The sequence below is a fragment of the Amycolatopsis vancoresmycina genome, from assembly GCF_000716785.1.
Taxonomy (GTDB): Bacteria; Actinomycetota; Actinomycetes; order Mycobacteriales; family Pseudonocardiaceae; genus Amycolatopsis; species Amycolatopsis vancoresmycina.
The window spans coordinates 278011-335681 of sequence record NZ_JNYY01000004.1 but is presented as its reverse complement, the minus strand read 5'-3'; the positions used below and the strand labels follow the sequence as shown (position 1 = coordinate 335681).

At 70.7% G+C, this 57671-nt stretch carries 48 protein-coding genes (2 of these 48 only partly in view); 23 read left to right on the top strand and 25 right to left on the bottom strand.

Translation table 11 applies throughout. The features are described 5' to 3' along the window. Both OO60_RS11355 and rdmE read right to left on the bottom strand, forming a co-directional pair. Positions 1-150, bottom strand: the 5' portion of a protein-coding gene (locus OO60_RS11355) for a PucR family transcriptional regulator (RefSeq protein WP_033261297.1). Its footprint begins 1410 nt before the window's first position; the window shows 150 of its 1560 coding nt (coding positions 1-150); it begins with the start codon at positions 148-150; its stop codon lies beyond the left edge, outside the window. Positions 151-967: 817 nt separating this feature from the next. Continuing rightward, positions 968-2518 carry an aklavinone 12-hydroxylase RdmE gene (rdmE, locus tag OO60_RS11350; RefSeq protein ID WP_003065928.1) on the bottom strand — a complete coding sequence of 517 codons (1551 nt, stop codon included), beginning with the start codon at positions 2516-2518 and terminating at the stop codon, positions 968-970. 172 nt (positions 2519-2690) lie between these two features. Here rdmE and OO60_RS11345 point away from each other — a divergent pair, with 172 nt between their 5' ends. Together OO60_RS11345 and metX are read left to right on the top strand one after the other, a co-directional pair. Continuing rightward, positions 2691-4001 carry a bifunctional o-acetylhomoserine/o-acetylserine sulfhydrylase gene (locus OO60_RS11345; RefSeq protein WP_003065930.1) on the top strand — a complete coding sequence of 437 codons (1311 nt, stop codon included), beginning with the start codon at positions 2691-2693 and terminating at the stop codon, positions 3999-4001. Next, positions 3998-5116: a homoserine O-acetyltransferase MetX gene (gene metX, locus OO60_RS11340; protein WP_003065932.1), complete on the top strand. Its 1119-nt coding sequence runs from the start codon at positions 3998-4000 to the stop codon at positions 5114-5116. Before OO60_RS11345 ends, metX begins: the two co-directional genes overlap by 4 nt. A 19-nt stretch (positions 5117-5135) precedes the next feature. Here the strand turns inward: metX and OO60_RS11335 are convergent, their stop codons facing one another. Together OO60_RS11335 and OO60_RS11330 are read right to left on the bottom strand one after the other, a co-directional pair. Beyond that, a complete protein-coding gene (locus OO60_RS11335; RefSeq protein WP_003065935.1) occupies positions 5136-5642 on the bottom strand; it encodes a hypothetical protein in 507 nt (168 codons plus the stop codon). Between the two features lie 47 nt (positions 5643-5689). Further along, a complete protein-coding gene (locus OO60_RS11330; RefSeq protein WP_003065937.1) occupies positions 5690-6280 on the bottom strand; it encodes an SACE_7040 family transcriptional regulator in 591 nt (196 codons plus the stop codon). Between the two features lie 309 nt (positions 6281-6589). On the opposite strand from OO60_RS11330, the gene OO60_RS11325 reads away from it, so the two are divergent. From OO60_RS11325 to OO60_RS11310, 4 genes are all read left to right on the top strand, one after another. Further along, on the top strand, positions 6590-7360 hold the full coding sequence (locus tag OO60_RS11325) for an SGNH/GDSL hydrolase family protein (protein ID WP_003065939.1): 771 nt from the start codon (positions 6590-6592) through the stop codon (positions 7358-7360). Between the two features lie 140 nt (positions 7361-7500). Beyond that, a complete protein-coding gene (locus OO60_RS11320) occupies positions 7501-9114 on the top strand; it encodes a carboxyl transferase domain-containing protein (protein WP_003065941.1) in 1614 nt (537 codons plus the stop codon). Between the two features lie 2 nt (positions 9115-9116). Continuing rightward, the gene (locus OO60_RS11315) at positions 9117-11102 is read left to right on the top strand and encodes an ATP-binding protein (protein WP_033261296.1); all 1986 of its coding nucleotides are present in this window, start codon (positions 9117-9119) and stop codon (positions 11100-11102) included. Further along, positions 11099-12253 carry an acyl-CoA dehydrogenase family protein gene (locus OO60_RS11310; protein ID WP_003065946.1) on the top strand — a complete coding sequence of 385 codons (1155 nt, stop codon included), beginning with the start codon at positions 11099-11101 and terminating at the stop codon, positions 12251-12253. The genes OO60_RS11315 and OO60_RS11310 overlap by 4 nt, the downstream gene beginning before the upstream one ends. Before the next feature lie 41 nt (positions 12254-12294). Here OO60_RS11310 and OO60_RS11305 read toward each other — a convergent pair whose 3' ends face one another. The 3 genes from OO60_RS11305 to OO60_RS11295 are packed head-to-tail and all read right to left on the bottom strand — an operon-like array spanning position 12295 to position 14534. Further along, complete coding sequence (locus tag OO60_RS11305; protein ID WP_003065949.1) at positions 12295-13635, bottom strand: hypothetical protein; 1341 nt, start codon at positions 13633-13635, stop codon at positions 12295-12297. Beyond that, positions 13632-13967 (bottom strand): hypothetical protein, encoded by a 336-nt coding sequence (locus tag OO60_RS11300; protein WP_003065951.1) that lies wholly within the window; start codon positions 13965-13967, stop codon positions 13632-13634. The genes OO60_RS11305 and OO60_RS11300 overlap by 4 nt, the downstream gene beginning before the upstream one ends. Positions 13968-13982: 15 nt before the next feature. Beyond that, positions 13983-14534, bottom strand: a complete 552-nt coding sequence (locus OO60_RS11295) for a YbaB/EbfC family nucleoid-associated protein (RefSeq protein WP_033261295.1) — start codon at positions 14532-14534, stop codon at positions 13983-13985. A 146-nt stretch (positions 14535-14680) separates the two neighbouring features. On the opposite strand from OO60_RS11295, the gene map reads away from it, so the two are divergent. From map to OO60_RS11275, 4 genes are all read left to right on the top strand, one after another. Continuing rightward, positions 14681-15445 (top strand): type I methionyl aminopeptidase, encoded by a 765-nt coding sequence (gene map, locus OO60_RS11290; RefSeq protein WP_003103415.1) that lies wholly within the window; start codon positions 14681-14683, stop codon positions 15443-15445. Positions 15446-15454: 9 nt separating this feature from the next. Next, positions 15455-15967, top strand: a complete 513-nt coding sequence (locus tag OO60_RS11285; protein ID WP_003103418.1) for a GNAT family N-acetyltransferase — start codon at positions 15455-15457, stop codon at positions 15965-15967. A 59-nt stretch (positions 15968-16026) separates the two neighbouring features. Further along, positions 16027-16872, top strand: coding sequence for an SDR family oxidoreductase (locus tag OO60_RS11280; protein ID WP_003103423.1), 846 nt, complete (start codon positions 16027-16029; stop codon positions 16870-16872). A 128-nt stretch (positions 16873-17000) separates the two neighbouring features. Further along, positions 17001-18065 carry an alpha/beta fold hydrolase gene (locus OO60_RS11275; RefSeq protein WP_003103425.1) on the top strand — a complete coding sequence of 355 codons (1065 nt, stop codon included), beginning with the start codon at positions 17001-17003 and terminating at the stop codon, positions 18063-18065. 12 nt (positions 18066-18077) lie between these two features. Here the strand turns inward: OO60_RS11275 and OO60_RS11270 are convergent, their stop codons facing one another. The 4 genes from OO60_RS11270 to OO60_RS11255 form a co-directional block, all read right to left on the bottom strand. Beyond that, entirely contained in the window at positions 18078-18578 is a 501-nt protein-coding gene (locus OO60_RS11270; RefSeq protein ID WP_003103427.1) for a RipA family octameric membrane protein, read from the bottom strand. Positions 18579-18698: 120 nt separating this feature from the next. Then, positions 18699-19904: an acyl-CoA dehydrogenase family protein gene (locus tag OO60_RS11265; protein WP_003103429.1), complete on the bottom strand. Its 1206-nt coding sequence runs from the start codon at positions 19902-19904 to the stop codon at positions 18699-18701. A gap of 15 nt (positions 19905-19919) precedes the next feature. After that, the gene (locus OO60_RS11260; protein ID WP_003103431.1) at positions 19920-21215 is read right to left on the bottom strand and encodes an acyl-CoA dehydrogenase family protein; all 1296 of its coding nucleotides are present in this window, start codon (positions 21213-21215) and stop codon (positions 19920-19922) included. 100 nt (positions 21216-21315) lie between these two features. After that, complete coding sequence (locus OO60_RS11255; protein ID WP_033261294.1) at positions 21316-22521, bottom strand: low temperature requirement protein A; 1206 nt, start codon at positions 22519-22521, stop codon at positions 21316-21318. 118 nt (positions 22522-22639) lie between these two features. Between OO60_RS11255 and OO60_RS11250 the strand changes: the two genes are divergently transcribed. The 4 genes from OO60_RS11250 to fxsT all read left to right on the top strand — a co-directional run bounded on the left by OO60_RS11250 (position 22640) and on the right by fxsT (position 30588). After that, positions 22640-23539, top strand: a complete 900-nt coding sequence (locus OO60_RS11250) for an effector-associated domain 2-containing protein (RefSeq protein WP_003103434.1) — start codon at positions 22640-22642, stop codon at positions 23537-23539. A 135-nt stretch (positions 23540-23674) separates the two neighbouring features. Beyond that, a complete protein-coding gene (locus tag OO60_RS11245; protein ID WP_003103436.1) occupies positions 23675-25111 on the top strand; it encodes a VMAP-C domain-containing protein in 1437 nt (478 codons plus the stop codon). Next, positions 25101-26159 (top strand): AAA family ATPase, encoded by a 1059-nt coding sequence (locus OO60_RS11240; RefSeq protein ID WP_003103438.1) that lies wholly within the window; start codon positions 25101-25103, stop codon positions 26157-26159. Before OO60_RS11245 ends, OO60_RS11240 begins: the two co-directional genes overlap by 11 nt. A 1-nt stretch (position 26160) precedes the next feature. Further along, a complete protein-coding gene (gene fxsT, locus OO60_RS47745; RefSeq protein WP_003103440.1) occupies positions 26161-30588 on the top strand; it encodes an FxSxx-COOH system tetratricopeptide repeat protein in 4428 nt (1475 codons plus the stop codon). Here fxsT and OO60_RS11230 read toward each other — a convergent pair whose 3' ends face one another. The 3 genes from OO60_RS11230 to OO60_RS11225 form a co-directional block, all read right to left on the bottom strand. Next, positions 30589-32412 carry an HEXXH motif domain-containing protein gene (locus tag OO60_RS11230; RefSeq protein ID WP_033261292.1) on the bottom strand — a complete coding sequence of 608 codons (1824 nt, stop codon included), beginning with the start codon at positions 32410-32412 and terminating at the stop codon, positions 30589-30591. Positions 32413-32427: 15 nt separating this feature from the next. Continuing rightward, entirely contained in the window at positions 32428-32622 is a 195-nt protein-coding gene (locus OO60_RS46395; RefSeq protein WP_155848881.1) for a hypothetical protein, read from the bottom strand. Between the two features lie 95 nt (positions 32623-32717). After that, the gene (locus tag OO60_RS11225; protein ID WP_003079569.1) at positions 32718-33896 is read right to left on the bottom strand and encodes a TetR/AcrR family transcriptional regulator; all 1179 of its coding nucleotides are present in this window, start codon (positions 33894-33896) and stop codon (positions 32718-32720) included. 160 nt (positions 33897-34056) lie between these two features. Between OO60_RS11225 and OO60_RS11220 the strand changes: the two genes are divergently transcribed. Together OO60_RS11220 and OO60_RS11215 are read left to right on the top strand one after the other, a co-directional pair. Next, complete coding sequence (locus tag OO60_RS11220) at positions 34057-35268, top strand: acetyl-CoA C-acetyltransferase (protein ID WP_003079571.1); 1212 nt, start codon at positions 34057-34059, stop codon at positions 35266-35268. Between the two features lie 8 nt (positions 35269-35276). Continuing rightward, a complete protein-coding gene (locus tag OO60_RS11215) occupies positions 35277-37448 on the top strand; it encodes a 3-hydroxyacyl-CoA dehydrogenase NAD-binding domain-containing protein (protein ID WP_003079574.1) in 2172 nt (723 codons plus the stop codon). Positions 37449-37501: 53 nt separating this feature from the next. Here the strand turns inward: OO60_RS11215 and OO60_RS11210 are convergent, their stop codons facing one another. Then, positions 37502-37807 carry an antibiotic biosynthesis monooxygenase family protein gene (locus OO60_RS11210; protein ID WP_003079575.1) on the bottom strand — a complete coding sequence of 102 codons (306 nt, stop codon included), beginning with the start codon at positions 37805-37807 and terminating at the stop codon, positions 37502-37504. Between the two features lie 175 nt (positions 37808-37982). Between OO60_RS11210 and OO60_RS11205 the strand changes: the two genes are divergently transcribed. Then, entirely contained in the window at positions 37983-40319 is a 2337-nt protein-coding gene (locus OO60_RS11205) for a GH92 family glycosyl hydrolase (RefSeq protein WP_033261291.1), read from the top strand. Between the two features lie 183 nt (positions 40320-40502). Here the strand turns inward: OO60_RS11205 and OO60_RS11200 are convergent, their stop codons facing one another. The 3 genes from OO60_RS11200 to OO60_RS11190 form a co-directional block, all read right to left on the bottom strand. Beyond that, complete coding sequence (locus OO60_RS11200; RefSeq protein WP_033261290.1) at positions 40503-42560, bottom strand: MMPL family transporter; 2058 nt, start codon at positions 42558-42560, stop codon at positions 40503-40505. 114 nt (positions 42561-42674) lie between these two features. Beyond that, positions 42675-43340, bottom strand: a complete 666-nt coding sequence (locus OO60_RS11195) for a response regulator (protein ID WP_003079580.1) — start codon at positions 43338-43340, stop codon at positions 42675-42677. Positions 43341-43347: 7 nt separating this feature from the next. Then, positions 43348-44415, bottom strand: coding sequence for a sensor histidine kinase (locus OO60_RS11190; protein WP_003079582.1), 1068 nt, complete (start codon positions 44413-44415; stop codon positions 43348-43350). 91 nt (positions 44416-44506) lie between these two features. Here OO60_RS11190 and OO60_RS11185 point away from each other — a divergent pair, with 91 nt between their 5' ends. Together OO60_RS11185 and OO60_RS11180 are read left to right on the top strand one after the other, a co-directional pair. Continuing rightward, positions 44507-44953: a DUF3761 domain-containing protein gene (locus OO60_RS11185; protein WP_003079584.1), complete on the top strand. Its 447-nt coding sequence runs from the start codon at positions 44507-44509 to the stop codon at positions 44951-44953. Positions 44954-45039: 86 nt separating this feature from the next. Then, entirely contained in the window at positions 45040-46452 is a 1413-nt protein-coding gene (locus tag OO60_RS11180) for an MFS transporter (RefSeq protein WP_003079586.1), read from the top strand. On the opposite strand, the gene OO60_RS11175 is transcribed toward OO60_RS11180, so the two are convergent. The 4 genes from OO60_RS11175 to OO60_RS11160 all read right to left on the bottom strand — a co-directional run bounded on the left by OO60_RS11175 (position 46449) and on the right by OO60_RS11160 (position 51117). Next, positions 46449-47255, bottom strand: a complete 807-nt coding sequence (locus OO60_RS11175) for an SAM-dependent methyltransferase (protein ID WP_003079588.1) — start codon at positions 47253-47255, stop codon at positions 46449-46451. The two genes, OO60_RS11180 and OO60_RS11175, sit on opposite strands and share 4 nt — an antisense overlap. A 73-nt stretch (positions 47256-47328) precedes the next feature. Then, complete coding sequence (locus tag OO60_RS11170; protein ID WP_003079590.1) at positions 47329-48129, bottom strand: SAM-dependent methyltransferase; 801 nt, start codon at positions 48127-48129, stop codon at positions 47329-47331. Positions 48130-48172: 43 nt separating this feature from the next. After that, the gene (locus OO60_RS11165) at positions 48173-49726 is read right to left on the bottom strand and encodes an acetolactate synthase large subunit (RefSeq protein WP_003079591.1); all 1554 of its coding nucleotides are present in this window, start codon (positions 49724-49726) and stop codon (positions 48173-48175) included. Positions 49727-49731: 5 nt separating this feature from the next. Then, the gene (locus tag OO60_RS11160) at positions 49732-51117 is read right to left on the bottom strand and encodes an FAD-binding oxidoreductase (protein WP_003079593.1); all 1386 of its coding nucleotides are present in this window, start codon (positions 51115-51117) and stop codon (positions 49732-49734) included. A gap of 181 nt (positions 51118-51298) precedes the next feature. Between OO60_RS11160 and OO60_RS11155 the strand changes: the two genes are divergently transcribed. Beyond that, positions 51299-52120, top strand: a complete 822-nt coding sequence (locus tag OO60_RS11155) for an aldo/keto reductase (RefSeq protein ID WP_003079595.1) — start codon at positions 51299-51301, stop codon at positions 52118-52120. 41 nt (positions 52121-52161) lie between these two features. Here OO60_RS11155 and OO60_RS11150 read toward each other — a convergent pair whose 3' ends face one another. Together OO60_RS11150 and OO60_RS11145 are read right to left on the bottom strand one after the other, a co-directional pair. Beyond that, complete coding sequence (locus OO60_RS11150; RefSeq protein WP_003079597.1) at positions 52162-52659, bottom strand: DUF3830 family protein; 498 nt, start codon at positions 52657-52659, stop codon at positions 52162-52164. Positions 52660-52661: 2 nt separating this feature from the next. After that, entirely contained in the window at positions 52662-53918 is a 1257-nt protein-coding gene (locus OO60_RS11145) for an aspartate aminotransferase family protein (protein ID WP_003079599.1), read from the bottom strand. A gap of 93 nt (positions 53919-54011) precedes the next feature. Between OO60_RS11145 and OO60_RS11140 the strand changes: the two genes are divergently transcribed. Genes OO60_RS11140 through OO60_RS11130 form a run of 3 tightly spaced genes read left to right on the top strand, consistent with a single transcriptional unit; the run spans position 54012 to position 57055 of the window. Next, the gene (locus tag OO60_RS11140) at positions 54012-55475 is read left to right on the top strand and encodes an NAD-dependent succinate-semialdehyde dehydrogenase (protein ID WP_003079601.1); all 1464 of its coding nucleotides are present in this window, start codon (positions 54012-54014) and stop codon (positions 55473-55475) included. Beyond that, positions 55472-56530: a tartrate dehydrogenase gene (locus OO60_RS11135; protein ID WP_003079602.1), complete on the top strand. Its 1059-nt coding sequence runs from the start codon at positions 55472-55474 to the stop codon at positions 56528-56530. Before OO60_RS11140 ends, OO60_RS11135 begins: the two co-directional genes overlap by 4 nt. Positions 56531-56590: 60 nt before the next feature. Then, positions 56591-57055 (top strand): DUF4262 domain-containing protein, encoded by a 465-nt coding sequence (locus tag OO60_RS11130; RefSeq protein ID WP_003079606.1) that lies wholly within the window; start codon positions 56591-56593, stop codon positions 57053-57055. Between the two features lie 139 nt (positions 57056-57194). Here OO60_RS11130 and OO60_RS11125 read toward each other — a convergent pair whose 3' ends face one another. Then, a protein-coding gene (locus OO60_RS11125) for a GntR family transcriptional regulator (protein ID WP_003079608.1) crosses the window boundary here: on the bottom strand, positions 57195-57671 show its 3' portion. It continues 243 nt past the right edge of the window; 477 of the gene's 720 nt are visible here — the last part of the coding sequence; its start codon lies beyond the right edge, outside the window; its stop codon occupies positions 57195-57197.

Sequence of the window (57671 nt, the reverse complement as noted above, 5' to 3'; positions counted from 1 at the left end):
CAGCACGAGGTCACCGGCGGCGAGGGTGACCGACCCGCCGCCGGGTTCGGCGATGACGACGTCGGCGACGGCGGGCGAGTCGTCGGGCAGCTGGAGCGCGTGGAGCAGCGTCGGCCCCACCCGATCGACCACGCTGCGCACCGAAACCACTCGCTCATTGTCGCCGAGGAAGCGGTGGGCGGCTCGGCAGGGTTGCGGGCGGCAGCGACGCCCGGTGGATCGGGGAAAGCGGTTGCGGAGCCGAGCTGACCCGGCGCGCTGCCCGCACTGTCCTTTCCGGACGGCGGGCTCGACGCGGTGCCTTCGCGTGGATCGCCGCCTGGCTGCGCCGAAGGGGGGCCTGCCGGGGCGGCAGCGGGCGGACGGGCCGCCCCGGCAGGCGTTCACGGGGTCAGAGCTCCAGGCGCTCGACCGATCGGCGCGCGTCGAACGAAGGCCGGGCTCGGATATCGCTCACTGCGCTCCTGGGTATCGGGAATTGCCGGGCCCGCTGATCGGTTCCGGGTCCGGCGAGGGGCCGACTCTATGACATCCCCGCGAGCTTTCCCAGCCCGTTCCCCCATTATTCGCAATAGTGGAAAACTCTCGCCGTTGACGCCGGGGAACCGAAAATAAACCGTCCGGCCGGCTGCCGGGGAACGGGGCGGATGTCCGAACTTCCCTTGTGGTGCCCCGACGCCGGCCTCGCCGGGGAAAGCGCGAGGTGGCCGCCTTGTACGGACGTGACGTGGCCGAATGGCAAAAGATGATCGAGCCGGGCAAGGCGATTCTGATCGCCCGCGCGGTCGCGGACAGGGCGACTTCGTACGGCGAATTCGCCGCCGCGTCGTCCCGGCGCACCGGGGCGGCCGGATTCGCCCGCGCGCCCGCGGCGGGCGCCGGCTGTTCTGGGCTCGGCACGTGCGTGAGCTGCACGCGCGCTTCGCCGGGAGCAGCCTGCGCTCCGCCGAGGGCTGAGGCAGAGCGGCTAGCGGGACAGCACCGCCGTCATGGCTCGCTCCAGCTCGCCGGCCGGGTCCGCCACCGGTTCCCGCGCGCGCCACGCGACGATTCCGTCGGGACGGACCAGTACCGTCCCGCCCGCGGTGAGCCCGTACCGCGCGGCGAACACGGCGTCGTCGAGCACGTGGCAGTCGAGCCGGACGTCCAGTTGCGCCGCGACGTCCTCGGCGGCCGGCCGCCACCGCGTCCCGTCGGCGGCGCACAGCAGCACCCACGAACGGCCCAGCAGGTCCACAGTGGACTCCAGGACGGGTGCGCGGAAGCCCGGCCGTCCGGTCGGTGCGTGCACGTCCTCGACGCGCTCGCCGTCGTCCGGGCCGTCCGCGATAACCGCGGTCGAGCGGTAGCGGAACCCGAGCAGGATGCCCAGCGGGTCCTCGGGCTTCGTGAGCCCCGAGACGTCGAGCTCGGGGTGCATCCGCGCCTTCATGTTGTGCAGCGAGGTGTCGATGACCATCCGCGCGATCGGCCGGCGCTCGGCTTCGTAGGTGTCGAGCAGTCCGTCGCCCGCTTCGCCGCGCAGCACCGCGGCGAGCTTCCACGCGATGTCCGCGGCGTCGCCGATGGCCGTGTTGCCGCCCATCCCGCCGGTCGGCGGGGTCACCTTCGCGGCGTCGCCGATCAGGAAGACGCGCCCGGACCGGAACCGGTCGGCGAGCCGCGCGGCGATCTCCCACGAGCCGGTCCAGACGATCTCCGGTGCCAGCTCCGGCAGGTCGGTGGCGGCGCGGATCATCGCGACCAGCCGCTCCGGCGGGAAGCCGGCCGGGCTCTCGCCGCGCTCCGGGTGGTAGTCCGGCGCGAAGACGTACCGGTGCGGTACGTCGGTGTTGACCAGTGCGGCGGTGAAGTCCGGGTGCTGCAGGTAGAACAGGTCGGTGACGCCGGCGAGGACGCGGTCGCCGAGGTCGGCGTCGAACACGACGCCGAGGCAGTGGCTCAGCGCGTCCGGGCCGGTGGTCCCGATGCCGAGCCGCTGCCGGATCCCGCTGCGGCCGCCGTCGGCGGCGACGACGTAGTCCGCGCGCACCACCGTCTCCTCGCCGGAGTCGCGGTGGCGCAGTGTCGCCGTGACGCCGTCGCCGTCCTGGACCAGGCCGGTCAGTTCGGTCCGGAACCGCACCCGCGCGCCCGCCTTCTCCGCGTGCGCCAGCAGGATCGGCTCCACGACGTCCTGCCCGGCCATGCCGGCGGGCAGCGTCGTCGTGGCCGAGACGTCGAACTCGCTCCCGTCGTCGACGATCCGGTGCAGCACCCGGCCGGCCAGGCTGGTCGCGACGGTGATCCGCAAGCCTTGCGACGCGCGCGGGCTCGCCGCCCGCACCTCGCGGTCGATTCCCGCCCAGTGGAACAACTCCATCGTGCGCCAGTTCTGCCCGGCGGCGCGCGAGTGGACCGACGTCCCGGCGTGCCGCTCGACGGTCAGGACGTCCACCCCGGCCTGCGCCAGGAACAGCGACGCGGACAACCCGCCCAGCCCGGCCCCGACGACCAGCACCTGTACCCGCTCGGTCATGACTACCTCCTTGCCTGTGAATCTCCCTGTACAAGTATCTTAGATACAGAGAGATTGACTCGGCAAGGTGCCGGGTATCCCAGGACGTGGGAGCTGTTGGGTGGGCCGTTCGGCGCAAGTAGCTTCGGCCACGTAGCCCTCCATGAAACCCCTTGAGCCGCAAGGAGAACCGATGAGCGCGGACGACACTTCGGCGTGGTCCTTCGAGACCAGGCAGATCCACGCGGGCGCCGCGCCGGACCCCGCCACGGGGGCGCGGGCGACGCCGATCTACCAGACGACGTCGTACGTCTTCCGCGACAGCCAGCACGGCGCCGACCTGTTCAGCCTCGCCGAACCCGGCAACATCTACACGCGGATCATGAACCCCACCCAGGACGTGCTGGAGCAGCGGGTCGCCGCGCTCGAAGGCGGTGTCGCGGCGCTGGCGTTCGCGTCCGGCTCGGCCGCGACCACGGCGGCGATCCTGAACCTCGCCGGCGCGGGCGACCACTTCGTCTCGAGCCCGTCGCTCTACGGCGGCACCTACAACCTGTTCCACTACACGCTGCCGAAGCTCGGCATCGAGGTCACGTTCATCGACGACCAGGACGACCTCGACCAGTGGCGCGCCGCCGTCCGGCCGAACACGAAGTTCTTCTTCGGCGAGACGCTCGCCAACCCGGGCAGCAACGTCCTCGACATCCGCGCGGTCGCCGACGTCGCGCACGAAGCCGGCGTCCCGCTGCTCGTCGACAACACCATCCCGACGCCGTACCTGGTGCGCCCGATCGAGCACGGCGCCGACGTCGTCATCCACTCGGCGACGAAGTACCTCGGCGGCCACGGCACGACGATCGCCGGCGTGCTGGTCGACGGCGGCACGTTCGACTTCGGCCAGGACCCGGCGAAGTTCCCCGGCTTCACCGAGCCGGACCCGAGCTACCACGGCCTCAAGTACTGGGAGGCGCTCGGGCCGGGCGCGTTCGCGGCGAAGGCGCGCGTCCAGCTGCTGCGCGACACCGGCGCGGCGATCGCGCCGCTGAACAGCTTCCTGATCCTGCAGGGCATCGAGACGCTGTCGCTGCGCATCGAACGGCACGTGCAGAACGCGCAGGCGCTCGCCGAGTGGCTCGAGCAGCGCGACGAGGTCGAGAAGGTGTACTACGCCGGCCTGCCGTCGAGCCCGTTCCACGCCGCGGCGCAGAAGTACCTGCCGCGCGGTGCGGGGGCGGTGCTGTCGTTCGACCTGCGCGGCGGTGTCGAGGCGGGCCGGAAGTTCGTCGACGGCACCGAGCTGCACAGCCAGCTGGTGAACCTCGGCGACGTCCGCAGCCTGATCGTGCACCCGGCGTCGACCACGCACAGCCAGCTCACGCCCGAGGAGCAGCTGGCCAGCGGCGTCACGCCGGGGCTGGTCCGGCTTGCCGTCGGGCTGGAAGGCATCGAGGACCTCAAAGCCGACCTGGAAGCCGGATTCCGGGCGGCCAAGGCGGAACTGTGACGGCTGGGCCCGTCACCGGCGCCTGGCGGATCGGGGATCCGCCGGGCCGCCGGCAGTTCGTCACCGGCTCCGGCGCGTTCGCGCTGGAAGCCGGTGGCGTCCTGCCCGGGTTAACGATCGCTTACGAAACTTGGGGGTCACTGAACTCCGACGCGTCCAACGCGGTCCTCGTCGAGCACGCGCTGACCGGCGACAGCCACGCGGCCGGCCCCGCGGAGCCCGGACACCCCGGCGCGGGCTGGTGGGACGGGCTGATCGGGCCGGGCAAGGCCCTGGACACGAACGAGTTCTTCGTCGTGGTCCCGAACGTGCTGGGCGGCTGCCAGGGCTCGACCGGGCCGTCGTCGCCGGACCCGGACGGGACGCCGTGGGGCAGCCGGTTCCCGGTGGTGACGGTCCGGGACCAGGTCGCGGCGGAGGCTTTGCTGGCCGACACGCTGGGCGTCTCGCAATGGGCCGCCGTCGTCGGTGGCTCCATGGGCGGGATGCGCGCGCTGGAGTGGGCGGTGTCGCTGCCCTCGCGCGTGGCTGCGGTGCTGGTGCTGGCGTCGGCCGCGCAGGCGTCGGCCGAGCAGATCGCGTGGGCGTCGCCGCAGCTGCACGCGATCCGCAGCGACCCGTTCTTCCACGGCGGCGACTACTACGCGGCGCCGGAGGGCCCCTTCCGCGGGCTCGGCGTCGCCCGGCGGATCGCGCACGTCACCTACCGCAGCGAGCCCGAGCTGGCCCAGCGGTTCGGCCGGGCCCACCAAGGCGCGGAGGACCCGCTGCGCGGCGGCCGGTTCGCCGTCGAGTCCTATTTGGACCACCACGCCGACAAGCTGGCGTGCCGCTTCGACGCGAACAGCTACCTGGTCCTGACGGAGTCGATGAACACCCACGACGTCGGCCGCGGCCGCGGCGGCGTGGCGGCCGCACTGGGCCGGGTGACCGCCAGATCGGTGATCGGGGGCGTCGACAGTGACCGGCTGTACCCGCTGTACCAGTCTGCGGAGATCGCGGCCGGGATCGCGGGGACGCCGGAGCCGTCGGTGGTGACGTCGCCGTACGGCCACGATTCGTTCCTGATCGAGACCGGGCAGATCGCCGCCCTGGTGAAGCACCTGCTGGGCTGATTGCCCGGTTCAGGGGCCCCTAGTCGGAGACGGCTTCGGAGATCCAGGGCGCGACCGGCAGGTCACGGTCGAGGCACTCCACCGAAAGCCGGATCGTCCAGCGCAGCGCCTGCAGGACGAGGCTGTCCACCTCGTCCGGCGCCGCGTTCGCGAGGGCGATCTCGACCTGCTCCTGGGCGGCTTCGGTGTTGCCGTGCACCTCCGCGAGCAGCGTCCGGACCGCGGTCCGCACCGGCGGGTCGGCCTGGTCGATCGAGACCTCTTCGCCGTCTTCGTCGAACACCTGGACCTTCACCGGGGCGCTGCCGCCGTCGCCGAGGGTGGACACCATCGCGCTGCACTCGCCGAAGAGCAGCAGCATCAGGGCCTTCGTCTCGTCCGCGCGGGCCTGCGGGTCGGCGGCCGACGGGGCGACCTCGCCCAGCGCTTCGGCGTCGTCGCCGAGGCTCAGCGCGGTCAACGCGCGCTGGGCCTTCTCGACGAGCCGGCGCTCCTGCTCGCTCCAATCCGGGTCCACGTGCCCCATCAAACACCAGCGACGGCCCTCGTGGGGATACCTTGATCCGCGGGTGGTCATCCCGCCGCGCGGAGGGCACCCAGCGCGAGCCGGCAGAGCAGTTCGGCGAGTTCGTCGTCACCGAGATGGCGGTTGTACGGTGTCGAGTTGATCAATCCGAACACGGCGTGTGCCGCCGACCGCGCCTGCAGTTCTCCCAGGTCCGGAAGGGCTTCGCGGATCACGCGCACCCACACCTCGACGTACTGCCGCTGCAGCGCGCGCACCTGCTTGCGGTCGGCGTCGGTGAGGTTCGCGAGGTTGCGCTCCTGAACGGTGATCAGGGCCGGGTGCCCGAGCGCGAAGCCGACGTGGAAGCCGACGAGCCCGATCAGCGTCTCCTCCGGCGGACCCGGCCGGCTCGCCCACGCCGTGCCGCCGTCGAGCAGGTACCGGCTGATCGAGTTCAGCATCTCGCCGAGGATCGCGTCCTTGCTGCGGAAGTGCCGGTAGAGCCCGGGCCCGGAGATGCCGACGGCGGCCCCGATGTCGTCGATGCCGACGCCGTGGAAGCCGTGGTGGGCGAACAGCTCGGCGGCCGCGGACAGGATCTGTTCGCGTCTGTTCGCCTTCTCGCCGTTCACGAGAGGGGTGGAGTTGGCCGGCATCCAGCCATATTAGAGCGGCAGGTTAGCGAGCGCTAACAGCCCGTGGTGCCGGGCACCCGTCGCACGTCGCTCCGAGCCCGCGCAGGCCGTCGTGCTCCGGAGCTGCAGGCGCCCGCAGCTCCGGAAACCCGGCCCGTTAACCCGTGCTTACCGCCGTTTCATCCTTCCGGTGTGGGCCGAGTGGGTACCTACCGGTAACTAGGGGTTCCTCGTGGGGCTTCCACCTGCTGTGCTATTTGCGTCGGCCCTGTCACAAAGGAGTGACCCATGGCTGTTCCCACCCGTAAGTTCCGGCGATCCCTCCTACGGTTGAGTACGGCCCTGGGGGCCGTTGTCCTTGCTTCTCTCGGCGTCACGGGCCTCGCCCAGGCCGCCGGGACCGTCTACGCCGCGGTCGGCGACTCCTACTCCTCGGGGGTCGGAGCCGGCAGCTACGGCAGTTCCGGGAGCTGCTACCGCAGCTCGAACGCCTACCCGCAGCTGTGGGCCAACGCCCACAGCGGAACCTCGTTCACGTTCCTGGCCTGCTCCGGTGCCCGCACCGGGGACGTCATCAACCAGGCGAACTCGATCCCGTCCTCGGCCACGCTCGTCACGGTGACCGTCGGCGGGAACGACGCCGGGTTCAGCGACGTGATCCAGACCTGCACGCTGGGCAGTGACTCCGACTGCGTGAACCGCGTCAACACGGCGAAGACCTACGTCGCCAACACGCTGCCGGCGTTGCTGACCAACACCTACAACGCGATCAAGGCCAAGGCGCCGGGCGCCAAGCTCGTCGTCCTCTCCTACCCGCGCTTCTACACCGTGCCCGGCTCCTGCTGGGTCGGGCTGAGCGACACCAAGCGCACCGCGATCAACTCGGGTGCCGACGCGCTCGCGTCGGTCATCCAGCAGCGCGCGGGGTCGGCCGGGGCGACGTTCGTCGACGTCCGGCCGTCGTTCGTCGGCCACAACATCTGCTCGTCGGCCGACGACTACCTGCACAGCCTCACCTGGCCGGTGATCGAGTCCTATCACCCGACCGTGGCCGGCCAGTCCGGCGGCTACTACGCCCCGTTGCGGGCGGCGATCGGCTGAGCGGTCCCCGGCAGAAGTCACGCTGAAGGCCACCCCGGTCCGCCGGGGTGGCCTTTTCCGCATTCCAGCGACTGGACACCCACGTTAGCGGTCGCTAACATCGAGCCGGAGGTTAACGACCGCTAACGTCGAGGGAGCCCATGGACACGCCGGCACTGGGGACTGCGGCGTCCCCGGACAGCGAGGCTTACGCCCGCAATGCGACATCGCACGCGGAGCTGGTCGAGGACCTCCGCAAACGTTTGGCGAGCGCCCGGCTCGGCGGGCCGGAGAAGGCGCGCACGCGGCACGTCGAGCGCGGCAAGCTGCTCCCACGCGACCGCGTCGACACGCTGCTCGACCCGGGCTCGCCGTTCCTGGAGCTCTCGCCGCTGGCCGCGAACGGACTGTACGACGACGAGGCGCCGTCCGCCGGGATCATCACCGGAGTGGGGCGGGTCTCGGGGCGCGAGTGCGTGGTCGTCGCCAACGACGCCACCGTCAAGGGCGGCACCTACTACCCCATGACGGTGAAGAAGCACCTGCGCGCCCAGGAGGTCGCGCTGCACAACAACCTGCCGTGCGTCTACTTGGTGGACTCCGGCGGCGCGTTCCTGCCCAGGCAGGACGAGGTCTTCCCGGATCGTGAACACTTCGGCCGGATCTTCTACAACCAGGCGACGATGTCCGCGCGCGGCATCCCGCAGATCGCCGCCGTGCTCGGCTCGTGCACCGCGGGCGGCGCGTACGTCCCGGCGATGAGCGACGAGGCCGTCATCGTCCGGAACCAGGGCACGATCTTCCTCGGCGGCCCGCCCCTGGTGAAAGCAGCGACCGGCGAGGTCGTCACGGCCGAGGAACTGGGCGGCGGGGACGTCCACGCGCGCCAGTCCGGCGTCACCGACCACCTGGCCGACGACGACGCGCACGCGCTGCGGATCGTCCGCTCCATCGTCTCGACGCTCGGGCCGCGCGCGCCGAGGCCGTGGGACGTCCTCCCGACCGAGGCGCCCGCCGTCGACCCCGCCGAGCTGTACGGCGTCGTGCCGACCGACCCGCGCGTGCCCTACGACGTCCGCGAAGTGATCGCCCGGATCGTCGACGGCAGCCGGTTCGGCGAGTTCAAGAAGGAGTACGGCGCCACGCTGGTCACCGGGTTCGCCCGGATTCACGGCCACCCGGTCGGCATCGTCGCGAACAACGGCGTCCTGTTCGCCGAGTCGGCGATGAAGGGCGCCCACTTCATCGAGCTGTGCGACAAGCGCTCGATCCCGCTGCTGTTCCTGCAGAACATCACCGGCTTCATGGTCGGGCGCGCGTACGAGGCCGGCGGCATTGCCAAGCACGGCGCGAAGATGGTCACCGCCGTGGCCTGCGCGCGGGTGCCGAAGTTAACGGTCGTTATCGGCGGTTCGTTCGGTGCCGGTAACTATTCGATGTGCGGCCGGGCGTACTCGCCGCGGTTCCTGTGGATGTGGCCGAACGCGCGCATCTCGGTGATGGGCGGCGAGCAGGCGGCGTCGGTGCTGTCGACCGTCCGCCGCGACGCCATCGAGGCCCGCGGCGGCGACTGGTCCGCCGCGGACGAAGAGGCGTTCAAGGACCCGATCCGCGAGCAGTACGAGGCGCAGGGCAGCCCGTACTACTCCACCGCGCGGCTGTGGGACGACGGCGTCATCGACCCGGCGGACACCCGCACGGTGCTCGGCCTCGCCCTCTCGGCCGCGGCGAACGCCCCCCTGGCTGAAGTCAACTACGGCGTCTTCCGGATGTGATGATGTTCGATTCTGTACTGGTCGCCAATCGGGGCGAGATCGCGGTCCGGGTCATCCGCACGCTGCGGGCCCTCGGCATCCGCGCGGTCGCGGTGTACAGCGATGCGGACGCCGACGCCCGGCACGTCCGCGAGGCGCACACGGCGGTGCGCATCGGCCCGGCGGAGGCGGCGAAGAGCTATCTCGACATCGAGGCCATCGTCGGCGCCGCGGTGTCGTCCGGGGCGCAGGCCGTACACCCGGGCTACGGCTTCCTCGCGGAGAACGCCGAGTTCGCGCGCGCCTGCGAGGCCGCCGGGCTCGTGTTCATCGGCCCGCCGGTGGCCGCGATCGACGCCATGGGCGACAAGATCCGCGCCAAGGCGACGGTGTCGAAGGCGGGCGTCCCGGTCGTGCCCGGCGCGTCCGATGTGGACATTCCCGAAGGCGGGTTCGCCGAAGCCGCCGCGAAGGTGGGCTACCCGCTGCTGCTCAAGCCGTCGGCCGGTGGTGGTGGCAAGGGCATGCGGCTGGTACACGCGCCCGAGGAGCTGGACGCGGCGATCGAGTCCGCGCGCCGCGAGGCCAAGGGATCCTTCGGCGACGACACGCTGCTGATGGAACGGTTCGTCACCACCCCGCGGCACATCGAGATCCAGGTGCTCGCCGACACGCACGGCCACGTCCTGCACCTCGGCGAGCGCGAGTGCAGCCTGCAGCGGCGCCACCAGAAGATCATCGAGGAAGCCCCTTCGGTGCTGCTCGACGAGGCCACCCGCGAGAAGATGGGCTCGGCGGCGGCCGAGGCCGCGCGCTCGGTCGGGTACGTCGGCGCGGGCACCGTCGAGTTCATCATGTCGGCGAAGAACCCGGACGAGTTCTTCTTCATGGAGATGAACACCCGGCTGCAGGTCGAGCACCCGGTCACCGAGCTGGTCACCGGGCTCGACCTGGTCGAGTGGCAGGTCCGGGTCGCCGCCGGGGAACGGCTCACGCTGACCCAGGACGACGTCGTCCTCAATGGACACGCCGTCGAAGCGCGCGTGTACGCCGAAGACCCGGCGCGCGGGTTCATCCCGACCGGCGGAACGGTCCTGGCGGTGCACGAGCCGGCCGGCGACGGCGTCCGCGTCGACTCGTGGATGACGCCGGGCGCGGTCATCGGCTCGAACTACGACCCGATGCTGGCCAAGGTGATCGCCTGGGGCCCGGACCGCGCGTCGGCGCTGCACCGGCTCGACCTGGCGCTGGCCGACACGGCGCTGCTGGGTGTCGGCACGAACACCGCGTTCCTGCGCGCGCTGCTGGCCGACGCCGACGTCCGCGCCGGCCGGCTCGACACCGAGCTGGTCGACCGGCGGCTGGCCGACCTCGTTTCCCCGGACGTGCCGGCGGAGTTCTTCGTCGCGGCCGCGCTGGACCGGTTCCTGGAGCTGCAGCCGGCGGGGCCGGTCGTGGACCCGTGGGACGTGCCGGACGGCTGGCGCATGGGCGGCTCCGGCGGGGTGACGTTCCGCCTGAAGTCCGGTCCCGCCCGCGCGGTGGTCCGGGTGCAGGGCACGCCGTCCGACGCGACGGTGTTCGTCGGTGACGAAGCGCCGGTGCGGGTTTCGGCCCGGCGCGACGGCGACGTGCTCGAGATCCGGCACGCCGGCGGGTTCCACCGCTACCGCCAGGCCTGCGGTCCGGACCGGACGGTCTGGCTGTCCCGCGACGGGCTGAGCTTCCCCTTCGGGGAGCAGGAGTTCGTGCTGGCCTCCCGCGGCGAGGCCGCCGGCGCGGGGCCGGTCACCAGCCCGATGCCGGGCACGGTGCTCGTGGTGAAGGTCGCGGCAGGAGACGTCGTGAAGGCCGGGGCGCCGTTGCTGGTCGTCGAGGCGATGAAGATGGAGCACACGGTCACCGCCCCGATCGACGGCGTCGTCAGCGAACTCCCCGTCCGGACCGGCCAGCAGGTCGCGCTGGACGAAACCCTTGCCGTAGTCACCCCCCAAGAGGAGCAGCAGTGATCGACTTCCGCCTGGACGAGGAGTACGACTCGCTCCGCAAGACCGTCGAGGACTTCGCGCACGCCGAGGTCGCCCCGGTGATCGGCGAGCTGTACGAGAAGGAAGAGTTCCCGTACGCGATCGTCGCGAAGATGGGCGAAATGGGCCTGTTCGGCCTGCCGTTCCCCGAGGAGTTCGGCGGCATGGGAGGTGACTACTTCGCGCTCTGTCTGGCGCTGGAGGAGCTGGCCCGGGTCGACTCGTCGGTCGCGATCACGCTGGAAGCCGGCGTTTCCCTCGGCGCGATGCCGATCTTCCGCTTCGGAACGCAGGAGCAGAAGGAAAAGTGGCTGCCTTCCCTGTGCGAGGGGACCGCGCTGGGCGGTTTCGGCCTGACCGAGCCGGGCGGCGGCTCGGACGCGGGGGCCACGCGCACGCGGGCCGCTTTGGACGGTGACGAGTGGATCGTCAACGGCAGCAAGGCGTTCATCACGAACTCGGGCACCGACATCACCCGGTTCGTCACGGCCACCGCCGTCACCGACGTGATGGAGAACGGCCGCAAGGAGATCTCGGCGATCCTCATCCCGTCCGGCACCCCGGGCTTCGCGGTGGCGCCCAAGTACTCCAAGGTCGGCTGGAACTGCTCGGACACCCACGAGCTGTCCTTTTCGGACGTTCGCGTCCCGGCGGAGAACCTGGTCGGCGTGCGCGGCCGCGGGTACGCGCAGTTCCTGTCCATTCTGGACGAAGGCCGCGTCGCGATCGCTGCGGTGTCAGTGGGTCTGGCGCAGGGCTGCGTGGACGAGTGCCTCAAGTACGTGAAGGACCGCGTCGCGTTCGGCAAGCGGATCGGGGAGTACCAGGCGATCCAGTTCAAGATCGCCGACATGGAGGTCCGCACGCACACCGCACGGCTGGCGTACTACCAGGCGGCGTCGAAGATGCTGCGCGGCGAGCCGTTCAAGAAGGAAGCGTCGATCGCGAAGCTGGTGGCCTCGAACGCGGCCATGGACAACGCGCGTGACGCCACGCAGATCTTCGGCGGCTACGGGTTCATGAACGAGTTCCCGGTGGGCCGCTTCTACCGCGACGCGAAGATCCTGGAGATCGGCGAGGGGACCAGCGAGGTCCAGAAGATGCTGATTTCCCGCCACCTCGGCGTCGCCTGACAGCGGTGAGGGGCACCTCCGGCGGAGGTGCCCCTCGACGGCTACTGCGGTTGCTGTTGCTGCTGCTTCTTGTCTTCCTCGGCCCACGCGGCTTCCGCCTGCATCTGGATGTCGGTGAGACCGCGGTCGACCTGCACGATGTCCTTGCCCGCCCAGCCGACGAAGTTCTTCGAACTCTTGGCGTCGGAAAGCGCCTTCAGCATCGGGTAGTAGTCCGGGTGGTTCTTCTTGATCCAGTCGTCGGCGAACTTCATCTTCTTGTAGCTGTCGCCGAACTTGGTCTTCAGCCAGTCCTCGTGCTTCTTGATCGTCGAGATGTCGTGGTCGCTCAGGTGCGACTTCGGCGGTGTCGGCTTCGGCGGCTCCGGTGGCTTCGGCAGCGGCCGCGAGAAGTTGGGCGTGGTGCCGTCGCCGGGCGGCCGGGTGCTCGGGGTGGCGCCGCCGCCGGGACCGTCGTGCGTGATCGCCGTGCCCGGCGGCGGCAGCGGCCGCGAGAAGTTCGGGGTGGTGCCGTCGCCCGGCGGTCGCGTGCTGGGCGTTGCGCCGCCGCCGGGACGGTCGTGGGTGATCGCGGTGCCCGGCGGCGGCACCGGCGTCAGCTCGTGGCCCGCGCTCGAGGAGGAGCCCGGCTTGCCCTTGACCAGCTTCGACAGCCCGGTGAGCCGGCCCAGCGTGCGGCCGGCGTAGGAGACGACCTTGGCGAGCTTCGCCATCATCGCCGCGACCTGCACCGAGACCGTCGCGACGCACTTGGTCACCCCGACCGCGATCGACGCGCCGAAGGTGGGGATGGCCAGCGCGAGCGCGATCAGCATCGTCGAGATGATGTCGCCGAGGATGGTCGTGATGATGTCGCGCAGCAGCGAGCGGACCGCGCCGATCAGCGCCCCGGTGGTCTCGACCATGTAGCCGGCGACGTCGGCCGCCTTGGCGTTGGCGTCGATCCAGCCCTTCCGGTCGTTGATCGACTTGAGGAAGCTGTCGTAGCCCTTGCCCTGCCACTGGGTGATCGTTGCCTGGAGCGTCTTGTCGAGCTCTTCGCCGGTGTTGCGCAGGCTTTCGCCGATCTTGTGCAGCTCGTTGGCGACCTTCGTGACCTCGGACGGGTTGCCCGCGACCTGGTCCAGCGGCCACTTCAGGAACGAGACGTGCTCGATCAGCCAGCCCAGCCCCGCGGCGATGAGCTTCGCCAGCGGGTCCATGGCGAACGCGACGGTGTCGAGGACGGCGCTGATGACGTTGATGCCCAGCTCGACGCTGACGGCCGCGAGGTCGCCGCCGTGCTCGGTCTGGACCTTGCCGATCGAGTCGCCGACCTGCTTCCAGCTGTCGAAGACGCCGGCGCCGGTCGTCGAGTTCGACGCCGTGATGGGAACGGTCACTTGCCCAGCTCCGTCTCGAAGGTGCTCAAACCCTGTGCCGTGTTCGAGTCGTGGGTCGTGTAGGTCTCGGCCGCCTTCTTCACGTCGGCGGCGGACTTGCCGATGTCACCGACGAGGTTCTTGATCTCCCCGGCGATCACCCCCATCGTGATCCGCGAGGGCACGGCGAGCACCTGCGCGAGCAGGATGCCGAACGCGGCGTTGTCGAACCCGTTGGCGGCCTGCATCCGGTTCGCGGCGTCCTGCACCGCCGGCTGCGTCTTGCCCGACAGGAATTCGCTGAACTTCTGCAGCTCGGCCGGGTCGACCGAGAAACCTGCTCCGGAAACCACTGGTCCTCCTCCGTCCTACCAGGGGTTGCTTTCGCCGTCGTCCTCGTCCGGCGCGGGCCGGGGGCGACGACGCGGCTGGCCGTGCTGCGGGGACGGCGGCGGGCCGGGTGGCGGCCGGTGCGGGGGCGCCGGCGGCCGCGGCGGCCGGTCGTCGGCTTCCTGCTCCGGCATGAAGACCTCGCTCTTGCCCGGCTGCGGCGGCGTTCCCTCGTCCGGCTCGGGGGCCGGCAGGAACTCGTCGAGCAGCTCGCGGGCGGCCGAGTTCTCGCCCACCATGCCGCTGAAGGCGTCGGCGACCTCGGCCGAGACCTTCTGCTGCGCCCGGCCGATCAGCTGCAGGACCTGGGCGGAAAGGGCTTGCGGGGGCCGTTCGTACGCGCGGGGGCCGAACCGGAGGTCCTGCAGCACGCCGCTCGGGCCGACGGTCACCGTGACCGCGCCGTCCGGTGACTGCACGGTGGCGACGGCCGAGCGCAGCTTTTCCTGCGCCGCTGCGGCTTTTGCCTGGATTTCCTCGAGCTCGACGGTGAACGCGGCCAGCGGGTCACCGGCTCCTGACTGTGTCAATTTGTCCTCGTCGCAAAGGAGGTCGTGAACGGGGGAAGTCAATCAGCGCTCGTTGAACTCCGGATGACACGGACGGAGCCGACGGCTGAACGCCGCCAGGTCGTGCCCTTTTGTACACCGATAACTATACCGGTATAGTTATCGGCATGGTTGAGATCAAAACGGAGTCCGAGCTGGCGATGATGCGCGAAGCCGGGCGGGTGGTGGCCAACGCGCTGGCCGCGGTCGAGGAGGCCGCCGCGATCGGCGTCACCCTGCTCGAGCTGGACGAAGTCGCGGCGCACGTCATCAGCGCGGCCGGGGCGAAACCGTCCTTCCTGCACTACCAGCCGCGATCGGCGCCCACGCCCTACCCGAACGTCCTCTGCGCGAGCGTCAACGACGTCGTCGTGCACGGGATCCCGACGGCGTACCGGCTCCGGGACGGCGACCTGCTCAGCATCGACTGCGGCGCGATCCTCGACGGCTGGAACGGCGACGCCGCGATCAGCTTCGTCATCGGCGACGCCGACCCCGCCGACCTCGCGCTCATCGAGGCGACCGAGCGCGCGCTCGCCGCCGGTATCGCCGCCGCGCAGCCGGGCGCGAAGCTGGGTGACATCTCCTACGCGATCGGCGCCGCGGGCCGCGCGTCGGGCTACGGCATGCTGGAGGACCACGGCGGCCACGGCATCGGCCGCGCGATGCACGAGGACCCGCACCTGCCGAACGAGGGCCGCGCCGGCCGCGGGATGCGGCTCAAGCCGGGGCTCGCGCTGGCGATCGAGCCGATGCTCACCCGCGGCGGCGACGCCTACCGGCACGCCGAGGACGGCTGGTCGCTGCTCACCGTCGACGGCAGCCGCGCCGCGCACGTCGAGCACACCATCGCCATCACCGAAGACGGCCCGCGGGTGCTCACCGTGCGGTAGACAGAGGGGATGGACAACATCGTCATCCGGGCGGGTGACTCTGGGGACGCCGACACGCTGCTGCGCTTCTTCGACGAAGCTGTGGAATGGCTCGTGGCGCGCGGCAGCGCGAAGCAGTGGGGGACCGAACCGTGGAGCGGCGTCCCGAAGCGGGTGGAGCGGGTGAAGGGGATGGCCGCGGACCCGGGGCTGCGCATCGCGGTCGTCGACGGCGAGCCCGCCGGTGCGCTGATCGTCTCGGAAGAGCACGACCCGCACGTGCCTGCGGTTGACGAGCGTGAACTGTATGTCCGATTGCTGATCACGTCGCGGCGGTTCACCGGGCGGCACGTCGGCGGGCGCCTCGTCGAGTACGCGCTCGACGAGGCGCGGCGGCGCGGCATCGGCCTCGTGCGCGTCGACTGCTGGGCCGGCGGCGACGGTGAGCTGCAGCGGTACTACGAGAGCCAGGGGTTCACGCCGACCGTGCAGTTCGCCGTCGACGACTGGGTCGGCCAGGTGCTGGAGCAACGCGTGGGGTAGCGCGAAGCGGCGGGACGGGCGACACTGTTGACGCAGTGCCAACAGACGAAGGAGTCGCCATGGCCGAGGAACTCGCGGGCAAGGTCGTCGTCATCACCGGCGGCGGGCAGGGGATCGGCGCGGCGACCGCGTCGGCGCTGTCCCGGCTGGGCGCGAAGGTGGTGATCGGCGACCTCGACGTCGTCCGGGCCGAAAAGACCGCCGGCGAGCTGGGCGCCGACGCGCTGCCGCTGGACGTCACCGACATCCACGGCTTCACGGAGTTCCTCGACGAGGTCGAACGCCGCCACGGCCGGATCGACGTGCTGGTCAACAACGCCGGCATCATGCCGCTGGGCGAGCTCGAGTCGGAGACCGACGCGATGACCCGGCGCCAGCTGGAGATCAACCTGCACGCCGTCATCCACGGCACCCGCGAAGCGGTGAAGCGGATGCGGCCGCGGCGCAGCGGGCACATCGTCAACATCGCGTCGTTCGCGGGCAAGGCCGGTTTCCCCGGCGCGGCGACCTACTGCGCCACCAAGCACGCCGTCGTCGGGCTGTCCGAGGCAGTGCACCTGGAGTTGCACGGCAGCGGCGTGCACGTCTCGTGCGTGATGCCGGCGATCGTGCGCACGGAGCTGGCGAGCGGCCTCGGCGAGGCGAAGCTGTTCAAGTCCTCGCGGCCGGAAGATGTGGCCGACGCCATCGTATCCACGCTGCGCAAGCCTCGTTTCGACGTCTACGTGCCCCGCTCGGTGGGCACTATGGGCAAGCTCACCCGGCTGCTCCCGCGGCGGTTCGGCGAAGCGCTCTCGCGGGCGCTCAAGGCGGACCGGCTTTTGGCTTCGGCAGCCCATTCCCCGGCCCGCGCGGCGTACGAAGCGCGGGCCGCGGACAGTGCCCCGGGAACGGGTGTGGAGTAACTCGGACGGCCTAGCGACTGTCCGATTTGGACGTGCTTGCCGGGCGCTTGCGGAGGTGGCGTAGTTGAGTCCGTCCGCTTCGCCCGGCAAGATTGCCTCCGAGTCCGGTTCCAGGAGGCGTGAGAAAAATGGCTTCACCACCCGCACGGCTGGCCGCCGCGGCGTCGAACGTGGTCGGCAAGGTGCTGCACGGCGGCGTCGCCGACCTGCGCCCGATGCCGCGGGTGCTGATCGACCAGGGCCCCAACCGCTCGCTGTACCGGATGACGCACAGCAGCCGCCCGGTGTCCGGGCCGCCGATCCTGCTGGTGCCACCCCTGGCCGCACCGGCGATCTGCTTCGACCTCCGCCGCGGCTGCAGCCTCCTCGAGCACCTGGTCGAGGGCGGCCGCAACGCCTACCTCGTCGACTACGGAATGGTGGCGTTCTCCGACCGCCGCCTGGGCATCGAGCACTGGATAGACGAGGTGCTGCCCCGCGCGATCCGGCGGGTGAGCGCGGACGCCGGCGGCCAGGCCGTGCACCTGGTGTCGTGGTCGCTGGGCGGGATCTTTTCGTTGCTGGTGAACGCCGACCAGTCGGACCTGCCGATCGCGTCGATCACCGCGATCGGCTCACCGGTGGACTTCACGGCGATCCCGATCGTGGCCCCGTTCCGCCCCCTGGTCGACCTGACGAACGGCCACCTGCTGACCCCGATCTACCGCGCGTTCGGCGGCGCACCGTCCTATTTGGTCAGCCGCGTGTTCCGCGCAACGGGCATCAGCAAGGAGATCACCAAGCCACTGGCGATCCTTTCACACCTGGACGACCGCGACTACCTGGCCCAGATCGAGGCGGTCGACCACTTCATGAGCAACATGTACGCGTACCCGGGCCGCACGTTCGGCCAGCTGTACCACCGGTTGTTCCGCACGAACGACCTGGCGGAGGGCAAGGTGGACCTGAACGGGCGGATCATTTCCCTGTCATCGGTCCGAGTCCCGACCCTGGTGGTGGCGGGCGAGAACGACACGATCGCACCTCGGCCGTCGGTGGAGCGGGTGGTGGAGTTGCTGGACAAGGCCCCGGAGGTCCGCTTCAAGACGGCGCCGGGTGGGCATCTGGGCGTGCTGACCGGTCGTAAGGCGCGCGGTACTACGTGGCGGTATCTGGACGAGTTCCTGGACGACCAGATCGCCGCCGGTTCCTGAGGGTTCCGTTGCTCAGTCGAACAGCATGACGACGTACAAAGCGGCGAAGACGACGATGACCGCGTAGGCGCCGACGCTTGCTTTGATCGCCCTGCTGACCCGTGACATCCGGAGAGAACGAGCCTTGCCGTCGATGGTGAGCGACACGCTCTCCCCCGAACCGAACGAACCACCGCGCGCGACAGTCTTCACCTGCGCACTGAGAGCTGCTTCCTCAAGCTCTCTGGCGGCCAGGATCCAGTAGGTGAAGTAGTCGAAGCCGCGTTTGGTCTGCATCCACCAGACGAGGCACAGCAGGAGCCCGGCGATGGGCAGGCCGACGGCGAAGGCGCCGGACACCTTGGCGCTGCCGAGCGTGAGGCCGTAGATGGCCAGCACGATGCTGTTCGCAACCAGGAAGGCGTTGAACTTGGCCCAGACCAGGTTTCCCTCACTGACCCACAACGAGACCGCGACTTGGTAGCCGACTTGCGCGTCCGTGGGGTTGGCAGGCGGTGTGACCGATTCGCTCATGACGTCCTCGGATGGGCGCGGGGGTGCCGGACACCCAAGTGATCGCGATTGCCCACCGGATTGCTACATGCGAAAGGCCCGGCACTCGATCACACGAGCGCCGGGCCGTTCCCCTGCCCGCTACTTGAGCTCGGCCGAGGACTTCCCGAGAATCCGTCGAGCCACGATGAGCTGCTGGATCTGCTGTGTCCCCTCGAAGATGTCCAGGATCTTCGCGTCCCGAGCCCACTTCTCCAGCAACGACTCCTCGCTGTACGCCCCGGTCAGCTCGACGCACTTCAGCGCGATCTCCACCACCGACCGCCCCGCCTTGGCCTTCGCCATCGACGCCTGCAGCGAGTTCGGCTTGCGGTTGTCCGCCATCCACGCCGATTCCAGCGTCAGCAAGTACGCCGACTCGTAGTCCGCCTCCAGGCGCAGGAACTCCGCCGCCGCCGCGTGCTGGGCGTTTGCCGGGCGGTCGTAGTCGATCGTGACGCCCGCTGCCTCGAGGATCGTGCGCGTCTCGTCGAGGGCCGCGCGGGCCACGCCGATCGCCATTGCCGCCACGAGGGGGCGGGTGTTGTCGAACGTCTGCATGACGCCCGCGAACCCCTTCTTCGTGTCGATCTCCGGCGTGCCCAGCAGGTTCTCGCGAGGGACGCGGCAGTTCTCGAAACGCAGCACCGCCGTGTCGGACGCGCGGATGCCGAGCTTGTGCTCCGTGCGCACCACCTCGAAGCCCGGCGTGCCCTTCTCCACCACGAACGACTTGATCGCGGCACGGCCCTTCGACTTGTCCAGCGTCGCCCACACGACCACCGCGTCCGCGCGCTCGCCCGACGTCACGAAGATCTTCTCGCCGTTCAGCACGTAGTGGTCGCCGTCGAGACGAGCTGTCGTGCTGACCGCCGCCGAGTCCGAGCCGAACGACGGCTCGGTGATCGCCATTGCCGCCCACATGCCCTTGAAACGTTCGAGCTGCTCGTCCGTCGCGACCGAGCCGATCGCCGCGTTGCCCAGGCCCTGGCGGGGCATCGACAGCAGCAGGCCGACGTCGCCCCAGCACATCTCGATCGTGCCGAGGACCACGTTCAGGTTCGCGCCGTTGCGGTTTCCCTTGGCCGAATCGTCGGAACCGGAGCGGCGGACGCCCGCCGCGCCCGCGCCGCCCTCGCCGGAGGAGTTCAGGCCGTCCAGCAGCGCCGCGAACATGTCCAGCTCGCTCGGGTACGTGTGCTCCGCGCGGTCGTACTTGCGCGAGATCGGCCGGAACACCTCGGCCGCGGCCTGGTACGCCTGGTTGATCAGGGCGCCGGCCTTCTTGGGGACTTCCAGGTTGATCATGAGTCAAAGCCCTTTCTAAAGAAGGACGGCGCCTTCCATGACGCCGATGGCCCGCAGGTCCCGGTACCAGCGCTCGACCGGGTGCTCCTTGACGAAGCCGTGCCCGCCGAGCAGCTGCACGCCCGCGTTGCCGATCTGCATGCCCTTGTCCACCGCCAGCTTCCGGGCCAGCGCGACCTCACGGGCGTAGGACTTGCCCTGCTCGGCCCGCGCCGCCGCGCGCAGCGTCACCAGGCGCAGGCCCTCCAGCTCGATCGCGATGTCCGCGACGGAGAACGCGACCGCCTGCCGGTGGCTGATCGGCTCGCCGAACGCCACCCGCTCGTTGACGTAGGGGACGACGTAGTCCAGGACGGCCTTCGCGGTCCCGGCGGCCAGCGCCGCCCAGCCCAGCCGCGACAAGCGGACGACCTCGGCGAAGACGTCCGCCTTCCCGCCGCCGAGCAACGCACCGGCCGGCAGCGCGACGCTCGAAAGGTGCAGCTTGCCGGTCGCCGCGCCGCGCAGGCCCATCGCCGGCTCGGCTTCGATCGACACGCCGGCGTTCGACGACTCGACGAGGAACAGCGCCGGGCCGCGGCCTTCCAGGTCCGCCGAGACGATGAACAGCTCCGCCTGCGTCGCGCGCGGGACCAGCGTCTTGACGCCGTCGAGCTGGTAACCCTTCGGGGTCCGGCGCGCCTTCGCCGCGGGCTTGAAGGGGTCGTAGAGCGCTTTCTGCTCCTGCAGGGCCAGCGCCGCGGCCGGTACGTGCTCGCCGGTGAACGCCGGCAGGTAGTCCGCCTGCTGCTGTTCGTCGCCCCAGCTGACCAGGGCGGTGCTCACCGCGGAGGGGGCGAGCACGGCGACGGCCAGGCCGAGGTCGCCGTGGGCAAGCGCTTCCGCGACCAGTGCGTTGGTCACCACCGAGCGTTCCGTGCCGACGCCGCCGAGCTCCTCGGGGATGCCGACCAGGCTGATGCCGAGCTCGGCGGCCCGGGCCAGCAGGCCTTCGGGTGCCTCGAGCTTGGCGTCGGCGTCCGCGGCGGCCGGGCGCAGCTGCTCGGCGGCGAACTCCGTCACCGTCTCCACGATGAGCTGCTGGTCTTCGGACGGTGTGAGGTCGAACAGCCCGTTGTCGGCGGCCGGGGCCAGCCGGGCGGGCTTGCCCAGCTTCTGCACCGACTTGAACGACCGGGTCGCCGCGCCGGCGACGCGGAAGCCGTTGCGGGTCCCCGCGGTGACCAGGTCCTCGAGGGGCTTGCGCAGCCCGGCTCGATCGACGACCTTGCTCCCGGCCAGCCGGGTCAGCGCGGACAGGCCCCAGCCCATCGCGTCCCGTTTCCTTGGCGCAGCCATGTGGCCCTCCATCCCGTTACCTACTCGCGAGTAGATTAACCCGGGAGGCGGGTTCGCGCCAGTGTGGGGTCAGTTACGAGTGCGCGGCGTGCACCTGCCGCCGCCATTCGGCGAAGCGCAGCCGTTCGAAGCCGATCAGCCCCAGCACCAGCCCGGCGACGACCAGCAGCAGCACGGCCGCCGGCACGTGCTCCAGCAACGGCGTCGCCGCCACCAGCAGCACGCCGAGGACCAGCCGCTGGACGTTCCAGCTGCCGAGGTTGCGCTTGCGCAGGGAACTCAGCGCGATCAGGTAGAGCGCGAGGCCGCCGGTCAGCGTCCAGATCGGCACGCCGTGCAGCGCTTCGCCGGGCGTGTGGTGCTCGGTGTCGGCGAGGTAGAGGAACGCCTTCTTCAGCCCGAGGGCGACCAGCACGATCCCGGCGATCAGCGGCAGGTGCAGGAAGGTGTAGGAGTCGGTGGCGAGCTTGGTGCGCTCGACCCCGGTGGCCTGGGTGAGGCGGTGTTCGGAGACGCGCGCGACGACGTCGAAGTACGTCCACCACATGCCCGCGGCCAGCGCGAGCCCGCACACGGCGGCCCCGGCGACCAGCCACGACATCGGCAGCGCCCCGATCCCGATGCCGATCGCCACGATCGACTCGCCGAGCGCGATGATCACGATCAGCCCGAACCGCTCGGCGAAGTGCGCGGGCGAGTTGAGCCGCCACCCGTCCGGCCCGGTGAGGTAGACGTTGAGGTAGTCGACGAGCAGCGCGACGACCCACAGCCCCAGCTGCCACGGCCCGCTGAGGAACTCGGCCACGGCGAGCAGCACGACGCTCGGCAGCAGCCCGACGAACATCCGCAGCAGCACGCGCCGCAGCCCCGGGTCGTGCCGCGCGGCCCCGAGGTAGGCGACGAGGTGCAGCAGCCGCACGGCCGCGTAGCAGACGACGAACAGCGCGGGCGCGAACAAGCCGCCGGGGTGGTCGGTGAAGGCTTCGGGAATGGTCAGCGACACCAGGAACATCACGGCCATGGCCCCGAACATCGCCAGCCGCGCGATCCCGTGGTCGACGTGGATGGTGTTGCCGAGCCAGGCGTAGGAGCACCAGCACCACCACAGGACGGCGAGCATGGCCAGCCCCTGCCCGACCCCGGCCGGGCTCAGGTGGTCGGCCATCAGCTGGGTGGTCTGGGTGATGGCGTAGACGAAGACCAGGTCGAAGAACAGCTCGATGGTCGAGACGCGGTGGTCCTCATCCGCGCTCACCAGGTGCAGGCGTCTCGTGGGCACGACGAATTATGGACGAAACAAGGTCAAGAAGGTCCGGTTTCGGCGTAACGCCCTGCGCGAACATGGCCGAGCGTGCATGGGTCTGAAACAATGGCGCCGGGACGTGGGGAGGTGGGTCGTGCATTCCTATGCGGCCGCGCTGCACCGGACGATCATGGCCGTGGACGTCGCCGGGTACAACGATCCCGGCCGGACCCTGGTGCACCTGCGGGAGGTGCACGAGGGGCTCTGGGCGGTCCTCAAGGGCACCTTCGCCGAGACCGGGATCCCCTGGGACGTCTGCTTCGTGGAGAACACCGGCGACGGGGCGATGATCCTGCTGCCACCCGAAATCGCGAAGGCGGACCTCGTCGCGCAGCTGCCCGAACGCATGCACGCCGAGCTGCGCCGCTACGACGCCGTGCACTCCGAAGGGGCGCGGATGCAGCTGCGCCTCGCGCTGCACGCCGGTGAAGTGCAGCAGGGCAGCCACGGCTCGGTCGGCAAGGCCGTGAGCTTCACCTTCCGGCTGCTCGACGCACCGGAGGCCAAGATCGCGCAGAAGGTCACCGGCGCGGAACTCGCGCTGCTCGCCTCGGACACCTTCTACCACGACGTCGTGGTGGAGGACCCGGCGGCGGCGCCCGCCGACTACCGCCGGATTTCCGTTTCGGTGAAGGAAACCACCACGGTCGCCTGGCTGCGCCTGCTGGGCGCCTCGCCACTGGGCCGGTCCCCGGTTCGTGCCAAGGACGATTTCCCCGCGCTGGTCGGCGCGATGATGGCCGTGCCGTGCATCCGCGGTGCGGAAAGCCGCCGGTTGCTGTTGGAAATGTTCCCGCGCCGGGAAATCGCGGACCAGGTGCCCTACCAGTCCCAGGACCGCCTGCACGTGATCTCGCTGGCGAGGACGTGCCTCCGGTTCGAGGACGGGCTGGCCTGCCTGCTGGAGGTGGTCCGGACCCTGGACCCGGAATCACCGGAAGTGCGGTGGTTCGCCGAAGTCGTCGAACGGTGGCCCGGGACCGCCGCGCGCTGAGCAATGTCCAGCTTTTGCCCTTCAGGCGGAAGCGGAACTGGGTAAACTCACGATTTCCCGGGCGGGGAGGTGGTTCGTCAGGTGTCGTCTGGGCTGAGACGGGCCACGGTGGGGATAGCGGTCCGCAAGGCGTTGGTGGACGTCCTGGTCGAAGCGGGCTTCGCCGACGACAGATCCATCCGCTCGCTGATGCTCGGCGAACTCCGGGCGGCGCTGAAGGTGCCGTTCGCCATTTCCGACCAGCTGACCGCGCGTGACCAGCTGATCGAGATCGTGAACATCTGCAGCCGGGTCGACGACGGAATGGCGATACTGGCCGCGGTGCTGGAGCTGATGCGGCCGGGCACACCGGAGTACGCGGAGGTGCACCGGCTGGTCTCCGCGTTGCCGGTGCACGACGTGGTGCCGGAGGCCGAACAGGAGCGGCTGCGGCGGTGGCTGGCCGGCTTCACGCCGTCGGGCCTGGTCGCCGCGGCCCGGCGCGCGGCGCGGAACTCCGCGCCACCGCCGAAGTTCGAGGACGCCTGGGCGGCCTTCTGCTTTCTTGCGGACTTCAACGCCGCGCCGGGCGAGCTGCCGCCGGCGTTGATCTTCGTCGAACTGATCGCCACGGAGTGCGCGGAAACGCGCCGCGGGCCGCTGCGCGACTGGACGAACGGGCAGGCGCGGCGCTACCGGCTCGACACCGCACTCGACGAACTCCGCGCCGAACTCGCGCAAACCCGCCGCCAGGGCGGCAAACTGCACCTGATGATCGTCGTCCAGCCGGACGGGATCGAACCCGACCGGTACCTCGTGTGCTCGTGGCGCCAGGACGAGCCGGACGAATGGCCGCCGCCGTGCGGTGACTGCGTCCTCGTGCGGGCCCCCGACCTCGAGGACCACGTCGACGATCTCGTCGTCCAGGCGGAACGGGCCTGGTCCGGGCGGGCGGCCGACGTCGTGCTCGAATTCGTCCTGCCGCGGTCCCTGCTGAACATTCCCGTGCACCGGTGGGCGACCGAGCGGCGGTCGGGTGACCCGCAACCGCTGTTCCTGACCTATCCGATCGTCGTCAGATCGCTGGAACGGATGACCTCCCGCCAATGGCACCGGCGATGGCGGGTGCGGTGGTCGGCGCTGATGACCGATCCTTCGATGGAACGCGTGTATTTCTGCCAGGACAAGGACACCGAAGAGCAGCTGCGGCTGGGCGCCATCCTGAGTGACCAGCAGTGGGTCATGATGGTGCTCAGCGAGTCGCCGCCCGCGCGCCCCATTCCGGGGCATGATCAGCTTTTCACGGCATTCCGCGCGGGCCTTCCGGCCCTTGTGTGGCACCCGAGTGCCGGTTCGGATGTCTTGCGTGAGGTGGTAGCCTGGCTTGTCGGTGGCGATCGATTGGGGGATTTGCCTGCCCGGACGCAAGAGTCCCGTCAGGCGGTTTTCCAGGGCCGGCAGGTACCGTTCGATATCGACGTTTTCCGTGACCTGGTGGTGTTGTGGGACGACCCGAGCCGGCTCGTGTTCCTCGGCGACGACGTACCGGACCCTTCCGAGCAGGGAGGATTCGGTGACAACCGTGCATCCTGACGGGCCACCCGACTGGTGGATCTACCGCGGAACCGGCCGGCCGCTGCAGGACGTCGTGCTCGCCGAACGGTTGCCGCCCGCGCCGCCGTGGCGCACCTTCACCGGCGGCCCGTTGCCGGAACTCGACCTCGTGCCGCCGGACGACGGCGAAGCGGACCGCAGGCTGGGGCTGGAACACCACCTGTCGGCGCGGCACGTCGACCCGCACGAGGTCGAGATGGTCAACGCCGCGTTGTACCTCCGCCGTCCGCTGTTGGTGACCGGCCGCCCGGGCAGCGGTAAATCGACATTGGCTTACCGCATTTCGCGGGAACTGGGTCTCGGGCGCGTACTCCGGTGGCCGATCACGTCGCTGACCACGTTGAAATCGGGCCTGTACGGGTATGACGCGATCGGCCGCGCGCAGGCCGCCGGCACCCGATCGGCGGTTTCCGCTGCGCCGTCCGGCGAGTACCAGGATCCACCGATCGGGGAATTCGTCCGGCTGGCCGAACTCGGCACCGCATTCCTCCCGCGGCGGCTGCCGCGCGTGCTGCTGATCGACGAACTGGACAAATCCGATTCGGATCTCCCGCACGATCTGCTGAACCTCTTCGAGGACGGCGAATTCACCATTCCCGAGCTGGCCAGATCCGCCCGGCGCTCACCGCTGGTCGAGGTGTTCACGGCCGATCCGCACGGCACCGCGGTGCTCGAGGGCGGCCGGGTCGCGTGTGCCGCGTTCCCGGTCGTCGTCATCACGAGCAACGGCGAGCGCGATTTCCCGCCCGCGTTCCTGCGCCGGTGCCTGCGGTTCGAGACGAAGGACCCGGACACCGAGCAGCTCGCCGCGATGGTGGCGGCGCACGCGGTCGACCCGGGCAACGAGCACCGGTCCCGGCTGATCGAGGAGTTCGTCGCCCGCAGCGCGGCGCTCGGCGGCCTGCCGGCCGACAAGCTGCTCGACGCGGTGTACCTCGCCACATCCGGCGCCTATTCGGAGAACGGCGACTCCTGGCCGCGGCTCGTGGACGCGTTGTGGCGCCAGCTGAACTCCCTGGTGTCGTGAAATGGCGGGCGGACCGGCAGGCGTTCCGGACGCCCACGACCTGACGTGGCGAGAGCTCGCCGACGCGCTGCTGCTGGCGTCGGTGATGCGGGGGAACGCGCCGAAGCCGGCGCCGTCGAAGGCGTACCGGCCGCCCGGCACAGCCGGCGCTCCGGTCACCGACCCGGGTGAATCCGGGTCGCTCGGCGAATCCGGGGCCGGACCGGACCCGTCCGCTCCGGGCGACCGCGTCGAAGTGGTGGGTGTGACCGTGCAGAGCGGCCGGCTCGCGTCCGGTGAGCCGAGAGCGCCGACGGTGCTGTTCCCGCTCGGGCCAGAGGAAACCGAGGTCGCGCCGGCCCAGCCGGCCCTCCCGCGCCAGGCGGAGCTGATCCGGGCGTTGCGGCCGTTCAAGCAGAAGGTGCGATCGCTGCGCGAGGAAGACGTCGAACTCGACGAAGCCAGGACGGCCGAGAACGCGTCCGAGACCGGACGCTGGTTCCCGATCACGACGCAGGGCAGACGACGCTGGCTCGACCTGACCGTCGTGATCGACGCCGCGCCGTCGCTGGCCCTCTGGCGCTCGACCGTCGCCGACTTCGTCACGCTGCTGGAACGGCTGGGCGCCTTCCGGTCCGTGCAGCTGCGCCTGCTGGACACCGGGAAGGCCGGCTACGCCGAGGACGGGACGGTGCTCGGCCCGGTGCTGCGCGGCGGCACGTCGGACACCCCGGCCCGCGGTCCCGCCGAACTGCTGGACCCGTCCGGCAGCCGGGTGGTGCTCGTGCTGACCGACGGCGTCGGCGACGCCTGGCGCCGCGACCTGGTCTCGCCGGTGCTCGCGCTGTGGGCCCGCGCGATGCCGGTCGCCATCGTGAACCTGATGCCGCAGCGGCTCTGGCGCCGCGGCGGACTGGAACTGCACCGCGCGCTCGTCACGGTCCGCGGCGCGCTCCGCCCGAACCGCCGCTACCACTGGGATCTCCTCGACGGCTGGCTGGATCCCGAAGGCACCGAAGAGCTCAAGACCGGTGCGGTGCCGGTGCCCGTGCTGGAGCTGGGACCGCGCTGGCTGCGCTGGTGGGCGGGCCTGGTCACCGGCGGCGGCGAAGGACTGACGTCGAAGGTGCTGCTGGCCCGCGACCGGCCGCGGGTGACCGAGGTGCCCGACGAACCCGCCGAGGCGCCGTCGGCCCGCGACCGCGTGAAACGGTTCCGCAGCGTGGCGTCCCCGGCGGCGTACCGGCTGGCCACGCTGCTCGCCGCCGTCCCGGTCAGCGTCGGCGTCGCCCGGGCGCTGCAGACGAAGCTGGTCAGCGATTCGGGCCCGGCGCACCTGGCCGAGGTCTTCACCTCCGGCCTGCTCGAACCGGCCGGGGACGGCAGCTCGTGGGAGGACGGCGGCTGGCGGATCCCGGCGCAGGTGCGCGAAGTCCTCCTCAGCGGCGCGCGGCGTTCGGAGACCGTGCGCGCGGTCGACGCGGCGCTGCAGCGTTTCGGCGGTGACCACCCCGCCCTGAATCGGTTGCGGGAGGCGCTGATCGAACCCGACAGCACTCCCGATCCGGACCCGGCGGCGGACACCGCCGAGGACGTCGCCCTCGAACGGGCGGTGATGCGTGCCCTCTCCGGGCCGTATCTGTCCCGGGCCGACCGACTCGACACGATCGAGGCAGAGGCACAAGTCGGCCCGGGTCGCGACCGATCAAAGGTTAGAGACAACAGCACGACGATCATTGAGAACGAACCGGTGAGTGACACGATGTCCCAGGCGCCCGATAGCGCGGTTCTCCGGAACCACCCCGATGCAACCCAGCCCGTCGCCGGCCCGCCGGCGGACGACGTGGCGGTGACCGAACTGCCCCCGCGGTCGCGGGCCGAGGTGGTGGCCAAGGTCCGGGCGACCGAACGCCACGAGCGGCGCCCCGGCGAAGAAGCGCCGCCGGTCTGGGGTGCGATCCCGCCGCGCAACGCGAACTTCACCGGTCGCCGGGAGCTGCTCGGCCAGCTGGGGCAGCGCCTCGGCGTCGGGACCACGGCCGTGCTGCCCGCCGCGCTGCACGGCATGGGCGGTATCGGGAAGACGCAGATGGCGGTCGAGTACATCTACCGGCACCTGCAGGACTACGAGGTCGTCTGGTGGATCCAGGCGACCCAGCCGACGGCGATTCGCACGTCGCTTACCGAACTCGCCCAGCACCTGCGGCTGGAGGGCGCCGACGAGGCGATCACCGCGGTGCCCGCCGTGCTCGAAGCCCTCCGGATCGGCGCGCCCTACCGGCGCTGGCTGCTCGTGTTCGACTCCGCGGAGGACCCCGACCTGGTCCGGCCGTTCTTCCCGGTCGGCGGCACCGGCGAAATCCTCGTGACGTCGCGCAACCCGGACTGGGCCGGGATCGCCCGCCCGCTCGAAGTCGCCGTGTTCGAGCGCGAGGAGAGCAAACTCCTGCTGGGCCGCCGCGGCCCCGAACTGGCCGACGAGGACGCGGACCGGATCGCCGAGAAACTCGGCGACCTGCCGCTGGCGATCGAGCAGGCGGCCGCCTGGCTGGCCGAGACCGGGATGTCGGCGGAGGAGTACCTGCGGCTGTTCGACGAGAAGGTCGCCGAGATCCTCGACACCTCGAAACCGCGCGACTACGAGGTTTCCGTCGCCGCGGCGTGGAACGTGTCGTTCGACGAACTCAGCTCGCGCAGCCCGGCCGCCCACCAGCTGCTGCAGGTGTGCGCGTTCTTCGCACCGGAGCCCATCACGCGCAGCCTGTTCGCCGGCGTCCGCGGGGTGTCGATCTCCCCGGAACTCGACGCGGCCCTGCGCGACCCGATGCGCCTGGCCCGCGCGGTCCGCGACATCAACCGCTACGGCCTCGCGAAGATCGACCACCGCAGCGACACGATCCTGCTGCACCGGCTGGTCCAGCTGGTGCTGCGCAACCGGATGAGCGACCAGCACCGCCTCGAGATGCGCCACGGCGCGCACATGCTGCTGGCGAACCTGGACCCCAACGACCCGTCGTCGCCCCGGCAGTGGCCGCGTTACCAGGAGGTCCTGCCGCACATCTACGACGCCGAGCTCGTCGAGTGCACCGACGGCTGGGTACGGCAGCTGGTCATCAACCTGTTCCGGTTCCTGCACCACTGGGGTGACCACCAGGGTGCGCTGAACCTGGCCGAGCTCGCCGTCCGGACGTGGGAAAAGGACCGCCTGGCCCGCGCCGAGCGAGGCGAGGAACCCTTGGAAGACCCGCCGCTGCAGGAGCTGGAGGCGTCGGAGCGGCTGGCCTACTACCAGTGGTCGCTGGGCAAGTACACCAAGGCGGCGGAGACGAGCGAGCACACGCTGAACCGGTACCTCGAGGCGAAGGGCCAGGACAGCGAGGAGACGCTCAACGCGCAGCTGACCTACGCGCTCATCCTCAAGGCGAGAGGTCAGTTCGCGGACGCGCGGAGGTACAACGAAGAGACCTACCTCAAGGCACGGGGACTGTTCGGCAACGACGACCCCATCACGCTGGTCGCCGCGCACGACTTCGTCATCGCCCTGCTGCTCACCGGTGAATACCAACGGGCACGGGAGCTGGCCGAGGACACCTACAACCGGCGCGTCGAAGTCTTCGGCTTCGACAACGTCACGACCATCGGCACCCAGGTGCTCCTGGTCATCGCCCGGCGTGAACTGGGCGACTACCCGTGGGCGCGGATCGAGCAGGAGAACATCGCCGAGCGGGCGCAACAGCTCTACGGCGGCGACAGCGTCGGTACCCTTCGCCGCCGCTACTACCAGGCCGTTGCGACTCGCAAGGACGGCGACCACGAAGCGGCTCGCGCCCTGTCCGCGGATGCGCTGCGGCGGTTCCGGATCCGGTACGGCAACCGGCACCCGAACGCGATGGCGTGTGCGCTCGGGCACTCGATCGACCTGCGGCACGCACGGGAGTTCGGCAAGGCGCGTTCACTCGGCGAGCAGGTCTTCGACCTGTACCGCGAGAGCCTCGGCGAGAAACACCCCCACACGCTGTCCGCGGCGCTCGACCTCGGCGTGACGCTGCGGTTGTCCGGCGACCCGGCGAGCGCGCGGGTCCTGGACGAACGGTCGCTCGAAGAGTTCCGCAGCCAGCTCGGCGAGGACCACCCCCACACGATCGTGTGCGCGATCAACGTCGCGAGCGACCTGTTCGCGCTCGACCGGGTGGACGAGGCGGCCGCGATGGACGCCGATCTACTGGAGCGGACCCGCCGCGTGCTGGGCACGGACCACCCGACCACGCTGGCGGTCCAGCTGAACCGGTCGATCGACCTGCGCGTGCTGGGCGAGATGGCGGAGGCGAATCGGCTCTACGAGGACGTGATGATCCGGTACCGGCTGGTGTTGAGCGAAGACCACCCCGGCACGATCAACGCGTCCCAGGGAATCCGGGCCGACTGCGACATCGACCCGATGCCGATGTAGTCAGTTCGTGAAGCGGCCGATCCACCCGGCGACCGATTCGACGGGTGGAGCCGTGCCGTTGTCCTCGCGGAGCAGGCGGTGCACCGCCCGGACCAGTTCCGGGCGGTGCAGCAGGGCCCGGGACGCGGGGCCGGTGCTGCGGGCGGCGAGGGCCAGCCCGAGGCCCACCAGCGCGCACGGATCGTCGGGTTCCTCGGACAGCAGCAGCCGGTAGCCGGCGACGGCGTCGTCCGTGCGCCCGGCCACCCAGTCGATGTCCGCTCGGGTCGCGCCCGGCACGGCGGGGCCCCGGCGTGCCAGCGCGGCTTCGCCGTCGGGGCCGAGCCGGAGGCGGAGGAGGTCCGTGCGGGCGTCGTGCCACGGGCCGTCGGGGACCGGGGTCGGGTTCCGCGGTTCCGGCAGCGGCCCGATGCCGGGCCGCGACCGGCCCGCGCGCCACGCGGTCGCGAGCGCCTCGGCGGTCGCCGGGTGCGGGCGCAGGTGGCGGACCCGCCAGGCGGCGTAGTGGTCCCGGGCCGCTGCGGCGGCCCACGTGGCCGGTCCCGGCGCGACGGGTTCGTCCTGCCACGGTTCGAGCAGCTCCGCGACCCCGTCGACGAACCGCCGTCCGGCCGGGGTGAGGCTCCGATCCGGGCGCACCACGCCGATCGTGCGCCAGGTCTGGGCTCGCCACAGGGCGAATTCGAACGCGGCCAGCTGATCGTCCGGCTCCGCCGCGGCGAGGGCGCGCCAGAACATCGTCACGCCGAAGAAAGCGTAGATCCCGTGCAGGAGCCCGCCGATGGGACGCGGATCTTCCCGCCACGGCGCGTAAAAGCGTTCTCGCGGATCGTCTTCGTACAGCCGGGCGAGGTGCAGCAGGCCGCCGAGCCGGATGTGCTGGAACTCGTGCACCAGCGCGGCCGCCAGGGTCGGGGCGTGGTCGCCGTAGGCGATGATCGCGCTCCCGAACGCCTCGCCGGTCGACGCACTGGGCAGCCGGAACGGGACGGCCGGATCGGGGACCAGCGAGTCCAGCCCCTCCGGCAGTGCTTCGGCGATCCTGGGCAGCAGCGTGGTCAGCAGGTGCCATGCCTCACCGAGGACCGTGCGCCACGACTCGGTCTCCACCGAAGTCAGCCGGCGCGGCGGCAAGGGTTCGTACAGTCCGCGGTAGGGATCGAGGTCGTCGAGCCGGATGGCCAGCCGCCGCTCGCCCGACCACATCACCGCTTCGCGGACGCCCCACCAGCCGGGGGCGTCGGTGATGCGGTCCGCGGGAAGCCGCACGACCGAAATCTGGTTCTCCACCTTGACTACGCCGTCGCGGCAGCTCACCCGCGCCACCGAAAACGGGGCGTCGGTGCGTAGCGTCGCCATTCCCAGCGTCGGCAGGGAAACCTTTCCCTGCCAGACCGGTACTTCCGTCTCGAACGGCAGTCCGGCGCGGATCGCCGCGGCTGCCGCGAGGGCGTGGACGTGCCCGATGTGCACCCAGAACGGGCAGACCCCCGTGACGTCCTGGCGGCACAACCGGGTCGTGTAGCCGGCCCAGCTGCCGGTGTAGGGGTGCGCGAGAATCAGCTCGATCTGCGCGGGCGCGACGCGTTCGACCCGGGAGAGCAATTCCCAGGCCGTTTCGGGCGAAGGCAGCGGGGTGAACAGGTCGGCCGATTTGGTCGTCTGGTCGATCAGCGAGCGCAGCAGCAGGAGCCGGCGGCTGCGTTCCGCCGCCCGGAGTTCGCGGACCGGACCCGGGTCACCCTCGGACCGGGCGAGCGAGTCGAAGTCCGGCCACGGGAGGTGGTGCGTGCCGAGTCCGGGGGCGTGCTGGCCGCTGGGCACCGGAGGTACCGCCTCTCAGTCGACCCGTTTCGCGCCCTGGCCCTCGCTTGCGGTCACCGGGATGTAGGTGACCCTTTCGACCGCATGTCGTAATGCCTTGCGCAATTCGCTGCCGTCGAGGGTGCGCAGCCGCGCGAGTGACACGCCGCCGAGGTCGAGAAGCTCCGATTCGATTCCCGCTTCTCCGCCCGAGCGCGGTTGCTGCGTCACGATTTCCCCTCTCGCAGGGAGAACGGACCCCGTCGGCCCGGTTTCATTGTCCCGCATTTCGAGCGGTTGCGACAGGGACGGAGGCCGTGCGCCGATCAGCCCACGCCGAGGACGGTCCGGAGCAACGCCGTCAGCTCGGCCGCGAAGTTCGGCCGTGATGCCACGCGGCGCGTCCTGGCCAGATCGTTAGCGATCGTTAACGCTGCATGGACTGTAATTTTCGCCTCGCGCGCAGGCAGCTCCGGCCGCACCGCCGACAGCAGCGTCACCCACTGGGCCACATAATCGCGTTGCACCCGCAGCAGGTCCGCCTTGTCGCGGTCCGGCATCGTCACGCGGTCCGCGGAGAACGACACCAGCAGCTCCGGTGTGTTAACGATCGTTTGCACGTACGACGCCGCCAGCCGGCGTAGGGCCGAACGTTCGTCCGACGTCTGCAGCGCCTGCTCCGCCGCCAGCGCCAGCCGGTCCGCCGCGCGGTGGCCGATGGCCACCATCAGCGCCGCCTTGCTCGGGAAGTGGCGGTAGACGCTCGGACCCGCGATGCCCGCTGCCGCTCCGATGTCCTCCATGCTCACGTCGTGGAAGCCGCGCCGGGCGAACAGGTCCGTCGCCGCGGCCAGGACCTGCTCGCGACGGGACGGCGTGCCGAGCCGCAACGACGGCGGATCGTCCGCCGGGGACGGTGCCGGCAGTGTGGCGTTCAGCACATCGAGCGCCAGGTCGACCAGCAACTGGGCGAAGCGGCGGCGCGCCACCGACGTGTGGTGGACCGACACGCTCCCGAACACCGACAGCGCGGCCCAGCAGAGCAGCTCCGCGTCCTCGCCCGGCAGGTCCGGCCGCCGGGCCAGCAGCGCCTTCGCCCACGCCGCCAGTGCCAGCGTCGAACGGCGGGCGATCTCCCGCTGGTCCTCCTTCGCGAGGTGACGTCCTTCCCAGCGCCACAGCGCCGCGATCTCCCGGCGCTCGACGGCCTGCGTCGCCAGCCGCGTCAGCAGGACTTCCAGCTGGTCAGCGGGGGCAACGGCGTCGGTCAGCGCCTCCGCCGTCGCCGCCTCCATGTCGTCGAAGCCGCTGAGGACGACGTACGCCAGGATCGCCTGCTTGTCCGCGAAGTGCCGGTACAGCGCCGGCCCGGTGACGCCGGCCGCGTCCGCGATGTCCTTGATGCCGACGCCGGGGAAGCCCCGCGCGCGGAACAGCTCCGCCGCCACCGCGGCCAGCTGGGCCTTGCGGTCGCGGGGGCGCGAGCTGCGTTCGACGTCGGTCATGGTGAGTGAACGATAGCGGCTCATCGCACACCTGCAACCCATTGACACCATGGGGTTATCCGGCGATATGTTAATGGGCATTAGCCCTACTGGCCGGTATGCTCGGCTGTGACACGGCCAGGTACGACGACGTTCCGACACGCTCGCGAGGAGTTGTTCAGTGAGTAGCGAGGCCTACATCTACGAGGCGATCCGCACGCCTCGCGGCAAGAACAAGGGCGGTGCCCTGCACGGCACCAAGCCGGTCGACCTGGTGGTCGGCCTGATCAACGAACTGAAGGTCCGCCACCCGAACCTCGACCCGAAGGCGATCGACGACATCGTCCTCGGCGTCGTCTCCCCGGTCGGCGAGCAGGGCGCGGTCATCGCGCGCACCGCCGCGCTGAACGCGGGCCTGCCCGAGACCGTGGCCGGCGTGCAGCTCAACCGCTTCTGCGCCTCCGGCCTCGAGGCCACCAACACCGCCGCGCAGAAGGTCCGCTCCGGCTGGGACAACTTGGTCATCGCCGGCGGCGTCGAGTCGATGTCGCGCGTACCGATGGGCTCCGACGGCGGCGCGCTGTTCATGGACCCGGCCACCGCGTACGACAACTACATCGTCCCGCAGGGCACCGGCGCCGACCTGATCGCGACCATCGAGGGCTTCTCCCGCGAGGACGTCGACCGCTGGGCGGTCCGCTCGCAGGACCGCGCCGAGGCGGCCTGGTCCGGCGGCTACTTCGCCAAGTCCGTCGTCCCGGTCAAGGACATCAACGGCGTGACCGTCCTGGACCACGACGAGCACCGCCGTCCCGGCTCCACCGTCGAGAGCCTCGGCAAGCTCAAGCCCGCCTTCGCCGGCATCGGCGAGCTGGGCGGCTTCGACGCCGTCGCGCTGCAGAAGTACCACTCGGTCGAGCGCATCAACCACGTCCACACCGGCGGCAACTCCTCCGGCATCGTCGACGGCGCCGCCCTGGTGCTGGTCGGCTCCGAGCAGGTCGGCAAAACCTTCGGGCTGACCCCGCGCGCCCGGATCGTGGCGACCGCGTCGATCGGCTCCGAGCCGACGATCATGCTCACCGGGCCGACCCCGGCCACCGAGAAGGTCCTGAAGACCGCGGGCCTCAAGCCCGAGGACATCGACCTGTGGGAGCTCAACGAGGCGTTCGCGTCCGTCGTGCTCAAGTGGATCAAGGACCTGCACCTCGACGAGGAGAAGGTCAACGTCAACGGCGGCGCGATCGCCATGGGCCACCCGCTCGGCGCCACCGGCGCGATGCTGGTCGGCACCGTCGTCGACGAGCTCGAACGCCGCCAGGCGCGCCGCGCGCTGGTGACCCTGTGCATCGGCGGCGGCATGGGCGTCGCCACCATCATCGAGCGGGTGTGAGGACACTAATGGCCGAGAGCAAGACCATCCGCTGGGAGCAGGACTCCGACGGCATCGTCACCCTGACCCTGGACGACCCGAACCAGTCGGCGAACACGATGAACGCCGAATTCCGCGAGTCGCTCGGCGTGACCGTCGACCGCCTGGAAGCGGAGAAGGACAACATCACCGGCGTGGTGATCACGTCCGCCAAGAAGACGTTCTTCGCCGGCGGCGACCTGAACGACCTCATCCAGGCGAAGCCCGAGAACGCGGTCGAGCTGACCGAGGGCAGCGGCGCGATGAAGGGCCAGATGCGCCGCATCGAGCAGCTCGGCAAGCCGGTCGTCGCGGCGATCAACGGCGCCGCGCTCGGCGGCGGCCTGGAGATCGCGCTGGCGACGCACCACCGCATCGCCGCCGACGTCAAGGGCAGCCAGATCGGCCTGCCCGAGGTGACGCTGGGCCTGCTGCCCGGCGGCGGCGGCGTGGTCCGCACCGTGCGCCTGCTCGGCATCCAGAGCGCGCTGCTGAACGTCCTGCTCCAGGGCCAGCGCCACCGCCCGGCCAAGGCGCTCGAGCTCGGCCTGGTGCACAAGCTCGTCGGCACGGTCGAGGAGCTCGTCCCCGCCGCGAAGGCGTGGATCAAGGCGAACCCCGAGGGCGGCGTCCAGCCGTGGGACGTCAAGGGCTACAAGATCCCGGGCGGCACCCCGTCCAACCCGAGCTTCGCGGCCAACCTGCCGGCGTTCCCGGCGAACCTGCGCAAGCAGATCAAGGGCGCGAACATGCCGGCGCCGCGCGCGATCCTGGCCGCCGCGATCGAGGGCGCGCAGGTCGACTTCGACACCGCCATCCAGATCGAGACGCGCTACTTCATCCACCTCGCCACCGGCCAGGTCTCGAAGAACATGACGAAGGCGTTCTTCTTCGACCTGCAGACCATCAACTCGGGCGGCTCGCGGCCGGACGGCTTCGAGAAGTACACCGCGCGCAAGGTGGGTGTGCTCGGCGCCGGGATGATGGGCGCGGCGATCGCGTACGTCTCGGCGAAGGCGGGCATCGACGTCGTCCTCAAGGACGTCTCGCAGGAGGCGGCCGAGAAGGGCAAGGGCTACGCCGAGAAGCTGGAGCAGAAGGCGCTCTCGCGCGGCAAGACCACGCAGGAGAAGTCGGACGCGCTGCTGGCGAAGATCAAGCCGACCGCCGACCCGGCCGACTTCGCGGGCGTCGACTTCGTCATCGAGGCCGTGTTCGAGAGCGTCGAGCTGAAGCACAAGGTGTTCGGCGAGATCGAGAGCGTCGTCAACGCCGACGCGGTGCTGGGTTCCAACACCTCGACGCTGCCGATCACCACCCTCGCCGAGGGCGTGCAGCGGACCGAGGACTTCATCGGGATCCACTTCTTCTCGCCGGTGGACAAGATGCCGCTGGTCGAGATCATCTGCGGCGAGAAGACGTCCCCGGCGACGCTGGCGAAGGTCTTCGACTACACGCTGCAGATCAAGAAGACCCCGATCGTCGTCAACGACAGCCGCGGCTTCTTCACCTCCCGCGTGATCGGCACGTTCATCAACGAAGCCGTCGCCGCGCTCGGCGAGGGCGTCGAGCCGGCGTCGATCGAGCAGGCGGGTTCCCAGGCCGGCTACCCGGCGCCGCCGCTGCAGCTGATGGACGAGCTGACGCTGACCCTCCCGCGCAAGATCCGCAAGGAGACGCGCGAGGCGATCGAGGCCGCGGGCGGCACGTGGAAGGCGCACGCGTCGGAGACCGTGATCGACCGGATGGTCGAGGAGTTCGACCGCAAGGGCCGCTCGACGGGCGCGGGCTTCTACGAGTACGACTCGGAAGGCAAGCGCGCCGGCCTGTGGCCGGGGCTGCGCGACGCGTTCAAGTCCGGCTCGGCGGAGGTGCCGTTCGAGGACCTCAAGGAGCGGATGCTCTTCGCGGAGGCCCTGGAGACGGTCAAGTGCTTCGACGAGGGCGTGCTGACGTCGGTGGCCGACGCCAACATCGGCTCGATCTTCGGCATCGGCTTCCCGGCGTGGACCGGCGGTGTCATCCAGTACATCAACCAGTACGAGGGTGGCCTGCAGGGCTTCGTCGACCGGGCCCGTGAGCTGGCCGCCCGCTACGGCGACCACTTCGAGCCGCCTGCTTCGCTCGTGGAGAAGGCCGCCAAAGGCGAGATCTACGAATAGGCAGTAGTTCCGTGAAGGCCACCTCGAGTGCTTCGGGGTGGCCTTCACGGTTTTCAGAGCGCGACGGCCACCTCGGCGTGGCTGACGTGGTCGTCCCAGCGGCTCAGCGCTCGCCGCGCGTCCTCCTCCAGGACGGCGTCCTCGTAGCTCTCGCCGGCGAAGCCGCGTACGGCGTCGAGGTCGGTGAAGAACGTGATCGAGGTGAACTCGACTTCGTCGCGGTCCGGGCAGCGCAGCAATCGGGCACCTCGGAAGCCGGGCACGTCACGCAGGTGCTCCGCCACCGCGGTCGCGTAGTGCCGCTCGTAGTCGTCGGCCGTCGCGGCGGGCGCCCAGCCGCGCCAGGTGCGTGCGATCATCGTCGGTCCCCGATCCGTCGAGGGGCTCGACGGTACTCGCGGTCGGAGACGACGTGCTCGGAATGATCGGACTTGCACCTCCGGCGATCGGCGATCCCGGCCGGCACCGGTGTGTCCGGCAGTTTGTCCGTTTGTGTTCGCCCGAAAGCCATTTAACGCGCGTTAACCTCCGTCCATGCGCCGTCCCGTCACGGTGGCACTCGCCGCCGCCCTCCTCGCCTCGACGTTGACAACGATGTCAGCCGCCGCCGACCTCAGCCCCGCCGACTTCGTCGACCCGCTCATCGGCTCGGCGGGCGACGGCAACACCTACCCCGGTGCGACCGCGCCGTTCGGGATGCTCGCCTGGAGCCCGACCAGCACCCGCGGCGACCAGACGTCGACCGGCGCCGCCAACGGCTACCAGTACGACACCACTCGCATCCGCGGCTTCAGCCTCACCCACGTCAACGGCGCCGGCTGCAACCCGGGCGCCGCCGGCGACGTGCCGATCCTGCCCTTCGCCGGCGACGTCACCTCCTCGCCGACCGCCGACACCACCGACGCTGTCTACGCGAGCAACTTCAGTCACGGAGACGAAGCCGCGACGCCGGGACGGTACCGTCTCGTCCTGCAGAACGGCGTCGCCACTGACGCAGCGGCGACCGAGCGCACCGCGATCGCCGCCCTGCACTACCCGAAGGACAAGCCCGCGTCCCTGCTGTTCCGCACCTCGAACTCCCTCAACGGCAGCGAGGACGCCGAGACCCACCTCGATCCGGCGAACCGCACGGTCACCGGGTCCGTGCTCACCGGTGCGTTCTGCGGCCGTCGCGCGAACGGCGGCGTCAACAACCGCAAGTCCTACTACCGCCGGCACTTCACCGCGCGGTTCGACCGGCCCTTCACCGGCACGGGAACGTGGAAGGACGCGACGCTGCAGCCCGGCGGCCTCGACCAGACCGGCGGCGAAGGCTACGCGACCGGCAAGGACCGCGCCGGCCGCGGCTCGGGCGGGTACGTCACCTTCGCACCCGGCAGCGACGTCACCATGCGCATCGCGATCTCCTACGTCTCCCTCGAAGGCGCCGAGCGCAACCTGGCGGCCGAGCAATCGGACAGGTCCACGGTGGAAAGCATCGCCGCGAGGACGAAGAAAGCCTGGAACACCGAGCTGAGCCGCGTGGAGGTCGGCGGCGGCACGGCGAACCAGCGGATCGTCTTCACCACCGCGCTCTACCACAGCCTCCAGCAGCCCAACCTCGTCAGCGACGTCGACGGCCAGTACCTGGGCATGGACCGCAAACCCCACCGTGTCGAGCGCGGGCAGGACGCGCAGTACTCGAACTTCTCCGGCTGGGACCAGTACCGCGCGCAGGTGCAGCTGCTGGCGTTGCTGCAACCGCACATAGCCGGGAATTTCGTACAGTCGCTGTACAATTACGCCCGCCAGAACGACGGCGTCTGGGACCGCTGGGTGCACGTCAACGGCGCAACGCACGTGATGACCGGCGACCCGTCCGCGGCGACCGTCGCGACCTTCTACGCCATGGGCGTGCGCAACTTCGACTACCGCGGCGCGTTCGACTCGCTGTACCGGCAGGCGACCGCCCCCCGCCCGGAGGGACTGCAGGACGGCGGCTGCCCCGGCCAGTGCGTCGGACAGCGGCCGAACCTCGCGCAGTACCTGACGTCGCACTACGCACCCAACGACGTCTGCCACTGCTGGGGCGGCGCCGCCGAGACGCTCGAAGACGCCGTCGCCGACTCCGCAATCGGACATTTCGCGGAGCTGCTGGGTCGCCCGCGCGAAGCTGCGGAGATGCGCGCCCGGGGCGCGTACTGGCGGAACGTCTTCAATCCCGCGACCGGGTATGCGCAGGCGCGCAACCTCGACGGCGGCTGGGTGACCCCGTTCGACCCGGCGAGCGACCGCGGCTTCGCGCAGGGCAGTGCGGCGGCCTACACCTGGATGGTCCCGCAGGACGTGTCCGGCCTCGCCGACGCCATGGGCGGCAAGACCGCCGCGGTCACCCGTCTCGACGCCTTCTTCCACGACGCGAACGGGAACTGGCAGCTCAAGGGCGGCGGCCCGCTCAAGTACGACCCGACGAACGAGCCCGACATCCACGCGCCGTGGCTGTACAACGAGCTCGGGCAGCCGGCGAAGACGCAGGAGACCGTCCGGCAGCTGGTGACCACCGTCTACACGACCGGCCCGGCGGGACTGCCCGGGAACGACGACCTCGGCACGATGTCCGCCTGGTACGTCTTCGCCGCGCTCGGCCTCTACCCCCGGACGCCCGGCACCGCGGAACTGCTGCTCTCGAGCCCGCTGTTCCCCAGCGCAGTGATCCGGCCGGCGGGCGGCGCGCCGATCCGGATCACGACGTCCGGCAGCGGGAAGTACGTCGCCGACGTCCGGCGGTCGGGACGGCCGCAGCGGGACTGGAAGCTCGACGCCTCCTTCCTGCGGACCGGCGGCACGCTGGCGTTCCGCCTGTCCGAAACGCCGGCGGCCTGGGGGAGCTGACCGGCAATTCTGCCGGTCGGCGCCGCCCGCGTGCGCGGAAACCGCAGGTCGACGCCCCGCGCCCGAGACCGCCCGCGCTTTCCCCCGGGATCGGTAACGTCACTCGGCGCCGGGGATCCACGTCGGCCGGCGCGCGCCGAGGGGGAGGGGGATGGCCGCCACGCCGTGGTGGCCATCCCTGCTTCACGGCTCCAGCGCGAGGTGCGGCAGCCGGCGGTCCAGCCACCGCGGCAGCCACCACGCCCGGGCGCCGAGCAGGCGCATCACCGCCGGGACGACCAGGCAGCGGATCACCAGCGCGTCCAGCAGCACCGCGACCGCCAGCCCGAGGCCGAACTGTGCCAGCATCCGCGACGGGTCGAGCAGGAACGCGCCGAACACCAGCACCATGATCGCGCCGGCCGCGGTGATCACGCCGCCGGTCGCGGCGAGCCCTTCGCGCACCGCCAGCCGTGCGTCGCCCGTGCGCCGCCACTCCTCGTGCATCCGCGACACGAGGAACACCTCGTAGTCCATCGACAGCCCGAAGACGATCGCGAAGATCATCACCGGGACGAACGCCTCGATCGGGCCGGGCTGCGCGCCGAACCAGCCGTCGCCGAACACGAGCGTCATCACGCCGAGCGAGGCGCCGATGCTCAGCAGGTTCAGCACGGCCGCCTTGAGCGGGACGAGGATCGACCGGAACACCACCATCAGCAGCAGCGCGGACAGCCCCACGACGACCAGCACGAACAGCGGCAGCCGATCGGCGACGGCGCCGGCGAAGTCCGTCGCGGCCGCGACCGATCCGCCGACGAGGTAGTGGCCCGGCAGATTCGGGAGGACGTCGGTCCGCAGGCGTGTCACCAGCTCGGCGGTCGCTTCGTCCTGCGGCGACGTCGCCGGGAACGCGAGGACGGTCCGGCCCATCGGCGGCAGCGCGCGGGCGATGCCCGGTGTCGACGCGAGCGTCTGCTGCACCGCGACGGGATCGCCGTCGACGCCGAGCACCACCAGCGGGCCGGTGAAGCCCGGCCCGAAGCCCTCGGCCAGCAGGTCGTAGGCCTTCCGCGTGGTCGATCCGGCGGGATCGGTGCTCGCGTCGGCGAACCCGAGGCGCATCCCCGCAGCCGGGATCGACAGCCCGATGAGGAGGAGCAAGCCGATCGCCAGCGGCGCCGCGGGACGTCGCTGGACGCCCTCCGCGAGCCGCCGCCAGAGCCGCGCGTGGTCGCGTTTCGCGGCGTGCCGGCGGATGCCGCGTTCGAGCCGCTCGCCGAACAGCGACAGCAACGCGGGCAGGAGCGTCACCGACGCGAGCATCGTCATCAGGACGGTGAGCGCGACGGACAGCGCCACACCGCGCAGCCCGCCGAGTCCGAGCGCGAGCAGGCCGAGCAGCGCGATGATGACCGTCGTCCCGGCGAACAGCACCGAACGGCCCGCGGTGTCGAGCGCCCGCCGGGTGGCCGTGTCGCGGTCGTGCCCGGCGAGGATCTCCGTGCGGTAGCGGGAGAAGATCAGCAGCGCGTAGTCCACGCCGACGCCGAACCCGACCAGCATCATCAGCGGCGAGGTGTAGGAGGCGATGTCGACGAAGTGCGAGACGACGGTGATCACGCCGAGCGTGCTGCCGACGGCGAACACCGCGGTGAGCACCGGCAGCCCGGCCGCGAGCAGTGACCGGAACAGGAACACGAGGATGACCAGCGCGGCGAGCAGCCCGACGCCTTCCGCGGGCCCGCCGCCGCCGGAGATCCGCTCGATCGGATCGCCGGCGAGGGCGACCTCGACGGGGCCGCCCTGCTTCGCGGTGTCGGCGAACTTCACGATGTCGTCGTACGGGAGCTCGGTCGATGCCGCGTCGAAGGTGATGGTGGCGTAGCCGATCCGGCCGTCGGACGACAGCGCCTCGAACGGGTTGGTCACCAACCGCACGTGTGGCTGCAATCGGACATTTCGCAGAATGTTTTCGACCGCGGCACGCTCGCCGGCGAGCCCCGTCACGCCGTCGGCCTTCAGCACGATCTGCGCGCTCGCGCCGGATTGCGCGGTGTGGTCCAGCAGGTCGGCGACCTGCTGCGATTCGGTGCCGGGCAGCGAGTTGTCGTCGTGGAACGCGCTGCCGGTGAGGCGGGACGTGACCGTGACGCCGATGAGAACCAGCGCCCAGAGTGCGACGGCGAGCCACCGGTGGCGCTGCGCCCAGCCGGCCACGCGGGCCAGGCTTCCCCCGGTGGGGCGAGTGATGGTGTCCATGGCGGACAAGGATTCGCGAAACCGGCCCTGCTCCGCGTCGCGCACGGGAGGACACTTGACGTGCTCCCGGCGGTGTCCCTTAAGGCGTTTCCCGTACTCCCGTGGGAGTACGGCTCAGGGCGTCAGCCAGCGGGGCGTCACCGCGCCCGACTCGTAAGCGAGAACGACGAGCTGCGCCCGGTCCCGCTTGCCGGTCTTGGTCATGATGCGGCTGACGTGCGTCTTCGCCGTCGCGGGGCTGAGCGTCAGCTCGCGGGCGATTTCGTCGTTCGACAGCCCGGCCGCGACCAGCGACAGCACTTCGCGTTCGCGGTCGGTGAGCCGGTCGAGGGCCGGCGACGGCGCCGGGCGGGTGACGCGCGCGGCGAACTCCGCGATCAGCCGCCGGGTGATCGACGGCGCCAGCAGCGCGTCGCCGCGGGCGACGACGCGGACGGCGTGGATCAGCTCCTCGGGTTCGGTGTCCTTGACCAGGAAGCCGCTCGCGCCCGCGCGCAGCGCGCCGTAGACGTCTTCGTCGAGGTCGAACGTCGTGAGGATGACGACCTTCGTGGGCACGCCCGGGTCTTCGAGGAGGTGCCGGGTGGCGGCGAGGCCGTCGAGCACGGGCATGCGGATGTCCATCAGCACGACGTCCGGGTGGTGGTCGTGCGCGGCCTGCAGCGCCTCGCGCCCGTTCGCGGCCTCGGCCACGACGGCGATGTCGTCCTCGCCGTCCAGAATGGACCGGAATCCGGCGCGGACCAGCCGCTGGTCGTCGACGAGCAGGACCCGGATCATCGGCCCATCATCGCACCGGCAGCCGGGCGCGCACCCGGTATCCGCCGCCTTCGCGCGGCGCCGCGGTGACGTCGCCTCCGAGCGCCCGCGCACGTTCAGCCATCCCGCGGATGCCGTTGCCCGCCGGCGCCGCACCGCCGCGGCCGTCGTCGTCGACCTGCACGGACAGCTCGTCGGCGCCGTACCCGAGCCGGACGACGACGGTCTTCGCGCCGGCATGCTTGCTAACGTTCGTTAACGCCTCCTGCACCACCCGGAACGCCGCGTGCTCGACCTCCGGCGGCAGGTCCCGGGCGACGCCGTCGATTTCGGTGCGCACAGTCACCCCGGAGGCGCCGACCGACTCGGCCAGCTCCGCGACCCGCTGCAGACTCGGCCCGCCGGTGTTGCGGAGCATCCCGAGCGTCGCGCGCAACTCCTGGAGTGCGGTCTTGCTGGCGTCCTTGATCGCCCCGAGTGCCGCCTCGGCCTGCTCCGGGTCACGGCGGTGCAGCGCGGCGCCGGCCTGGACGTTGATCAGGGACAGGTGGTGGCCGAGGACGTCGTGCAGTTCCCGCGCGATGCGCAGGCGTTCCTCGGTGGCGCGCGCCCGCGCCTCGGCCTCCTTGGTGCGCTCGGCCTCGGCCCGGTAGTGCGCGACGGCGCCGCCCGCGACCAGCGCGACGAACCAGCCGGTCATCAGGAAGAACGCGAAGTTGTCGACGTGCCGCCCGGTCCGCGAGCTGACTTCGCCGACCGCGACCCCGGCCATCGCGGCGACGACGAGCAGCGCGGCCCCGCGGATCCGCCCCGCCGCGGCGGCGTTGTAGAGCGCGTACGCGAAGGCGAGCAGCACCAGGCCGTCGGGATCGGTCAGCGGGTAGTAGAGCGCGCAGCAGACGAGCGCGAACGCGGCGACGCCCAGCGGGTACCGGCGCCGGAGGAACAGGGCGGCGCAGCAGAGGACGGTGAGCACCCACCCGGCCGCGGCGTGGTGCGCGGGCTTGGCGCCGTCGTTGAGGACGGCGAAGACCGAGCCGGCGAGCACCGCGACGACGACCGCGAGCTCCGCCGCGTACCGCCGCAACCAGGACATGCGGAAAGTTTAGGAGAACACGCGTAACAGCCGGGCTCGTTCCGCCGACTCCTGCGGCATTACTTCGTCAGGCTAAGGAGTCGGCGTGCGGATGAAGCTCGGCGCGGTACTGGCCGCGGGTGTCCTGGTCGCGGGGTGTGGGGCCGGTGCGGTGCCGCCCAAGGACGCCGGGAATCTCGGCGTTCTCGCCCCCGCGAGTCCGACGTATTCAGCTCCGGCGTATCCGGCGCCGACCGAGACACCCACGCCGGCTTCGGTGCCGGCAACGTCCTCCGCGGCGCCGGTCGTCACCACGACCCCGGCCGCCCCGAAGACGACCGCGCCGAAGTCCAAGGCGCCGCGGACGACGACCCCGGCCGCGCCGGCGCCCACCGGCTGCGCCGCGGACTACTACCGGAACTCGGACGGCAACTGCGTCCACCGGCCCGGCGACAACCCGTCCGGCGCAACGGCGGTCTGCAAGGACGGCACCTACAGCTACAGCCAGCACCGCTCCGGCACCTGCTCCGGCCACGGGGGCGTGCGCAGCTGGCTGTGACGAACCCGCCAGTCATGCGGAAACCCGTCACCCCGTAGGTACAGTGCATGAAGTTGCATGACGCGTACTAAGTACACACTGGGGGTGTGGTGGTGTCCCGTTCCGCGCCGTCCGGCCGGGCGATCGTCGTGGTGCTCGCTTCGTGCGGGCTCGTCGCGTCCTTCATGCAGACATTGGTCGTGCCGCTGATCCCGGTCTTCCCGCGGCTGCTCCACGCCTCGGCGGCCGACGCGTCCTGGGTGGTCACCGTGACGCTGCTGGCCGCGTCGGTGATCACCCCGGTCAGCGGCCGGCTCGGCGACCTCTACGGCAAGCGGCGGATGATCCTCGTCAGCCTCGCGCTGCTCATCGCCGGTTCGGTGGTGTCCGCGACGACGAGCGCGCTCGCGTTCCAGATCCTCGGCCGCGGGCTGCAGGGCTGCGCGATGGGCGTCATCCCGCTCGGCATCAGCATCATGCGCGACGAGCTCCCGCCCGAACGCGTCGGCGGCGCGATCTCCCTGATGAGCGCGACGCTCGGCGTCGGCGGCGCCATCGGGCTGCCGGTCGCGGCGGTGGTCGCCGAGAACGCCGACTGGCACGTGCTGTTCTGGACCGCCGCCGGGCTCGGGCTGGCCTGCGCGCTGCTGATCCTCACCGTGGTGCCGGAGTCGCCGCTGCGCACGCCGGCGCCGTTCGACTACTTCGGCGCGCTCGGCCTGGCCGCCGGGCTGCTCTGCCTGCTGCTGCCGGTGGTCAAGGGCGGCACGTGGGGCTGGACCAGCGTCCCGACACTCGGGCTGGCCGCGGTCGCGGTCGTGGCCCTGCTCGGCTGGGGCGCCTACCAGCTGCGCCGTCGCGACCCGCTGGTCGACCTCCGGGTGTCGGCCCGCCGTCCGGTGCTGTTCACGAACCTGGCGTCGATCATGGTCGGCTTCGCGCTGTACGCGATGGCGTTGTCGTTCCCGCAGCTGCTGCAGGCCCCGGCGTCGACCGGCTACGGGCTGGGCCAGACGATGGTCGAGTCCGGCCTCACGCTGGCCCCGAACGGCCTGGTGATGATGCTGCTCTCGCCGGTTTCGGCGCGGCTCATCGCCCGGTTCGGCCCGCGCCCGACGCTGATGAGCGGCGCACTGGTGATCGCCGCCGGGTACGCGTTCGCGATCGTGCTGATGGACAACGCGTTCGAGCTGATCATGGCGTCGGTGATCATCGGGGCCGGCGTCGGCATCGCGTACGCGGCGATGCCCGCGCTGATCATGGGCTCGGTGCCGGTCACCGAAACAGCGTCGGCGAACGGCCTGAACTCCCTGATGCGCTCGGTCGGCACGGCGATCTCCAGCGCGGTGATGGCCGCGATGCTGGCTCAGCTGACGATCACCGTCGGCGGCCTGCCGGTCCCGTCGCTGTTCGGCTTCCGCGCCACGTTCGCGGTGGCGGCGCTGGCCGCCCTGACCGGGGTGCTGCTCGCGGCGCTCGTCCCGAAGACGCGGACGGCGCCGGAGCTGGTCGCCGCCTAGTTCTTGCGCGCCACCAGCGCGAGCCCACCGCAGTCCGCGGGGTTGGCCGGCACGTCCGCGGGGTTGTCCGGCCGCCACTCGGGGATGAACACGATGCCGGGGTCGACGATCTCGAAGCCGTCGACCAGGGCACGCAGCTCGTCGGCCGAGCGAGGCGTGACGGGATTCGCGCTCTTCTGGTACATCGCGACGGCGCGGGCGGTGCCGTCGCTCTGCTGCTCGTAGGTCGCCGACGACAGCGCGAGGTAGCTGCCGGGCGCGAGCGCGTCGCGGTAGGCGGCGACGAGCCGGGCCGGGTCGCGCTCGTCCGGGATGAAGTGCACGAACAGCGCCATCACGACCATCACCGGCTGGTCCAGGTCCAGCATCATCTCGGTGGTGTCGTGTTCGAGGACGTCGTCGGGGAACTCGGCGTCGGCGTGCACCATGGCGGCGTTCTCGTTGTCGTCCAGCACGATCTCGCTGTGCGCCACGGCGACCGGCTCGTTGTCGACGTAGACGACCCGCGCCGTGGGATCGACGGCCTGCGCCACCTCGTGCACGTGGCCCACGGTCGGCATACCGGAGCCGATGTCGAGGAACTGCCGGATGCCCTGCGCCATCCCGAACCGGATGGCCCGCCGCAGCCACTGCCGGTTGAGCCGCGCCCGCTCCCGCGCGTTCGGCTGCGCGGCCAGCACCTGCTCGGCGAACATCCGGTCGACGGCGTAGTTGAGCTGCCCGCCGAGGATGTAGTCGTACACCCGGGCGGCGTTGGGCTTGTCGAGGTCGATGCCCCGTCTGGCGTACTCGTCTTCGCTCATCGCGCGCGGCTCCCCGGAGTCAGGTTTGACGCGAGAATAGCCGGACCCGGCAAGGTGACTCTCGTCGTCCCCGCTACGCCTTGCGCGCGACCAGGGCGAGCCCGCCCGAACGCGCCGGCGGGTCCTCGAGCGGCTCGTCCGGCCGCCACTCCGGCGTGAACACCACACCCGGCGGCAGGATCTCGAAGCCCTTCACCAGCTCGGCCAGCTCGTCCGGCGAGCGCAGCGTCAACGGCGTCCCGCTCTTTTCGTACAGCGCCACCGACCGCTGCGTTTCCTCGCCCTGCCCTTCCCACGTCCCGGACGACAGCGCGAGGTGGCTCCCCGGCGCCAGCACGTCCCGGTAGCGGGCGATCAGGCCCGCCGGGTCGCGGGAGTCGGGGATGAAGTGCACGAACGCCGCCATGATCACCATCACCGGCTCGCTGAAGTCGAGCATCGCCTCGGTGGTCGGGTGCTCCAGCACCTCGTCCGGGTACTCGGCGTCCGCCTGGACCATCGTCGCGTTGTCGTTGCCCTCCAGGACGATCTCGCTGTGCGCGACGGCGATCGGCTCGTTGTCGACGTACACGACCCGCGCGGCCGGGTCGATCGCCTGGACGACCTCGTGCACGTGCCCGACCGTCGGCATGCCGGAGCCGATGTCGAGGAACTGCCGGATGCCCTGCTCCGCGCCGAACCGCGCGGCACGGCGCAGCCACGCCCGGTTGACCAGCGCCATGTGCCGCGCGTTCGGCAGCACCCCGAGGATCTGGTCGGCGAACATCCGGTCGACGGCGTAGTTCAGCTTGCCGCCGATCATGTAGTCGTACACGCGCGCGGCGTTCGGCCGCTCGAGGTCGATGCCGCGCTTCGCGTGTTCGTCGTCGTTCATCCGCCGCTCCCGGGCTCAGGGTGTGCCGGGAGAATAGTCCGGTTCACAGCAGCGGCGGCACCGCGGCGTCGATCAGGTGCGGACCGGGTTCGGCGAAGGCCCGCTGCAGCTGTTCCGCGAGCTCCTCCGCGGTGGTCGCCCGCGTCGCCGGCACGCCCATGCCCTCCGCGATCTTCACGAAGTCCATGTCCGGGCGCGACAGGTCCAGCAGTTCGTTCGCCTTCGGCCCGCCCGACGCCGCGCCGACGCGCTGCAGCTCCAGCCGCAGGATGGCGTACGCGCGGTTGTTGAGCAGCACCGTCGTGACGTTCAGGTTCTCCCGCGCCTGCGTCCACAGCGCCGAGATGGTGTACAGCGCGCTGCCGTCCGATTGCAGGTTCAGGACGGGACGGTCCCGTCCCGCCACGGCCGCGCCGGTCGCGACCGGCATGCCGTAGCCGATCGCGCCGCCGGTGAGCGTCAGGACGTCGTGGCGCGGCGCACCCGCCGTCGCTGCCGGCAGCAGCAGGCCGGACGTGTTGGCCTCGTCGGCGATGATCGCGTTCTCCGGCAGCAGCGCACCGATCACGTCGACCCAATTCTGCGGGGTGAGCGGCCCGGTCGGCAGCGCGGGCCGGGACGGCTGCTGCAGCACCGGTTCGGTGTCCGCGGCGACGAGCTCCGCGAGTTCGTTCAGCGCGCGCGTGACGTCCTGGCCGACGGACGCGAGCGTGTGCACCTTCGCGCCTTCGGGCACGAGGTCGCTCGGCTTGCCCGGGTAGGCGAAGAACGACACCGGCGCCTTCGTGCCCGCGACGACGAGGTGCTTGACCCCGTCGAGCTGGTAGGTGACCTGTTCGGCGAGGTACCCGAGCCGCTCGATCGTCGGCAGGCCCGCGCCGCGCTCCAGACGAGACGGGAACGTCTCGACGAAAGTCTTCGCGCCGGTCGCGGCCGCGATCCGGCTGGCCGCGCGCAGTCCCTCTTCGCGACACGCACTGCCGCCGATGAGCAGCGCCACCGGCTCGCCGCTGCCGAACACCGCGGCGACGTCCTTGACGGTGGTGGCGTCGACGGCCTGCGGCACGCGCGGCGGAACGGGTGCGCACGTCTCGCCGCCGTCGCCCCACGAGGCGTCCGCCGGCAGGATCAGCGTCGCGATGCGGCCGGGCGCGTCCTGGGCTGCGGCGACCGCGGCGGCCGCGTCCGCCCCGACGTCCTTGGTGTGCTCCGAGCGGCGCACCCAGCCTTCCAGCGAGCCCGCGACGGCCTCGATGTCCGATTCCAGCGGCGCGTCGTACTGCTTGTGGTAGGTCGCGTGGTCGCCGATGACGTTGACGATCGGCGTGTGCGCGCGGCGCGCGTTGTGCAGGTTCGCCAGCCCGTTGCCGAGGCCGGGGCCGAGGTGCAGCAGCGTCGCGGCGGGCTTGTCCGCGATCCGCGCGTACCCGTCGGCAGCACCGGTGACGACGCCTTCGAACAGCGCGAGCACGCCCCGCATCTCCGGGACCGTGTCGAGCGCCGCGACGAAGTGCATCTCCGACGTGCCGGGGTTCGCGAAGCAGACCTCCACGCCGGCGTCGACCAGCGTGCGGATCAGGGACTGGGCGCCGTTCATCTCGCTCATGCGGTTCCTTCGGGGAAGAGAACGCCGGGGTTGAGGATCCCGGCGGGGTCGAAGCTCTGCTTGATCCGGCGCATCAGCTCGATCTTCGCCGGGTCTTCGAGGTCCTGGTGGTAGCCGGCCTTGGTGCGGCCGAGTCCGTGCTCGCCGGAGATCGCGCCGCCGAGCTCCATCGCGTACGCGAAGATGTCGGTGAGCAGCTGCTTCCGCTTGCCCGCGTCCTTGCAGAAGATCCCGAGGTGGACGTTGCCGTCGCCGGCGTGCCCGCATCCGAGCGCGCCGCCGCCCGCGGCCATCGCGAGCTCCCGGGCCTTGGCGATGAACTGCGGCATCGCGGTCCGCGGCACGACGACGTCGATCACGTCGTCGGCGCCGGCCGCCTTCGCGGTCCAGAAAGCCTTCTCGCGAGCTTCGATGAGCTTGCGCGCGGCGTTGCCTTCGAGGACGTAGACGTCGGTGGCGCCGAGTTCGCCGAGCAGCTCGCCGACGGTTTCGACGTCCTCCCCGAGGCGTCCGCTGTCGCGGTTCTCCAGCGCGACCACGAGGTAGGCCTCGCTGGTCTCGCGGATCTTGTCCGGCACGCCCAGCTCGAGCTTCTCGTTGTAGACGATCGCCGCCATCGTCAGGTTGTCGATGTATTCGAGGATGTGCGGCGCGAGCCCGCTGGAGAGGATCTCGGGCACGGCGGCCATCACCTGGCCGAAGTCGCCGAAGGGGGCGAGGACCGTGGCGCCGTGGGCCAGCCGCGGGTGCAGCTTGACGGTGATTTCGGTGGCGAGCGCGAGGGTGCCCTCGGAGCCGATGATCAGCTGGGTGAGGTCGTAGCCGGTGGACACCTTCGACGTCTTGCCGCCGGTCCGGATGATCTCGCCGGTCGCGAGCACGGCTTGCAGGCCGAGGACGTTGTTGCGGGTGACGCCGTACTTGACGGCCCGCATCCCGCCGGCGTTGGTCCCGACGTTCCCGCCGACGCTCGCGCTCAGCTCACCGGGGTAGACGGTATAGCCGAGCCCGGCTTCGGCGGTCTTGGCGTCGAGTTCGGCGAGAGTCACGCCGGGCTGCACGACGGCGACGTGGTTCCCGGTGTCGACTTCGAGCACGGCGTTCATCCGTTCGAAGGAGACGAGGAGACCGTCTGCCTGCGGCCGCGCCGCGCCGGAGAGCCCGCTGCCGGACCCGCGTGCGGTCACGGGAACGTTGTGCTCCGAAGCGGCCTTCAGCAGCTCCGCGACTTCTTCGGCGGTAGCCGGCTTCGCGACGTACGCAGGCTTCTGCGGCTCCGCCGTCAGCGCTTCGTCGTGCGCGTAGTCCTCTGAGATCGCGTCGCCCGTGAGCAGGTTCTTGTCCCCGACGATCTCGGCCAGCCGTGCTGCCACGTCGCCCATCGGCAGTCTCTCCTCCGCGCCGTCGCTGTGGTTACCGCAGCGTAGTACGTACCGCCGGTACGTCGCCATGAAGGTTTTTCACATTTGTGTCGCGCACTGTGATCGACCAGTGACACCTGCTCCGATTTAGTTCAGGCTAAATCTCTGGAGAGTGACGGCAACAGCGGCGAAGCTTCGCGGCATGACCTCGACGTTCTCCTTCGAAGACGGCCTTTCCGTGCACCGCCTGGGTTTCGGCGCCATGCGGCTGACGGAGTGGGACCACGTGAAAGACGGCGCCAAAGCAGTCGCGCGCCGTGCAGCCGAACTCGGCGTGACGTTCTTCGACACCGCCGACGCCTACGACCTGGGCCTCAACGAAGAGCTGCTCGCCGACGCGCTGCACCCGTACCCGGGACTGCTCGTTGCGACGAAGTGCGGGCACGCGCGTCCGAGCCGCGGCGAGTGGGTGCCGCTGGGCCGGCCGGAGTACCTGCGGCAGCAGGCGGAACTTTCGTTGAGACGCCTCCGTCTCGACCGTCTTGACTTGCTGCAGCTGCACCGGATCGACCCGCAAGTGCCGCTGGCCGACCAGGTCGGCGCGCTCGCGCGGCTGCGTGACGAGGGCAAGATCGCCCGGATCGGGTTGTCGGAGGTCTCCGTCGCGCAGCTGACGGAGGCGCGGGCCATCGCCCCGATCGCGAGCGTGCAGAACCGCTACAACCTGACCGATCGAGCGTCCGACGACGTCCTGGACTACTGCGAGCGCGAAGGCATCGCCTTCGTGCCGTGGCTGCCGATCGCCCGCGGCGACCACGCAACGGCGGCCGGAGTGCTCGGCAAGGTCGCGGCCGACATCGGCGCGACACCCGCGCAGGTGTCCCTCGCGTGGCTGCTGCGCCGCTCGCCGGTGGTGATCCCGATCCCGGGGACGTCGTCGATCGGGCACCTCGAGGAGAACTGCGCCGCCGCCGACGTCACGCTTTCCGACGCCGATTGCGCGCTGCTGGACACCCTGGGCTGAACGCCGGCCCGGCCGCGATGTCCCCGCGGCCGGGCCCGCGTTCAGGCGCGCGCGAACGAGAGCGTCTCGCCCTCGACACCCCGCAACCACAGGTCCTGCGCGGCCGCGGCCATCTCGGCCAGGCCCTCCTCGATCGTGGCGAACACGTTGCCGGGGACCCAGCCGGCGTCGCCGTTGATCAGCAGGTTGTTGCGCCCGTAGAAGATCGCCAGGTCGGTCGCGCCCTGGTCGCTGTGCGCCTCGCTGCCTTCGTCGTAGCCGTACGCCGGGTTGCCGATCTCCCACGCCTCGAAGCCGAAGTACACGACGTCGCCGGGGATCGGCGTGATCGTCGGGTTCTCCCGCCCCGGTTTGGGTTCCGCGAACGGCGGGACGAGCGTGTAGACCTCGTTGCGCGCGTACTTCGCGTGGTAGGCCGAGCCGCTCTGCGGCAACGCGTCCCACACGGCTTTGCAGGTGCGCGGTGCCTCGTCGTCGAGCAGCCGCGCCCGGCACGACACTCCGCGCTTGTCGAGCGTGATCGTGATGTACCGCGCCATCCTCAGCTCCCCGTGACCGAGGCGACGACGTCGCCCCAGATGCGCAGCGCGTCGTCGACCTGCTCGGCGGTGACGACCAGCGGCGGCACCATCCGGACGACGTTCATGTACGGCCCGCAGGTGAGCAGCAGCAGGCCGTTCTTCGACGCCGCCTGCTGCGCGGCCTGCGCGGTGGCCGTGTCCGGCTCGCCGTCGGCGGTGGTGAACTCCGAGCCGACCAGCAGCCCGAGCCCGCGCACCTCGCCGATCGACGGTGTCTTGTCCGCGATCACGCGCGCGCCTTCGAGCAGTTGGCGCCCACGTTCGGCGGCGTTTTCGACCAGGTTCTCCTGCTGGATGACTTCGAGTGTCGCGATCGCCGCGGCGCACGAGACCGCGTTGCCGCCGTACGTGCCGCCTTGCGAACCCGGGAACGCCTTCGCCATCAGCTCCTGCGAAGCGGCGATGCCGGACAGCGGGAAACCACTCGCCAGCCCCTTCGCGATGAGGACGATGTCGGGCGAGACGTCGAAGTGGTCGTGACCCCAGAACTTCCCGGTGCGGCCGAAACCGGTCTGGATCTCGTCGACGACCAGCAGGATGCCGTGCCGGTCGGCGCGCTCGCGCAGCCCCGCCAGGAATTCGGTGTTCGCCGGCACGTACCCGCCTTCGCCGAGCACGGGCTCGACGAAGAACGCGGCGGTCTCGTTCGGCGCGGAGACGGTCTGGAACAGGTAGTCCAGCTCCCGCAGCGCGAACTTCGTCGCCGTCTGCTCGTCCCAGCCGTAGTGGTAGGCGTACGGGAACGGCGCGACGTGCACGCCTGCCATCAGCGGGCCGATGCCGGCGCTGAACCGCGTCCCGGACGTCGTCATGGTCGCGGCGGCGACGGTCCGTCCGTGGAAGCCGCCCTGGAAGACGATGACGTTCGGCCGCTTCGTGGCCTGCCGCGAAAGCCGCAACGCCGCTTCGACGGCTTCGCTGCCCGAGTTGGCGTAGAAGAGCGAGTCGAGCCCGCGGGGCAGGACGCCGCCGAGCCGCTCGGTCAGTTCCAGCAGCGGCTTGTGCATCACCGTCGTGTACTGCCCGTGGACGAGCTTGCCGATCTGCTCCTGCGCGGCCCGCACGACGTGCGGGTGGCAGTGCCCGGTGCTCGTGACGCCGATGCCGGCGGTGAAGTCGAGGTGGCGGTTGCCCTCCACGTCGTAGAGGTAAGCCCCTTCACCGTGGTCGACCACTACGGGCGTTGCCTGCTTGAGCAGCGGAGATAGCTGGGCCATGGCAGCGTGCTCCTAGGTCGGTCTGAGCGGGTTGTCGATTGTTGACAATATCCATAGCATGGCCCTCGGGACAACACGTGAGGAGCAGTCGGGATGAGCGCGAGCACCGAGTCCGGCGTCGTCGAGGCGGTCGGCAAGGAACTGTTCATCGGCGGCAAGTGGGTGGCCGCCGAGTCCGGGAAGACGTTCCCGGTGGTCGACCCGGCCACCGGTCGGGAGCTGTGCCAGGTCGCCGACGCCTCGCCTGCGGACGGTGTCGCGGCGCTCGACGCTGCCGTAGCCGCGCAGGCCGACTTCGCGAAAATGGCACCGCGAGAGCGCGGCGAAATCCTGCGCCGAGCCTACGAACTGCTGATGAAACGCCAGGAAGAGCTGGCGCTGCTCATGACGCTCGAGATGGGCAAGCCGCTCGCCGAGTCGAAGGGCGAAATCGCCTACGCCGCCGAGTTCTTCCGCTGGTTCGCGGAGGAGGCCGTTCGCATCGACGGCGGCTACGCGACCGCCCCGAACGGCGCCGGCCGGTTCCTCATCACGAAGCAGCCGGTCGGGCCGACGCTGCTGATCACGCCGTGGAACTTCCCGATGGCGATGGGCACGCGCAAGATCGGCCCGGCGATTGCCGCGGGCTGCACCTCGGTGATCAAGCCGGCCGCGCAGACGCCGTTGTCGATGCTCGCGCTGGCCGGCATTCTCGCCGAAGCGGGGCTGCCCGAGGGCGTGCTCAACGTGGTCACGACCAGCGATTCCGGCGGCGTGATGGAACCGCTGATCCGCGACGGCCGCGCCCGCAAGCTCTCCTTCACCGGCTCGACCGGCGTCGGCCGCAAACTGCTGGAACAGTGTGCCGACAAGATCCTGCGCACGTCGATGGAACTCGGCGGCAACGCGCCGTTCCTGGTCTTCGACGACGCGGACATGGACGCGGCCGTCGACGGCGCGATGCAGGCGAAGATGCGCAACATCGGCGAGGCGTGCACCGCGGCGAACCGGTTCTACGTGCAGCGCGGCGTCGTCGATGAGTTCTCGCGGCGCCTGACCGAGCGCATGCAGGCCCTGCCGATGGGCCGCGGCACGGAGAAGGACGTCGTGGTCGGCCCGCTGATCGACCAGAACGCCGTCGACAAGGTGACCGAGCTGGTCAAGGACGCCACCGACCGCGGCGCGAAGGTGCTCACCGGCGGCTCCGGCGTCGACGGCCCTGGCCACTTCTACCAGGCCACCGTGCTCACCGACGTCCCGCAGGACGCGCGGCTGACGCACGAGGAGATCTTCGGGCCGGTCGCCCCGATCACCCCGTTCGACACCGAGGAAGAGGCGGTGGCGAAGGCGAACGACACCGAGTTCGGCCTCGTTTCGTACCTCTTCACCAGCGACCTCAAGCGCGCGCTGCGCGTCTCCGAAGCTCTCGAAGCCGGAATGATCGGGCTGAACCAGGGCATCGTCTCGAACCCGGCGGCGCCGTTCGGCGGGATCAAGCAGTCCGGGCTCGGCCGCGAGGGTGGCTCGGTCGGCATCGACGAATTCCTCGAGACCAAGTACATCGCGGTGGCCCTGTGACGGCCTACCGCTTGGCGAGCATTCCCGGCGACGGGATCGGCGTGGACGTCACGGTCGAGGCCCGCAAGGTCCTCGACCGGGCCGCCGCGCTCTTCGGCTTTTCGCTGGAGTGGACGGAGTTCGACTGGAGCTGCGAGCGCTACGCCCGGGCCGGCGCGATGATGCCGGACGACGGCGTCGCGCAGCTGTCGGCGTTCGACGGCATCCTGCTCGGCGCGGTCGGCTTCCCCGGCGTCCCGGACCACGTTTCGCTGTGGGGCCTGCTCATTCCGCTGCGGCGCGCGTTCCAGCAGTACGTCAACCTGCGCCCGGTGCGGCTGCTGCCGGGTACGACGTCCGTGCTGGCCGGGCGGAAGGCCGAGGAGCTGGAGCTGGTCATCGTCCGGGAGAACTCCGAAGGCGAGTACTCCGCGATCGGCGGCCGGCACAACGCCGGGCGGCCGGACGAGTTCGTGCTGCAGGAGTCGGTTTTCACGCGCGTCGGCGTTTCGCGCATCATCCGGTACGCGTTCGAGCTGGCGCGGACGCGGTCCGCCCGCGTCTGCTCGGCGACCAAGTCCAACGGGCTGATCCACTCGATGCCGTTCTGGGACGAGATCTTCGCCGAGGTCGCGGCGGAGTTCCCGGATGTCCACAGTGAACAGATGCATGTGGATGCGTTGGCCGCCCGGATGGTTCAGGCCCCGGACCGGCTCGACATCGTCGTGGCGTCGAACCTCTTCGGCGACATCCTCAGCGACCTCGCGGCCGCGATCACCGGCGGTCTCGGCATGGCGCCGTCCGGCAACATCAACCCATCGGGTGAATTCCCGTCGATGTTCGAGGCGGTCCACGGAAGCGCTCCGGACATCGCCGGACAAGGCATCGCCAACCCCGTGGCGCAGATCCTGGCGGCCGCGATGCTGGTCGAACACCTGGGTGAAACCGTTGCGGCGCAAGCAATCCGCACCGCCGTGGACCGGGTGCTCGACGAGGGCCGGGTGCGCACGCCCGACCTCGGCGGCACGGATACCACAGAACGGCTCGGCACGGCAGTGGCCGAAGCACTGGGCTGAGTTTTTGTCGGTGCCCTCCGGCACGGTGGTCGCGAACCCACCGAGGGGGAGGAGGCACCGATGTGCCGGCAGTGTGAAGACCCGGACAGACCCGGGTACCTGGAACGGCTTCGCGAAGGCGTGGCCGACCGTGGCTGGCTCGTTCAGGGAGTGGAAGGGACGGGACTGTACCCGCCGTGGGCCTACACGATCGGCCTGAGCGGGTACGGCCTGCCCGAACTGGTCGTCACGGGATTACCGGCGCTCCCGGCCGCCGGGCTGCTCAACGGCGTGGCGGCGCACGCACTGCACGCGTCGCCACCGTCGCCGGGCGAGTGCATCCCGCTGCGGGGCGGTCCGCTGGTCGAGGTCGTCCCGCTCGCGGAGCCGTCGGCGCACCTGGTGTTCGCGGCCGCGTTGTACGGCCCGGGAATCCGTGCGCTGCAACTGGTTCACGCGGACACCCGAGGCCGCTTCCCGTGGTCCGCGGACTACCGCGACGGCCGCGGCGGCCAGCCGGTACTGGGAGCCCGCCATGAAGCCTGAATGCCGGTGCACCCGGCCGACCAACTGCTTCCCGGAACCGTCGCGGGCCGTCCACGTGCGCATCACGCCGGTGCGGGTGCGTGAGCCGTCCGTCCGGCTGCGCATGCCGGTCCTGCGAGCCCGTCTGGCGTCGCTGCGGTCAAGCGTTGCCCGGCACCGGCGGCGCGTGCCCGTCCGTGAGACTGGTGCCCGGCGCGAGCCGCTGAACGGCGTCCTCCATGTGCGCCTCGAGAAGCGCGAGCGCCGTCCCTTCGTCACCGTCCCGCAGCGCCTGGATGAGCTTCGTGTGCTCTTCCACACGTTCCTCGACCCGCTGGTAGGTGCTCTGCAGCGCCGTGAGGCACATCCGCGTCTCGATGAGGAGCGTCCGGGCCATCCGGACGAGCCGCTTGCTGCCGGAAGCGTTGATGAGGGCCTCGTGGAACCGGAGATCCGCGGTGGAGAGGGCGCTGGGGTCGTCTTCGCTCGCAGCGGTCGCCATCTCGACGACTGTCTGCTCGAGGAGATCCGCGATCCGGTCCCGGTCGCCGCCACGCAGGGCACGGAGCATGGCGGCGCGCTCGATCGCCGACCGGGCGGCGTAAATGTCGTAGACGTCCCCGGGCTCGAGGTCGAT

Coding starts and splice junctions, on each gene's coding strand:
- OO60_RS11215 (WP_003079574.1), top strand. CDS start 35,277: ATGGCCGAGAGCAAGACCATCCGCTGGGAGCAGGACTCCGACGGCATC.
- OO60_RS11330 (WP_003065937.1), bottom strand. CDS start 6,280: ATGCCGGCCAACTCCACCCCTCTCGTGAACGGCGAGAAGGCGAACAGA.
- OO60_RS11140 (WP_003079601.1), top strand. CDS start 54,012: ATGAGCGCGAGCACCGAGTCCGGCGTCGTCGAGGCGGTCGGCAAGGAA.
- OO60_RS11275 (WP_003103425.1), top strand. CDS start 17,001: ATGGCTTCACCACCCGCACGGCTGGCCGCCGCGGCGTCGAACGTGGTC.
- rdmE (WP_003065928.1), bottom strand. CDS start 2,518: ATGACCGAGCGGGTACAGGTGCTGGTCGTCGGGGCCGGGCTGGGCGGG.
- OO60_RS11270 (WP_003103427.1), bottom strand. CDS start 18,578: ATGAGCGAATCGGTCACACCGCCTGCCAACCCCACGGACGCGCAAGTC.
- OO60_RS11195 (WP_003079580.1), bottom strand. CDS start 43,340: ATGATCCGGGTCCTGCTCGTCGACGACCAGCGGCTGGTCCGCGCCGGA.
- map (WP_003103415.1), top strand. CDS start 14,681: ATGGTTGAGATCAAAACGGAGTCCGAGCTGGCGATGATGCGCGAAGCC.
- OO60_RS11165 (WP_003079591.1), bottom strand. CDS start 49,726: ATGAACGGCGCCCAGTCCCTGATCCGCACGCTGGTCGACGCCGGCGTG.
- OO60_RS11320 (WP_003065941.1), top strand. CDS start 7,501: ATGGACACGCCGGCACTGGGGACTGCGGCGTCCCCGGACAGCGAGGCT.
- fxsT (WP_003103440.1), top strand. CDS start 26,161: ATGGCGGGCGGACCGGCAGGCGTTCCGGACGCCCACGACCTGACGTGG.
- OO60_RS11150 (WP_003079597.1), bottom strand. CDS start 52,659: ATGGCGCGGTACATCACGATCACGCTCGACAAGCGCGGAGTGTCGTGC.
- OO60_RS11225 (WP_003079569.1), bottom strand. CDS start 33,896: ATGACCGACGTCGAACGCAGCTCGCGCCCCCGCGACCGCAAGGCCCAG.
- OO60_RS11145 (WP_003079599.1), bottom strand. CDS start 53,918: ATGGCCCAGCTATCTCCGCTGCTCAAGCAGGCAACGCCCGTAGTGGTC.
- OO60_RS11345 (WP_003065930.1), top strand. CDS start 2,691: ATGAGCGCGGACGACACTTCGGCGTGGTCCTTCGAGACCAGGCAGATC.
- OO60_RS11160 (WP_003079593.1), bottom strand. CDS start 51,117: ATGGGCGACGTGGCAGCACGGCTGGCCGAGATCGTCGGGGACAAGAAC.
- OO60_RS11185 (WP_003079584.1), top strand. CDS start 44,507: ATGAAGCTCGGCGCGGTACTGGCCGCGGGTGTCCTGGTCGCGGGGTGT.
- OO60_RS11170 (WP_003079590.1), bottom strand. CDS start 48,129: ATGAACGACGACGAACACGCGAAGCGCGGCATCGACCTCGAGCGGCCG.
- OO60_RS11335 (WP_003065935.1), bottom strand. CDS start 5,642: ATGGGGCACGTGGACCCGGATTGGAGCGAGCAGGAGCGCCGGCTCGTC.
- OO60_RS11285 (WP_003103418.1), top strand. CDS start 15,455: ATGGACAACATCGTCATCCGGGCGGGTGACTCTGGGGACGCCGACACG.
- OO60_RS11260 (WP_003103431.1), bottom strand. CDS start 21,215: ATGGGCTGGGGCCTGTCCGCGCTGACCCGGCTGGCCGGGAGCAAGGTC.
- OO60_RS11190 (WP_003079582.1), bottom strand. CDS start 44,415: ATGTCCTGGTTGCGGCGGTACGCGGCGGAGCTCGCGGTCGTCGTCGCG.
- OO60_RS11210 (WP_003079575.1), bottom strand. CDS start 37,807: ATGATCGCACGCACCTGGCGCGGCTGGGCGCCCGCCGCGACGGCCGAC.
- OO60_RS11280 (WP_003103423.1), top strand. CDS start 16,027: ATGGCCGAGGAACTCGCGGGCAAGGTCGTCGTCATCACCGGCGGCGGG.
- OO60_RS11130 (WP_003079606.1), top strand. CDS start 56,591: ATGTGCCGGCAGTGTGAAGACCCGGACAGACCCGGGTACCTGGAACGG.
- OO60_RS11205 (WP_033261291.1), top strand. CDS start 37,983: ATGCGCCGTCCCGTCACGGTGGCACTCGCCGCCGCCCTCCTCGCCTCG.
- OO60_RS11315 (WP_033261296.1), top strand. CDS start 9,117: ATGTTCGATTCTGTACTGGTCGCCAATCGGGGCGAGATCGCGGTCCGG.
- OO60_RS11200 (WP_033261290.1), bottom strand. CDS start 42,560: ATGGACACCATCACTCGCCCCACCGGGGGAAGCCTGGCCCGCGTGGCC.
- OO60_RS11265 (WP_003103429.1), bottom strand. CDS start 19,904: ATGATCAACCTGGAAGTCCCCAAGAAGGCCGGCGCCCTGATCAACCAG.
- OO60_RS11175 (WP_003079588.1), bottom strand. CDS start 47,255: ATGAGCGAAGACGAGTACGCCAGACGGGGCATCGACCTCGACAAGCCC.
- OO60_RS11155 (WP_003079595.1), top strand. CDS start 51,299: ATGACCTCGACGTTCTCCTTCGAAGACGGCCTTTCCGTGCACCGCCTG.